The organism is Hungatella sp. SL.1.14, assembly GCF_024460495.1.
In the GTDB taxonomy this organism is placed as follows: Bacteria; Bacillota; Clostridia; order Lachnospirales; family Lachnospiraceae; genus Hungatella; species Hungatella hathewayi.
The window spans coordinates 1-57,671 of the sequence record NZ_JANFYJ010000025.1 but is presented as its reverse complement, the minus strand read 5'-3'; the positions used below and the strand labels follow the sequence as shown (position 1 = coordinate 57,671).

Here is a 57,671-nt window from a genome sequence, read left to right as displayed (position 1 = left end):
TGATGCTGTTGCCTAAGAAATAAATCTCCGGAGTTTTGCGTTTTCCCTTCGGCAATACATTATAGAAACTGTGGGATAAGAACTCAATGGCCGCTCTGGCACCTAAATAGGAGCCGCCGATACCTACTACCAGAAGTACGTCAGAATCATTCTGAATCTTCGCCGCCGCTTTTTTAATTCTCTCAAATTCTTCCTTATCATAGTCTACAGGAAGATCAATCCAACCTAAGAAATCATTCCCGGCGCCGGACCCCGCCATCAGCACATCTCTTGCACACATCACTGTGGCTTTCATATTATCCATCTCTTCTGCTGAGACAAAGCCTGCCGCTCTGGAATAATCAAATACAACTTCTTTTCCCATCTCTATCATTCTCCTTTTCCTTTTGTTTCAGGTTTTAGAATGCCTGTTCAGGAACAGTATACCATAAATCCCCTCCAATTGCGATATAATTTTCCTTTCCCTTCCAAATGTTCACGTGAGATATTCATGCAGAATTTCTCCGATCAGCTTCAATTCCTCGGGGTTCAAATCCTTCAGCCAGTCCTCCTGCTGTTTTACGGTTCTTCCCCGTTCGCGGCTGGCCGCTATCTGTTCCAGACTCTTCTTTAAATAGTCCACATCCCGTATGGATCCTTCCATTTCTGACGGCCCGATGCCGCTCCGTACCATTTCCGGCACCATATTCTGATTCCCGGCTCCCAGCTGCATCTCGTCAGCTGCCGGGCTCATACCGGACTCTGTACTTATCGTTTCCTGTATGATACCGCCCTGTCTTCCATCTCTCTGCCTTCCGTCGGACCGGCCGCTGTTCTGTCTGCGAGCCTGCGATTCCGCCTTCAGCTGGTTTTTCATGCGCTCCGTCCTGTTTCTCTGCTTTCCCCGCACACTTTCCTGTTTCTCCGGCTCTTCTGCCTGTCCTGCCGCAGTACCTGCTGCCACGGGATAGATCGACCGGATATTTTCACGGGTTTCCATATGAGGCCCCGATATTGCCTGTGTTTCATCTCGTTCCTGATCCAAACGGTAGATCAGCGTATTTTCCAGATAATTATCGAGTGCGGTAAACAGCTGCTGTTTCTTGTCCGCGATTCCTGCTCCGTGGTCCACAAGGATTGTAAAGAGCCCTGCCAGAATTCCCATGGAGCCGTACAGTACTATGTAATAAGGATCGGTACGATACCAGTATGCACCGAACGCCGCCGCCCCTCCTGCGAGGAAACAAAGAAGCGTCATCTGATTGGAAAAAGTGTTCCATCCGTTAAGCGTCATGCCCATAAATCTGAAATCATACATCTGCCTCTCTAAATAAGGCCTGATTTTCGGAATCCCCTGATTCATCTGATAGCTGCTTTCTGTCTTCTGCTTAAATGCACGAAGATTCTTATTCTTCGTCAGTGACATGTTGTCCGTTTCTTTAATTAATCTTTTGTAGAGGTTACGTGTCAGCCATCTGGTCACGACCCCAAGGCCGCATACGGCTGCAAGCACGTACAGCGCTTTGCCTGTCTGTAAAAATTCCAGCATAATAATAGCTCCCCTTTCTTCCCGGTTGTTCCGGTGATAGGATTATTATAACCACCGAAACTTCCTTTGGGAAGATGAGAGAGCCTAGAATCGTTCGTCAAATCCCGTCAGGATTCGATTCTTAACTTAACATGAATACCTTTCTGCAATGGCTAAAATCAGATTTACGGAATGGCGTACCGCCCTGGCCTCAAACTCGCTGTAGTCCATGGTTGCGCTGTTGTCAGCCTTGTCTGAGATGGCCCTGATGATTAAGAATGGAACGTGGTTTAAGTATGCCGCCTGAGCGATGGCCGCGCCTTCCATCTCCGTACAGTATCCACCGAAATTTTCCGCAATCCAGTCTTTTTTAACCTGATCGGAAATAAACTGATCCCCGGAAACAATCCTTCCGGTAAAAACTCCAATGTCAGGATTCACTTCCTTACAGCACTTTAAAGCCAGATTCCGAAGCGTTTCATCGGCCGGAAATGAGAACACTTCCATCTGCGGAATCTGTCCCGCCGGATACCCGAATCCGGACGCATCCATATCGTGATGCACCGTATCGGTAGAGAGCACCACATCGCCGATCTCGATCTCATTTTTTAAAGATCCGGCAATCCCCGTGTTGATAACCGCATCCACTCCATAGTGATCCACCAGAATCTGCGTACACACCGCCGCGTTCACCTTACCGATTCCGGAACGGACGACCACCGCCTCTTTTCCCTTCAGTGTTCCTTTATAAAACTCCATGCCGGCCATGGTCTTTACTTCCACACCCTGCATTGCTTCCTTTACTTCCGCCACTTCCACATCCATGGCTCCGATAATTCCTAACATACAGCGCCTCCTTTTCCTGTTCCCTTCCGGGATACTTTGCATATATTGATTATTATAACTGTTTTCGCCCTGTTTGCAAGAGGGTTTCCGTGTCGTCCGCTATTGACAATCTGTTCCCTTATTCTGTATAATTGTAAAAATGCAGAAACCGATAACAAGGCAGAAAACAAATAAAAGTATAGAAGAAATGTGGAGGAATGATACATGATTTATAAAACACACGGCGTATGTTCACAGGAAATTAATTTTGAAGTTCAGGACAACAAGCTTACCAATGTTCGCTTTGTTGGCGGATGTTCCGGTAATACCCAGGGTCTTGGCCGTCTGATTGAAGGAATGGACGTAGATGAGGCCATCAAACGTCTCGACGGAATCCACTGCGGTCCCAGACCTACCTCCTGCCCGGATCAGCTGGCGAAAGCTCTGAAGCAGTATAAGGAATCCCTCTCCTGACAGGAATCCGGCGGAACAGACCTCTGAGGTTTACATAAGCAGCTGAAATACAGAAAAGAGAATCAAACCAAAAAGTCTGTACGGTGATGATGCAGGCCGCGGCTCCGGTTATCCGTTTATAGGATAACAGCCGCGGCCTGTTTCTTTTCCGGTCTCATCCTGTTCTTCATAAATTTTTAAGAAATGGCACGTTATTGCACTGCAGCTTTTTCTGTGATACCATATATCTTCGAAAGAAAGGAGTTTTTATCTATGGCAATACCCAAAAAAAGTTCCATCCTGCCGGTGGTTCAGGACCGGATACGGAAAAATCTGAAATTCGCCACTCTGTCATTTCTGTTTATTATCGCTTACGTCAATGTGTTTCAGAAACTGTTTGGAGCAGAAAATTCCATCGTTGGAGTCATCTTTACGATCATGATGTCGGCCTCCATGGCCCGCGATCTAACTTCTACCCCCTTAAAGCATCTGTTTGCACAGGCCGCCGTGCTGGTGCTGATGGCAGTCTCCGCCTGCCTGGTCTCCACCTTAAATCCGTGGGCCGCTCTGCCAGTCAACTTTGCAGTGATTTATTTTATTCTGTATACATATACCTATGAATATTCCGGACATCTGTATTTTCCATATATTCTGTCCTACTTATTTCTGGTATTCATCTCCCCCTCCAGCCCGGAACAGCTTCCGAAGCGGATTATGGCCATGGTGACGGGAGCCGTCTGCATCATTCTGTACCAGCTTGTGATGGGGCGAAACCGGGCCGAAGAAACGGTTACCGATGTGCTTCTCACTCTGATCCGGGAGGCAAAGCAGTACATATCCTGTCTCTTATCCGGCAGCGCTGCACCGGAAGGTCTGGAGGATATCAGAAAGAATGTACGCCGCTTAAGCTGTATGGTATATGACCGAAGACGGCGGGAACTGTGCATCTCCGATGCCAGCTTTGCCTTAGTGGATTCCGGACGCGGTCTGGAACACCTTCTCATTCTGCTGTCCCAGACAGAGCATCCGGAGGACTGCCGGGATATGCTGGAAAAGACGCTCACTCAGCTGAGCCACTTTGAGTCATATGTCAATAAGAAGACCACAGCCCCTCATCTCATTGCGCGGACTGATTTTATTACAGATCCAGAAGACCTGCGCCAGGAGGAGTTTTACAACAGCCTGGAATATATCAGGAACCATCTTGTCCATATGGCAGATCCTGAAAAAAAATCCCACTATCGCCCTACCCTGCTTTCCCTTTCCATCCGGATTCAGGCTGCTTTAAAAGTAAGCAGAGTGCGTGTGATTTACGCCCTGCGCGTCGCGCTCCTGCTTTCACTCGCCACACTGCTGGTCCAGAGCCTGAAACTCCCCCACGGAAAGTGGCTTCTGTTCACCCTTGCTTCTGTCTCGCTTCCATACGCGGATGACGTTGGGCAGAAGGCCGGAAAACGTCTCTTTGCTACTGCAGCCGGAGGTATCTTCAGTGTGATTCTCTATTCTCTGGTTCCGTCTCCGACTGGCAGAACCGCCATTATGATGCTGTCGGGCTATCTGAGCTTTTATTTTACCGATTATAAGGGTACCTTTACCTGTTCCACGGTCGGCGCACTGGGCGGGGCTGTGTTTATGAGCGCATTCGGATGGGCGCCGGTCAGCCGTATGCTGCTTATCCGTCTGGCATATGTAATTGCCGGGATCGTAATTGCCTACGCCGCCAACTGTCTGCTCTTTCCTTATCACCGCAGTACCGCCGCCGGGACTCTGCTGAAAAAATACGATTTTGCATCAAAGCTGCTGTCAAAGCTCTGCAGCCAGGGTGTAACCGATACACAGTTTTATTACCACCTGGTCATTCAGTCCCAGCTTATTGAAGAAAAACTGTACCAGATTACCTCCGGTGAAGAGCAAAAGCTCCTGCATGACAAAATCTGCGAATGCCGTTCACTGGTAAGGGCGGCTCACCGGAACAATCCGCAGGCGGAAATGTAATATAAAAAGTATTTGACAAAGTCAACTATCAAGAATATAATTGACTAAGTCAAATACTTTTTTGTTTACAGAGAAAGGAGCGTCACTCCATGCCGGATTTTCTTGCTTACTATATTACAGCCCTGAGAAAAGATTTAAATGCCTATTCTGATGCACGGCTTAAACAGTACGGCCTTACAGACGGGCTGTTCTATTATATTATTTATATTGGTAAAAACCCCGGATGTTCACTCAGCGAGACAGCCCGTTTTCTAAAAGCAGACAACGGACACGTAACCCGTTGTATAGGAAAACTGGAGCAGCTGGGCTACGCAGTCCGCACCCGTGACACTGAGGATCACCGCCATTACCACTTAACGCTTACCGCGCAGGGGGAGACCATTTTCAAAGAACTCCATACCCTGCTTTATGACTGGGATCAGACCGTCTGTAAAAACTTAAGCGATATCCAGAGAGAACAGCTTTTGGAACTGCTTCGTCTTGTTACTGATAGCCGGGAAGACCGTAAGGAGGGAAGCGAACCATGTACGAGACCATAAACAGCCCCTTTACCATCGGGAGCGTGACATTAAAAAACAGAATTATTTTTGCCCCCACCTCCATGGGCTTAAAGGAAGAGGAGTATTTAGAAAAACTGGGCGCCATTGCCCGCGGCGGCACCGCCATGATTATCATCGGGGATGTGCCCGTTCTGAAGAGTCCGTTTCTGTCCCTGTACAGCAGAAAAGGATTTCTCCGTTACCGCAGGATCACGGAAACCATCCACCAAAACGGCGCCCTGGCCGCCGCCCAGCTGCATATGTCAGACTCGCAGTTTAGCCGCCTGATTAAATATCTGCCCGGCCTGATTACCGGAAAAATCAAGCCGGATGAGCTGAGAATTCTTTTAAACAATACGGTATCCGATTATATTACCGGCCTGACAGACAAAAGAATCTCTGAAATCATCCGGGGCTTTGGCAAGGCTGCGGTCTTAGCAAAAGAAGCCGGGTTCGATGTCATTCAAATCCATGGCGACCGGATGTGCGGAAGCTTTTCTTCCTCCATATACAACCGCCGGAAAGACCGGTACGGGGGAAGTCCAAAAAACAGAGCCCGCTTTGCCTGCGAGGCCGTCGCCGCAGTCCGCAGAGCCCTTCCGGATATAACCATTGATTTTAAGCTTGCGGTCCGCCAGGAAAATCCCCATTACGGGAATGCCGGAATTCTGATGGAAGAGCTTCCGGTCTTTGTTCCCCTTCTGGAGCAGGCAGGCGTAAACAGCTTTCATGTCACCCTGGCCAATCATTCTGACTTAAGTGACACCATCCCGCCGGCTTCACACCCGTATTTTCATGGGGAAGGCTGCTTCTTATCCTACTGTGATGAGGTCCGCCGCCTGACTGATCTGCCCGTATGCGGCGTAGGCCGCCTCTGTTCTCCGGATTTCGTGGAAGAACAGCTGAAATCAGGGAGAATTCAGCTGGCCGCCATGAGCCGCCAGCTGATTGCAGATCCGGAATGGGTGAAGAAAACCGCTTCCGGCTCCGTCTCCAAGCTATTCAAATGTACCGGCTGCAACCGGGAATGCCTGGGAGGCATGCAGGCCCATAAAGGCGTACACTGCATCCGGGATCACATACAAACAAAGAACAAATCACTCAGCCACGAAAGGAAGGTTGTATCATGAAGCATTCAAAGCTCTATGCCTGTCTCTCCTATTTAAGTATCCTGATTCTTATTCCGGCTCTTATTCCCGGAAAAGATTCATTTGTCCGATTTCATTTAAACCAGGGACTGGTTCTGCTGATCGCAAATATCGTGTTCGGCTGTATCTCTTTTATTCCGCACATGACCTTAATCGGCGATCTTTTAAACTGTGTCGTCCTGATTTTTGCCATTATGGGAATCGTATCTGTCATTCAGGGACAGAAGCGGGAACTTCCTGTTATTGGAAGAATCAGGCTGATACGATAACCGAAACCAGTAAAAAAAGGACCGGCCTTCATAGGAAAGCCGGTCTTTCAAGTTACAGATTCTCTGCAAAGGTTCTTACCTGGGCGAGTGCAGCGGACTGATAGATACTCCCCTTCTCCACCATACCAGGTGCCGTAAACGCGCCTTTATTCTCCCAGTTTAAGTAATCGCAGATGTCCTTTAACTGGGCCTGAGCCGCATTATACACCCCCGGCGATCCGGAATCCAGCAGCATGGCGGCTGAAGTGATGTGAAACCCTGTTTTGGCACACGCATACAGCCGGTCGATGAAGCATTTCATCTGTGCGGAAATATCAAACCAGTAGATGGGCGATGCCAGCACCAGCATATCTGCTTTATGTACATCCTGTAAAATCTCGTTCATAGCGTCATCCTGCACGCAGACGCCGCCGTGAGTAAAACAGTACTCGCAGGCCAGACAGGGGCCTACCTTCAGCCGGCTTAATTTTCGTACGGCCACCTCGTGGCCGCTCTCCTTCGCAGCTTGGGCAAACGCATCTGCCAGTATCTCCGTGTTACCGCCTTTTCTTGGGCTTCCTGTTACTACTAAAATGTTCATATTCCAGCCTCCTCTTCTGCTGACCCGACACGATGTTTATATGATTAGTATAGGTTGATTGGGGCTGATTTTCAAGTGTTTTTGATTGTCTTATTGATTCATTTCCCGACATGGGACTTGCCATAATCATTTTCCAGCTTAACAGAATGACCAGCTTAAATCCAGCCCTTTCTCAGCACTAATCTTTTCCATAAAATGTACTCCTTTTTCTTTACCTAAAAGAACAAATACTGTAGAGAGTATGTCTGCCCAGGCAGCCGATTCCCCTATTACTGTAGCGCTTTTAACATTGGATACGATTGGCTTCCCGCTGACCGGGTCCAGGACATGGCTATAGATTCTTCCCTCCTTTTCAAAATAATGCTCATACCAGGAGGACGTCGCAATACTCCGATCCATTACTTCCTTCACTTCATAAATTAGGCTGGGATTCAAAGGATCCCTGATACCTACCTTCCATGGTTCTCCTGTCTTTTTTCCTCCAATTACAGAAAGCTGTCCTCCAAAATCCAGCATAGCATGTTTCACCCCTTTCAGGCGCAGATAATCTGTCACCAAGTCGAGTGCCATTCCTTTTCCAGACGCACCCGGATCCAGTAAAATATCCGGTATATCAAATATGACTTTATGATTTTTATCAAGATGAACATTATGATAACCAATTGTATTTAATGCCACTGAAATTGTTTTGTCAGAAGGTATTTCCGGTGTATCAGTTATAAAATTCCAATTCTTCTTTAACCTTCCTACCGTAAAATCAAATATGCCTCCGGTCATTCTGGAAACTTCCAGATTAATCCTTATGAATGATTCCAGTAAATCAGATATTTTACAGGCACGTCCCGGTATATAGTTTTTGCACAATACGAAAAGTTCCGAATTGCAATCATACATATTAAGAGTATCCTGCACATTATAAGCCATTTTCCTGCACTGCATCAGTATTTCCCTGATATCTCTTATATTGTCTTCTATTTTTATTGTACAAAAAGACTCATATGCAATAAACTTAATTTCCTCCATGATCCCCCTCACTTTTTTTCCTTTTCTTTCTGTATTCGTTAGGCGGCATTCCGATATTTTCCCGGAAGATTTTAGAAAAATAGGCATAGTTGTCATAGCCAATTCTTAAAGAAATTACTCCTACCGGGTCTGAGGTATCAACCAGCAGCTCTTTTGCTTTATCTAAACGCTTTTTTAAAATATAACTTCCAATTGTCATACCAAATTCTTTCCGGAACTGTCTTGATATATAATCCGGGTTCATAAATACAATCCTGCCGTAATCCTCTCTGGAAATTTCTTCGCAGTAGTGCTGGTCTAAATAATCCCTTACCTTACAGGCTATTCCTTTCGGCTGTTCGATATAGCGTTTGTACTCTCTCGACTTTGTCAAAAGATATTCCACATATAATGCCATTTGTTTCACAGAAACAACTGACTCTTCATACTGTTTTTTATTATTCTGAAACAGAAGGTGGGCACTGATATTCCAACCGCTTAGGCAGGCATATACCATTTGTGTCATATCTACTCGAAAAAGTTCCAGCCAGGTTATATTAATGTGTTCGGAGCACTCTTCCTGATGCAGATAAAATTTGACTGCCGTCATCAACTGATCATACTCACCAGCTAAAATCATAGCCTTCCATTGCCCGAAATCAGGATTAAGATATATCACTTCTTTTTCTTCATATTCCCCTGCATCAAGAATAAACTGCTCCGAAAATGGGCAGTGTTTCAATTGTTTTTCTAATTCAGCAGCAATTATGCTTAATTCAGACGCTTTTGCCCATCTATTCCTTGCCACTATAACCGTATATCTGTGCTCCAATCTCTGTTTTAAAAGATCCTGCCATTCAGATATTGCCTCCATCTGCGTAAACTTTTTCTCCACCGTTCTGACAATCAGAGACCAGATTGGATAAGTATAGGGCATAGATGCCTCCAATTCGTATTCCACTGGTAATGAATGACTCAATCCGTTGATATATTCCTCTAATTCCCGGCTTTGAAAGCATTCTGTACTCATTCCTGGAAATAATATCATAATACAACAAAACCAGTCTTTTCTTAAATACTGAAATCCATGACTGTTCTCATCATTTAAAAACAAATCCCCTTTTTTTGTTCCTGTGAGTAACTGATGCCATATTTCACGCTTAACCTTTTCCTTATTCAGTTTCCAATACTGGCTGTTCACCACGTCGTTCAGGTTCTGCTGCATCTCTCTTACTTTATCGGTCGCTCTTATCACAGCATCTCTCAACTTTTCATAATCAACAGGCTTTAACAAATATTCCGTACTCTCCAGTTTGATTGCCTGCTGTGCATAATGGAAATCAGCAAAACATGTTAAAAAGATAGTTTCGATCCCATAGTGATTTTCTCTGACCCATTGCAGCAATTGAATCCCCGTTTCCCTGGGCATCTCAATATCACAAATCATAATATCTACAGATTCTTTCAAAATCAATTCCCTTGCTTTATCCGCAGTAAGTGCGGATAAAACAGTATCAATGCTCAAATTATTCCAATTCATATTTTGATTGATTCCCTGTATCACATGTAAATCATCATCCACTAATAAAATCTTCATAATACCTCCTCACATTTCCACACATAAGGAACATGGATATCTACGATTGCACCATTATTGGGACTGCAGTTATAAAATTTAATTTCCGCCTGCCCCTGATACAGATATTTCAAACGCTTAATTGTACTGTATGTTCCAATCCCTACTCTTTCATTATAGGAATGGCTGCGATTCAGCACTGTTAAAATTTCAGGTGCAAAACCGGGTCCATTGTCTGTAATGCATATATTTACATACTGCCTGTCATCGATTGTTTCTGAAAATACTGTCACATTAATCCGGCACACCGACGCAGAACCAATTGCATATTTAATACAGTTTTCCACAAATGTTTCAATAATCAAAGGCGGTATACACACATCCTCGATTTCGTCCTCAACTTCTACACAATATTCCACCTTTTCCTCAAATCTGAGTTTCTGAATACGTAAATAATCAGTCACATGCTTGATTTCATCCTTCAGACATACAAGGCTTTTATTTTCCTGTAAAAGATAACGAAAAAATTCTGCGGTAGCCTTTGACATTTCCATTGCTGTAGCGCCTTTTCCCAGATCAATCATGTTGTAGATAAAATTAAGACAGTTAATATAAAAATGAGGTTTTATCTGAAGTTTTAAATAGTCCATATAGATATACTGCTTCTCAATTTCCGCTTTATAGACTTCCGCCTCTAAAAGATTAATTTTCTTCAGCATTGCGCGAAATTCCTGACTTGCCTGTTCCAATTCATAGATTTCGCTCTTTGTCATAACATTAAAATCATCTTTTCCACTCCTCATGCGGTCAATGTTATCAGAAAATTTTCGAATCGGTACCAATACATAATGGTAAAGATACAACATGGAGGCAATCAAAAGCAACAACAGAATTGAGGTAACTGCCACCAAAACCGCCAGAACCGCAGATGTCGCAGTAAAAATATTATTATCATAAACCACAAACCGCAGACGAAACGGCAGGTTCTCAAATTCTCTGTCCAAAACATAGAAATCAGAAAAAAGACTGCGGCTCACCCGGTCCTGCCAGCCGGTTCCTCTTTGTGTCGTCCGGTTATCTCCCACCACTGCCAGATAATGATCTGGCCTGTCATATAAAATAATGGAACTTTTATGATCCCTTGTTAAATCCTTCATGCTTCCAATCAGCTGCTCCGCTTTAATCCAGCAGCCAATATAAATGTCATGCATTTTATAACTTTTAATAATATACTTTTTTTCATCCATTTCTGCAGTCTGCCACTGCTGCTGGCCTGTAGCCTCCAATTCTCCGGAAACCAGCTTATCCTTTAGGTCCTTACAATAGGAGCTCCATTCCACTTGTGAAAGGCCGCTCTTATTAACTCCGATATATAATTCTGAAAATGGAAAAAAGGCGAAGAAATTATATTCTCCACCGTACTCGTCTGAGTAAAACTGAAACGTTTCCTGTAACTTCGTAATATAATAATTCTTATATGCCTCATTCTCCGTCGACTGAATCACATCCACATAAGCCGGCACGCCGGTATCCATGCTGCTCCCCTCCAGGAGCAGCATGGCTAAACGTCGGTTTACATTAGCAACAACATTATCGACACTGCTTACATAGAAATTTATGACCGATTCTGTATATTGTTTTTCCTGGATCCGGCTTCTGTGGCTGCTTAAAAAGCTTAAAACAACACAAACAACAGAAAATGGAATTAATAAGGCCAGTCCAAAAATTCGTTTGAAAATATTTTTTCTCTTCACCCCTTAACCGCCCCCATGGTTATACCCTTTGTAAAAAATCTTGTTAAAAATGGAAATACCAATAATACCGGCACCATCGCTACAAACGCAATTGCCATTCGAACAGAAGCAGTTGGGAGCTTTGATAAAAGCTCTGAGCTGGCCCCTACCTGGCTGGAGTTCAGATATTGTATATCAGTTACAATCTTATTTAGAAAATTTTGAATTGAAAACAACTTTTCTCCTTCATATCCCACAAGATAATACAGACCATTGGTCCAGTCGTTCCAATAGGACAATCCAGAAAATACTGCCATAGTAGCCATAATTGGCTTACCAAGAGGAAGGACAATATTTAAAAATACTTTAAACTGGCTGGCCCCATCAATTTCCGCCGACTCATACAGCTCCATAGGTATATTACTACTGTAAAAGGTACGCATTAAAAGTACATTCATCGGATGCATAAGAAGATTTGGAACTATAAGCGCAAAAATTGTATTCTTAACATTAAAAACAGATGTATACATTAAGTAGGTAGGCACCAGTCCACCATTAAACAGCATCGTAAATACAACAAAAAATGTAACTGCACGCAGTCCAGGAATCCGTTTTAAGGATAGCCCAAAAGCCAGCATGGAAGATATCAGAATATTGGCCGCAGTTCCCAAACACGTAACTGTAATTGTTACACAATACGCACGAAATATTTTTCCTCCCTGCTTTATAATATACTCATACGCATATAGGCTGAATCTCCCAGGAAAAAATGAATATCCATTTTTTATTAATTCATTCTCATCTGTAATAGAAGAAATAAATACCAGTAAAAACGGAAGAAGCGCCATAAGGGTCACAAAAATCATGGTTATATTAGCAGCCACTTCGAATTTTATTTGATTTTTTGTTTTCATATTCAAACTCCTGCGATCTGCTTAAAACAGAGCACTCTCCTTATCGATTCTTCTCACCATAAAGTTGCAGCCCAAAAGAAGCAGCAATCCCACAAAAGACTGATAAAAACCGGCCGCAGAAGCCATACCGATATTTCCTAACTGCAAAAGACTTCTGTAGACATAGGTATCAATTGTATTTGTCACATCATATAATGCACCTGTATTCATTGGCACCTGGTAAAAAAGTCCAAAATCCGAATAAAACATCTTTCCTACAGACAGAAGCGTCATGGTTAAAATAGTTGTTTTTAAACAGGGAAGTGTAATAAAGCGGATCTGCTGAAGCTTTGTAGCCCCATCCAATTTGGCTGCCTCATAAAATCCCTCAGAGATTCCTGCTATTCCTGCAATATAAACCAGGCAATTGTAGCCTACCCCTTTCCATGCATTGATTACCGTTAAGATAAACGGCCAGTATTTTGGTTCCATATACCACGAGACAGGCTCTTTTTTCATCAGCTTCAGTATTGATTGATTCATCAGCCCTTTGTCCGGACTAAACACCGCATATACCATATAGCTGATAATCACTATAGACATTAAATGGGGAAGCAGAATCGCAGATTGATACACCTTTTTTCTCCTTTTCCCATTGGTATCGCTAATGAAAATAGCATAGGTCAGTGCAAGAATAGTATTAAGGGCCAGGAACACAAGATTATACAGGATCGTATTTCTTGTAATAATAAATGCATCCGGTGTCTTAAATAAATATTCAAAATTGGACAGTCCTGCCCATGGGCTGCGAAATATGCCTTGAGAAAAATTGTATTTTTTAAAAGCAAGAATCAGGCCAGCCATTGGTATGTAATTATTGATAAAAAGATATAAAAGCCCCGGAGCCATCATGACATAGATCGGCAGCCATTTTCGAATCTGGTGTCTTCTGCTTTTTTTTGAGGCCATTGCATTCCCCAACATGAATATCTCCCCTCTAACTTTGCTGTTTGGCAAGCCATTCATTCAACTGCCGTTGTTTTTCTTCGATTACCTTCTCAATCCCTGCCTGTTTTAATTCTTCATTATACTTTTTTATGTACTCTTCCGGATCAACCGATCCGGTTTCAATTGATGCCTTAAATTTATCTCTCACGTTATTAATAGCAGCCAGTTCAGTCTCAATAGCGCTTGTATCATAGGAAAACCCGAATGCCATAGATTTTTTTGCTTCCGGATTGTTATTAAATTCTATTGTCTGCTGATAGACATCCCAGTCCGCAACACCATTCCATGTACTTGATATAAATTGATTTGGCAGCGCCCAGGAATAACCTGCATGATAACCTGCATTATCATAATTTACACCTTCCGGAAAATCTGCTATATTCTTCTCTTTATCCACATACACCCAGTCGATTCCCTCTTCTCCCCAGTTAAGAAGCTGTTCTACTTCACTGCTTCGGAATAGAAAATCCAACATCTGCATGGCCTTATCCGGATCCTTAGAACTAGCTGCAATCCCATATGCATTATAGCTGTTAGCGCCTGATATAATCACCTGATCTCCCAAATAAGCATATACCATATCCTGTCCGCCAAATTTCTTGGGAGTATTGGGGAACCAGCCCATTAAAGCAGAAAAAGCAGTATTGGCTTGAAATGCAGACTCAAATCCAATGGTTGTTGTGGCCGCATCCGAATTAATTAAACCTTCCTGATACCACTTGTGAAGTAATTTACATGTTTCCATATAAACCGGACTCTCTGTAATGGCCATTACTTTGGTATTATCAATTCCATTGTTTTCCAGAACTGCCAATCCGTCAATCAACTGGTCAAACAAATTCATACGGTCGCTGACTGGGAGCTGATCCGGCGCTATGTAAAGCGGAGTGACTCCTGGTTCCTTTTCTTTAATCAATGTAAGAACTGATTCCAGATCTTCCAGTGTATGAATACTGCTGGCATCAATATTATACTTATCCACCAGATCTTTACGCATTCCGATTGCAGACCTGCTTCCAATATTTCCAAAATTTGTAACTCCATATACAAATCCACCAACATTGACTGCTTTTAAATTCGCCTCTCCCCACAGTTCTTTAATACTGTCAGCATGACGATCTAAAAGCTCGCTGATTTCCAATAACTGACCATTTTTTATAAATCCCGATGCAACCGAAGGCGTCTCCAGAAAAACCAGATCTAAAGACTCCCCGCTTGTCAGCATAAGCTGCCGCTGCTGCTGAATACTCCCAAATGGTACAATCGTAAGATTCAGCTTCATATTTAATTCCTTCATGGTTATCTCGTTAATTTTTTCTGAGATGCGGGGAAAATCTTCCTGCTGCATCCCAGCCATCAACATATTAACAGTATAAGCCTCTTCGCGCTTTCCTCCCGCATCCTGCTGTTCTATTTGTGCTGACTGCTGTGATTCCGTTGATTTTTCTGTACTGCCAGGATTTGCACATCCGGCTGCCGCCAGCGCTGCAAAAAAAACACCACACCATACGCTAATCCATTTTCTCATATCTCTCTTCCCTTCTTCCCATGCCCTGGGATTGTTTTTATATGAAAACTATACCTTTTATTAAATTCCATTTCTATTACAATCCCGACCCTTATTTATAATTTTTCGACTTAAGAAATCTTCTGGACACGCAGGTCAAAATAATATAAGAACAGGTCGTTTTAATTATATCAATTACTTATTTTCATTACTACAATTAAGGCACAGGTAAATTTTAGCAATTATAAGGAGGAGTCATATGATAGGAAAAAGAGAAAAAAATGTTTCAATTCTTGATCAGCTATCCTGGAGCGTCCAGCCGCCAAAAGGACTGATTAAAGGAGAGTATTACTATGAAGAGAATCGTTTTGAGGTTGGATTCAAAGGGGATATCGGACATTTAGGAGTTCTGGAGGTAGTCAAAGATAAGAATAACCTGGTAATGGTAGAGTTTAACGAAAAAGCTTCCCCGTCTTATTACTTGAGGAAGTATCAAAATGCGGATAAACGGTTGTCTGATTACAGCTTCTTTCAGGCATCAAAAGAACGGACAGCAAAGACAAAAGTGGTTCTCGTCAATGGTATGACACACTTAGAGCATCAGATGGTTGCAGAAAACAGGCTTACGGGTGATTTTGATCTTGTCTCCGGGGCCTCAAACAGTATCAAACGTTCCATGATTCCGTTAGCAGAAAAAATAGCTCAGCGGATCAATCAGCCTTCTGGTCAATTTTATTATGGTATTAGCAGAGAAGTAGAACCCGGTATTACTGGAAGACTGCAGCTTGTGCTGGAACAGGGCCGTATCATCAGCTGCCGATATGATGAAATTTTCGCTGACAATCCAGATGATATAAAAGATCCGGAATTAAAACCATTTTACCGTCAATCCAAGTACTATTCTTTTGATTATATTTCAACAACAGGTCCTGGTTTTAATTACCTTGTTGATCTGTTAACAGCTTCCATTCTGGAAAATCAGGACCTGACTGGACTGATCGGACTGCCCTTTACCGAAAAAGAAAACTTTGCTGCGGACTGGGCTCACTATCTGCCTCTGGCAGAAGCACTTGAAAAAGAACTAATTACGGATGGCATCTTTTATCCCAAAAAGGAGGTACAATAGACATGGGCTATAAAGAAGTACATAATTCTAAAATTATCAATAAAACAACTTACACTGCAAAAGATGGCCGGTCTTATTCCATGCTGGAATTAACCTACCCAAATTTCAGTTACACTCCCGGTCAATTTGTTATGATTCAGACTCCGGATGACGGTTTTAATTGGGCTTACCCATATTTGATCTATGGTTCTTCACCTGATTCCGTTACCGTATTGGCCAGGGAAAGAGCGTCTATTTTTAAACGCGAAGCTGGAAACAAAGAGGTTGTCTGGGGTGCAAATGGAACGGGACTTACAAATCCGCCTACATTAATTATTACCGAACCGGCGGCATTCTTCCTTGCTGCACCAATCTGTAAATCGTATCCCAATGCAACACTTATCCTTATAGGAGATAAAGCATCGGTACCAGAAGAGCTTTGTCCGGATCAAACCGTTTTTTTAACGGATTTAAAAGAAATATGCAGTAAAATTGAAGCCGCAGACCAGATATGCCTGATGCTTAATTTAGGTACATTAGAACCCTTAATGTCGCAGGTATCTGAAACCGCAAAAGAAAAGACGATGTTGTTTGTAAGTACTCAAATAGGCTGTGGTATCGGAGCCTGCCGTGCCTGTTATCTGCACAGCCCTGAGATGCAGGCTGGTTTTCCTGTATGCTGTAACGGTCCATTTCTGCCTTACAATCAGATTAATTTTGAAGTGGATCGAAATTGTTTTACTACATTTATTTAGAACTAAAATACAGGTAAAGGAGCCGGAATACTATGAATTTAGAAGTCAAACTACCTTCACCAAGTGGTGAAATTATACTTAAAAATCCTATTATGCCTTCTGCGGCTACCATGGGGAATGTAATCGAATACAACGATTATTTTGATTTAAACGCACTCGGAGCATTAATTCCCAATTCCATGTTTATTGACAGCGGATCGCCAACCCGCAATAAAAAGATGGCTCAGACAGAAAACGGTTTTATCAGCTGCTTTTCAAAAAATAATATCAGTATATTTAATTTTGCTGAAACAATTTTGCCCAGGCTCCCCTGGCAGACTACTCCTGTTATTATTGATATGAAAGCACGCGATATTGACCAAATGGAGCAATTAGCCGCAGTTATCAACAAACTGGATCAAATAGCGGGAGTAGAAATTAATTTAAACTGTCCTTATGGTGTTGCAGACGCGCCTTACTGGCACAACCTGGACACCTTAAAGGATCTAATCCGCAGAGTCCGAGCCGCTGCAAAAGACAAATTGGTAATTGCCAAGGCGCCCGGCGGCTTTATCCCAGCTGCCCAGATTGCACGGGCCTGCGAAGAAGCCGGAGCAGACGCAATCACAAGTTTTTGTAATTTTGGTGGTACAAAAATTGATATTTATTCCCGCAAACTTATTTGCGGCGTCAATGGAGAAGGCGGTTTTTCCGGGCCTGGAATTAAGCCTATGTGCCTGCAGCAATGCCGTCAGATGATAAACGCAGTAAACATTCCAATTATAGGAAATGGCGGAATAAGCAAGGCTGAAGACGTTTTGGAATATATCATGCTGGGAGCCACTGCAGTACAAATCGGTTCTGCCAATTTAAGCAGACCGGATTTTATCTACCAACTGACAAAGGACTTAGAAGTACTTATGGATAAACTGGAGATTCATTCACTTGATGAAATACGAGGCTGCGCAACTATGTAATGTCCCATTTTTACTTGATTCAGAAAAGCGGTCAAAGCCACTGATTTATTGGCTTTGACCGCTTTGGTCTGATTACATTATTTTTTTATTTAAAAAGCCGTCAATATCTCCACCAACGCCCCCTTAATCTCCCCATCAATCTCCATCGCCTGCAGCTCCGAAAGAAAGACCTTCAAACTCTTCCCTTCCCTGATCCTCCTAAACAACATCTCCTTTATCTCAAACTCGATCTCCGCCTGATTCAGAAAATCAAAAACAAGTTTCTCCACCGGGTTTTCAGAAAGCTTCATGCTCGTCTCAAACCTTACAACCAGCGTTTTTGCAGTACTAACCTGATCGATCTCCAGAGTCAGGGTTCTGCTGTCCGCGTCATAAGACTTTCTGCATGCGGTTTCCCCGCCATTCAGCGTCACACTGCATTCTGCATCCGTCACAGCAGCAAACTCCAGAATATAATTCCTTTTCTCCGGTATCAACTCCACTGCCCCCACCGCCGAAGCGATTGTAAAGGACTGTTTTTCCCCTTCCCAGTCGAACTTCATATCGGTAGTCACGCAAACATCCTGCTCATAATTACAGGTTTCATTGTCATCCTCATACAAGGTAAATGCGCCATCCGCACCTCCAAAGATCCGAATTCGCAGCGTCTCCGGGTTAGCCGTCACATCAGCAGCTCCAATATCGTCTGTCATGGGAATTACGCCGCCGGCCTTCACCAGTACCGGAATCGTTTCCAGCGGCCTGTAGAGTTCCATGACTCTCCCGCCTTCATACACCATGTGGTTAAAGAAATCAATGCAGGTCCCTTCCGGAATCCACACACGCACCTTCGCCTCATTGATCTGCCCGATTCTTGGCGCCGTAACAGGAGCCACAATCATCTCACTGCCGAAATAGTACTGGTTTGCCACCTCATAAGCCTCCACCGCTTCCGGATGCTTATAGTACATCGGCATGATTAACGGTTCCGCCATACAGCTTGCTCTGAAATTCATCGTATATAAATAAGGCATCAGCCGGTGGCGCAGCCGCAGGAAATCTCCCATGACAGCCTCTGTCTCCTTCTTAAACCGCCACGGTTCTTTTCCGTTAAACTCACTGCAGGAACTGTGGAGCCGCATAATCGGAGAAAACACGCCAAACTGCGTCCACCGCGCCTCCATTTCGTCATCCTTATAGCCCCTCATATGGCCTCCGATGTCGTGGCTCCACCAGCCATAACCGATATTAGAGGCATTCGCAGTAAAATACGGCTGAAATTCGAGAGAGTCCCATGTTGTGATCGTATCGCCGGAAAATCCCACCGGATACCGGTGGCTTCCCGGTCCCGCATACCGCGAAAACGTCATTGGCCTCTTTCCGTCTCTCCCGCTGTCCAGAAAATGGTAATGGTTCAGCAGCCATAAAGGATCCAGTCCGGGAATTCTGCTGTTCCCTCCCTGCTGCCAGTCAATCCACCAGAAATCCACTCCCATTTTTTCATAAGGATGATGAAGGTACTGAAAATACGCTTCGAGAAAATCAGGATCCGTAATATTAAAGCACACCGGATCTTCATGCTCCCAGTCTACTCCCAGATCTTTAGCCATATCCTCATACATCTCTTCATAAGCCTGAACCCCATCCGCCGGGTGGACATTTAACGTCGTCCTCATGCCACGCCTGTGGAGCGTCTGCAGAAAACGCTCCGGATCGGGAAAGAATTCCCTGTTCCATGTATAACCGGTCCATCCGCTGCCATATTTCGGGTCAACATCAACCAGATGCCAGTCCATGTCGATGACTGCCACGGTAAACGGAATCGCTTCCTGCTCAAACCGGTCCATTAACGCCAGATAAGATTCTTCGGTATACTTATAGTATCGGCTCCACCAGTTTCCGAGAGCAAACCTCGGAAGCATGGGAGTTCTTCCGGTGAGGTAATAAAAATCCTTTAAGCAGTCCAGGTAATCATGGCCGTAGCCAAAGAAATACAAATCCTCCCCTTCCCCCTTCCGAGCCTCTACCCAGCCGTCTTCCGTCAGTATCATGCTCCTGCTGTCATCAATAACGGAATACCCGAATCTCGAAAGTACGCCGCTTTCCAGTTCTGTCTTCCCGTCCACCTCATCCAGCGTTCTGGCCGTTCCCTTCAAATCATGGATATCTTCAGAATAATGCCAGATGCTGTGATAGGCACTCAAGTTTCCCAATACCTGAATACTTAAACCGTGCCGTGAAAATTCCTGTTCATTATAAATGATATGAACCCGTTTTGTTATGATCTCGATTCCGTCTTCCGTTTTTATCAGACGGTAACCCGCCGGTTTAAAATCCCGGTTCCACGCCATCTGCGTGGGGCGGTCCTCAAAGCAGCCGTCTTTTCTGTATTCCAGACGAATCAGCCCTTCCGTCAATACGCTGATGCGGTAACAGGCACCCGCTATTACATTTTCCCCGGTCGCTGCAGGGTTCGTCTTAACCTTGAAAATATCTCTCATCACCGTTTTCTCCTTCTGTCTTTACCCCTTTACTGCCGATGCGGCGATTCCTGCGATAAACTGTTTCTGGAAGAACAGATAGACCGCCAGAACCGGTATAATAGATATCGTGGTTGCGGCAAACAGCGCGCCGTAATCCGTCGAATACTGTCCGTTAAACATCTTTAATCCTACAGACAAAAGCTGTTTTTTGCTGTCGTCAATCACCAGGTACGGCCACAGGAAGTCCTCCCACGCCCATAAGAACTGAAAAATTGCAATGCTTGAGATTCCGTTCTTCGCCATCGGAATGACAATCTTATGAAAAATATAAAACTCATTGGCTCCGTCAATCCTGGCCGCTTCCAGGATTTCATCCGGTACGGATGCAATATGCTGCTTCATCATAAAGATTCCAAAGCCGGAAAATGACGCCGGCACAATTAACGCGGCATAAGAATTCATCCATCCAAACGCCTTGATCATGGAATATCTCGGTATAATTGTGACACACCACGGAATCATCATGGTAGCCAGCACAAGGCCAAACAGCGCGTCCCTGCCCTTAAACCTGTATTTACTGAGTACAAAACCGCACAGTGTACTGGTGTAAATCACGATCACCGTAATGGCCAGCGTGATAAAAATACTGTTTGCAAAAAACCGCATGAAGTTAAAATGCGAATTCATGGATATGTAATTGGAGACCGTGAACAGCTTCGGCAGAAACGTCTGATGCAGAGCCACAATCTCACTGTTCTTCTTAAAAGACGAAGCCAGCATCCATAAAAACGGATAGACGGTCACAACGCCCAGCACCAGAAGCACCATGTTTAAAACAATACTGCTAACCCTTTTTCTCATGATAGTTCCCCCTTATTCCGAATCCCCGGATACCCGGAACGACAGCCAGGTAAATACCGCGGTGATGACAAACAGTACAAAGGACATTGCTGAGGCATATCCGAAATTATATTTCACAAACGCCTCGTTATAGATGATATAGGAGGATAAGTAAGTAGCCGTTCCCGGTCCGCCCTCGGTTAAGATCAGCACCTGAACATACGCCTGAATATAGGAAATAATGGATGTAATCACAACAAATAATGTCATGGGCTTCAGCAGCGGAAGCGTTAAATATTTAAAAGTCTGCCAGGAGGACGCACCGTCCACCTTTGCCGCCTCCATGGCATCGCTGGGGAGAGAATAGAGTCCCGCCATAAACATGACAACCGCATATCCGAAATCTTTCCATATCGTCATAACCATAATTGCGATTAAAGCTGTCTTCGGATTCATCAGCCAGTTGATATCCAGCCCCAGAATCTGGTTGATAGAGCCAATCTGTGGATTGTACAGGAATTTCCATACAAAAGCCACCGCTACCATAGGCGTAACAACAGGCATGTAATAAACAGCGCGGAAAAAGCTCTTATGTTTGACCAGAGTCGAATAGATGGCCACTGCTATGGCGAGTCCTAAGCCCACCCGGAAAAAGATAACCACAACCGAAAAGATCAGGGTATTGAGCATGGCTTTTCCAAAGAGTGCGCTGGTAAATACATTCACATAATTTTCTATGCCGGTAAAGCGGTAAATACCGCTGAGCGGATTCCATTCATGGAAGCTTCCGGCAAAGGCAATTCCTATAGGCACCAGCAGAAATACCACGTAAAAAATGATCATGCCGGTTACCGTGAGATTGCGGAGCAGAATTTCACTCTTGCTCTGCAGGGGATTTGATTTTCGGAACATGGTTTTCCCTCCTTCATGCGGGGATGCAGCTTTTAAGCTTTCATTTGGCAGCATCCCCGCCGGCCGCTTCCTACTCTGCGAATTTATAAAGATCTTCTACGGATTCAAAACTGCTGTTTTTCATATCATTGTGGATCGTCTCCTCCGCCTCGGCCAGCGCGTCGTCGACGGACATTCCATTGAAGAAGATATTCTCTCCCGCCGTCTTCAGCGAAGTTTCCATGGTAGCAGGCATCGGACCCGGCCAGATGTAGCGGTCAATATGGTCTGCCAGTACGGCCATGGATGGATTTGCTAAAATATCTGCATCATCAGCCAGGGATTTCTTTGCCGGGAATGTGCTCATGGCAATATTGAATTTCTTCTGGATCTCATCATTGGCCAGGAAATACTTTACAATATCCTGTGCAACCGCCTGCTGGTCTGCCGGCGCGTTCTTGTTAATTCCGAAGGTTGATTCCCCGTTATAACGGTTATAAGCGTACGGATTCTCTGCAAATACCGGAATCTCAAAGACGCCGAAATTGATATCCGGGAAATTTGTCTTCAGTGTATTATTGAAGTGCCCCCACTGAATGGTCATGGCTGACTGGCCCTGTCCGAAGCTGTCCGCGCCCTCGGCTCCAAAGTCTTTCGAACCGACCCCGTCAACCTCATACAAATCTACCAGAAGCTGCATAACCTTCTTCATCGCGTCATTATTGACTGTAGCAGTCTTTTTATCCTCTTCAAACAGATTCTGACCCAGCTGATAGTTCAGTCCAAGAAGGTAGTTCTGGTGGAAGGTTCCGTTGAAGTTAAGCCCCGCCTGTACAAAGCTGTTTCCCTCCTTGACTGTCAGCTTTTTCGCCACTTCCCGCATCTCGTCCCAGGTCTTTGGAATATCCGCGTCCGTAAGTCCGGCCGCCTCCCACATGTCCTTATTATAATAGACGGAGCCGGTCATAATTCCATAGTCAATATAGTATACATCTCCGTCAATCACATGGGCGCTTACCCCGTTAAAATCAGCGTCTAAATCTTCCTGTGAAATCTCATAGGGAGCCATATAATGAATCAGGTTTTCGTGCTGGCTGTTATGTACATTAAAGATAGCCGGGCCATTGGTGCCGCCGAGAGACAGGGGGAGCTTTGTCCAGTAATCGTCCCATGGATTATTGACAAGCTTGATGGATACGTTGGGATGGATTGCCGTATAACCGTCAATCAGCTCCTGAAACAGGTTGTCACTGCCCCATTCCCAGAATTCTACGGAAATGTCTTTTCCTTCGTTGACCGGCTGAGCCGGATCATACTTTACAGTATCTCCAAACGGCTCTGTCGGCACAGAAACAGCCGCGCTCCCGGCATCTTTTCCATTTCCCGAATCTGCTCCGCTGCATCCCGTAAGGCCTGTCACCGCCACTGCCGCTGTCACTGCCAAAACAGCCGTTCTACAACTTCTCCAACACTTCTTCATTTCAAACTCCTCCTTATTCTTTTTCCATGACCGCTCTCTTTTTTTAAAGAAAACTGCTTACGTTTGGTTTCGCGCTATAGTTTAGCGCTAAATCTGATAAGAGAATACCACTGCGCAGAAGCAATGTCAACATTATTTTCTTATTTTGTCATGTTTAAATAGTTTAATCCACATTAAACTAGGCAATATTACCAACAGTTATAAAAATATGATTGCATTTCTTCTTTTGATCGCGTATAATATATTTATCGTTAAACTATTTGATCAAAGGGGTATTGAACATGACTTTAAAAGATATTGCAGAAAAAGCCGGCGTCAGCATGATGACTGTATCCAACGTCATTAATGGGAAACACAGTCGTGTATCCGCTGCAACCATAGAAAAAGTAAATACAATTATAAAAGAATACAATTACGTCCCGAATCTGTCCGCCAGAAGCCTGACTGTAAAATCATCTCACATTATCGGCGTCATCGTGCCTTTAGATTCCGAGGAATCCCCTGTCAGCTATTTTGACAATCCTTATGTCAGCTCCATGATCGGAGTGATTGAACGGGAACTGCGCAATAACGGATATTTCGTCATGATCCGTTCTGTTCAGACCCAGGAAGACTTATCCGTACTGATGCGCAACTGGAACGTTGACGGCGTTATCTTTCTCTATCCCCTGCTGGGTGAGTGTTTTGAGGACTCTGTCAATGCCATTATTGAAGAAACCCATTTACCCGTTGTACTCTTTGACGCCCGGATCACCAATCCTGAGGTTATAAACGTATACTCTGATGACAAAAAAGGCTGTTATCTCTCAACACGCTACCTTATCAGCCGCGGGCATAAAAAAATTGCCTTCGCTGCATACTGCGAAGACAATCCGCTGTTAACTGACCGTTTTAACGGTTACCGGGCCGCCATGGAGGAAAGTGGGCTGGGCTGTGATCCCGACTGCATCTTTTCCTATTCCCCGTCCTATGATGATGGTATTGCCGCCGGCAAAGCCATTGCCGGCAGCGGCCATAAGATTACTGCTGTTGTCACGACCGCTGATATCTGTGCGATCGGTGTTATGGAAGGCGCCAGACTCGCAGGCCTTCGGATCCCCACGGATCTGTCCGTCATCGGTTATGATAATCTGTCCGTATCCACCTATACGACGCCGAAGCTGACCACGATATCACAAAATGTTACAAAAAAAGCAGAAACAGCCATGAAGCTGCTTTTAGAAAAACTCAGCACCGGTCATGTGGAACAGCCGCATGTGCAGCTGGATGTGGAACTGATTGAGCGGCAGTCTACTGTCTCGCTGCTGTAATACTGCAGGTCAGCGGTCCATCAGCCTGCAGTATATCACACCTACGATTGTTGAGATCAGGGTAGCAACAAGGGCAGGCCCCACCACCGCATCCGGATTTAAGCTGCCGTACTGACTTCTGTATGCGATCATATTTACCGGAATAAGCTGCAGCGATGAGATATTAATAATCAGGAATGTACACATCTCATTGCTGGCGGTTCCCGGCGGCATAGCGCGTGGTCTTTTCTTCACCTGACGCTTTTTAGAGCTCTCCAGACTGTTTTTATCCAATCCCGTCTGTTCTTCCTCTCTCCGCTCCTCCTCCAGCTCCTGTAGGGATTCCATGGCCTTTAAGCCGGCTGGCGTAGCTGCCCATCCCAGGCCCAGGATATTGGCAATGATATTGGTTGCAATGTGGTCCATGGCAGGATGGTCTTTCGGAATTCTTGGAAACAGGAAGCGGAGCACTGGGCCCATCCGGTGAGACAGCCGTTCAATAAGCCCCGACTTCTGACCGATTTCCATAATTCCACTCCAAAATGACATAACCCCCAGCATGGTAATACAAAGCATTACCGCTTCTTTTGCAGAAGAGAGAGCGCCATCAGTAACCGCGCTTAAATTCCCATGAAATGCCGCCCACAAAACACCTGCCACCATCATAAACGCCCAAAGATAATTTAACATACCATTTTAACCGCCGTGATGATTTTAATAATATTTTATGATTGCGGAAATTTATTTATACCATCAGCTAATTTAGAATCCGGTATCTGGTATATGAAGCTGTTTTTTGTATAACTCTAAAATCACTCAAAAAAGGCCGTAGAAAGAAAGTATATTTCCTCTCTGCGGCCTTATATTCTCAATCTGAAAAACCAGTTCTTCTCTCTTACTCACCCAGCAGTGATTTCAATACCTCATCCACCGTCTCAATCCGCTCCGCCCGGAACGCATTGCTCCCGCAGAACACCAGTCCTTCATCCGTATGCCCCTCGGCGGAATTTACCAGCGCTTTGGTTATACAGTAAGGAATCGTCTTCTTGTCGCACTTTTCGAGACACTGGTAGCAGTGCTCCAGCTTAAACGGAGTCTGGCCGACACCGCTTAAAAAGGCGTTATGAATTGCCCGCCCCGGCATGCCCACAGGACTTTTTGTAATCACGATATCTTCTTTGGAGGACCGGATATAAGCCTGCTTGAATTCCTCGGGCGCGTCGCACTCTACAGTAGTTACAAAGCGGGTCGCTACCTGGACGCCGTCGGCTCCTAAATCAATCTGGTGCATCACATCCTCATGGCTGTAGATGCCCCCTGCCGTCACCACCGGAATCTTTGTCTGATACTTCTCCGCGTATTCCCCTACCAGACGGATAATCCCCCTGATTTCCTCATCATAGGCATCCTGGTGATAGGTGTGCTCCACATCCGGCGTATCCACTCCCAGCTCAGTTAAGGATTCTCGTGAAAATCCCAGGTGGCCTCCGGCTAACGGTCCCTCAATCACCACCAGATCCGGCACACGTCCAAACTTGCGATCCCACATCTTTAAAATAACCATGGCTGACTTGACAGATGATACAATCGGTGCGATTTTTGTCTTTACCGTCTCTCCAAGCCCGGCCGATTTCATTTCTGCCGCCGCTTCGGCTAAATATGCCGGAAGACTGACAGGAAGCCCCGCTCCCGAGATAATAATATCCGCACCGGCCTTTATCGCCTCTTTGACATACATGGCATAATTTTTCGTTGCCACCATGATGTTAAATCCAATCACACCTTCCGGGGCAATCTCCCTGGCCTTCTTAAATTCTTTACCAATCGCTCTTAAGTTTGCTTCCAGCGAATGATCCGCAAAATCCGGCTCCTTAAAACCGATCTGTGCGGTAGAAATGATTCCCATGCCGCCTGCTTTTGCCACTGCGCCTGCCAGGGATGAGAGGCTGATTCCAACTCCCATTCCGCCCTGAATAACCGGCTTCGGAACTACGAGTTCTCCTATTACCAATGGTTTTAAATTTCCCATTACATTCTCCTAAATCTGTCATACCGCCCGGAGGCGATTTCTTCTTTCTTCATGGCTGCGTATTTATCGAAAAACGCCTCCATGGCGGTCTCCATCTCCCCGGCTAAAGTTGTCAGGTTCTCTGCCGAAGCCGGCTCCTCTTCTGCAATAATTCTCTCGATCAGTCCCAGCTCCATTAAATCCCTGGCGGTAATCTTCATAACGCGCGCCGCGTCGCTGGCCTTCTTGCTGTCTTTATAAAGGATGGAGGCAAACCCTTCCGGAGACAGGATCGAATAAATAGAATTTTCCAGCATCCAGACTTCATTGGCCACCGCCATTGCGAGCGCACCGCCGCTTCCGCCCTCTCCGATTACGATGGAAAGTATTGGAACGGTGATATCGGCCATTTCAAACAGATTCCGGGCAATCGCCTCTCCCTGGCCCCGCTCTTCTGCCTCCAGTCCGCAGAACGCACCTGGCGTATCCACAAAACAGATGATGGGACGGCCAAAGGTCTCCGCCTGCTTCATCAGGCGCAGCGCTTTTCTGTATCCTTCGGGGGATGGCATTCCGAAATTGCGCCTGATATTGTCCTTTGTATTCTTTCCCTTTTCCTGTCCGATGACGGTCACGGGCATGCCGCGGAAGGAGGCGATGCCGCCCACGATGGCTCCGTCGTCGCCAAAGTAACGGTCTCCATGGAATTCCATAAAATCATCAAATACTGCATTGATATAATCACTGGCTGCCGGGCGTTCCGCGCTTCTGGAAAGCTGTACGGTATCCCATGGCGTCTTTTTATTCCTGCGGTTTTTCGCCTTTTTATCTTTTCCACTGAAGGCTTCTGGTTTTAAACAGTTATCCACAGGGGAAAATGATTTTTCACCGTTTTGTGCCCATGTATGTGGATGATGATGCTTTAAAATGGCGGCAATTGTGGATTTCATGTCCTCGCGCTTTACGATTTTATCCACAAAGCCGTGATCCTGTAAGAACTCGGAACGCTGGAAGCCCTCCGGCAGCTTCTGGCCAATGGTCTGCTCGATAACCCTGGGACCCGCAAAGCCGATTAACGCCCCCGGCTCCGCCAGAATGATATCGCCCAGCATCGCAAAGCTGGCCGTCACGCCGCCTGTCGTCGGATCAGTCAGAACACTGATAAACAGCTGTCCCGCGTTGTGATGGCGCTTTAATGCCGCAGAGGTCTTCGCCATCTGCATCAGGGACACGATTCCCTCCTGCATTCTGGCGCCGCCGGAACAGGCAAATATGATAACAGGGAGCTGTTCCTTTGTGGCACGCTCCACCGCCCTTGCAATCTTTTCACCGACCACGTGACCCATGCTGCTCATGATGAATCTGGCATCACAGACGCCTAAGACCGCAGGCTCGCCGCCTATGGTACATTTTCCGGTTACAATGGCTTCGTTTAATTTCGTCTTCTCCCTGGCGGCTTCGATTTTTTTTTCATATCCGGGGAAGTTCAGGGGATTGGCAAATTCCATTTCTTTATCCCATTCCTCGAAGCTGCCTGCATCCGCGGTCATCTCGATTCTGCGGTAAGCGTGGACACGGAAATAACCTTTACATTTCGGACAAATATAAAAATTGTTTTTGACATCCTCTGCGTAAATAGGCTGACCGCATTTGTTGCACTTTCTCCACAGACCGGCCGGGATGTTCGGTTCGTCTGCCTTGTCGGGCGTTTTATATTTGCTGTCGATAAGTGTGTAGGTTTTTTTAAACATGTCTCTTAACATGGTTTTTGCTCCTTTAAGAAAGAAAAATGAGGATTAGGGAGAGGCAGCTGTGAGGTGATTAGGATGATACATCCGCAGTGGACAGCCATGGAACGCCTTTGGCGTCCCATGGCTGTCGGGCATTCGCCCCATACCCAGATGAAACTCCGCATTCTCAGATACAAGCGAGCTTGCATCTGAGAATACGAAATTTCATCTGGGTGCACTGCTCATTGCTTACGCAAAGTATTTCGGTATGAAATCTGTGTCTATATCTCCAGCCTGATATGCTTCGTGACTCAGGATATCGAACTGAAAGTCTACATTTGTCTCAATTCCCTCTATAATCAATTCTCCCAGCGCGCTTCGCATCTTGGCAATCGCCTCTGTACGGTCTTTTCCATGAACGATCAGCTTCATCAGCATGGAATCGTAGTTTGCCGGGACTTTATAATCATTATAAATGTGGGTGTCTACACGGACTCCATTGCCTCCCGGTACGTGGACATTCGTAATCAGTCCGGGACACGGCATAAAGTTCTTTTCCGGATTTTCTGCATTAATTCTGCATTCGATGGCATGGCCTGTGAGTTTTATGTCATCCTGGGACACACTTAACGGCTCTCCTGCCGCCACACGAATCTGCTCTTTTATCAAGTCCAGTCCAGATACCAGCTCCGTTACCGGATGCTCCACCTGGATTCTTGTATTCATTTCCATGAAATAAAAGTTCTTATGCTTATCCAGCAGAAATTCTATGGTTCCGGCATTCTCATAACCTACAGCCTTTGCCGCACGGACCGCCGTATCTCCCATCCGCTTCCGCAGTTCTTCAGAAATGGCAGCGGACGGAGATTCCTCCAGCACCTTCTGGTGGCGTCTCTGAATGGAACAGTCACGTTCTCCCAAATGGACGACATTTCCATACTTATCTGCCATAATCTGAAACTCGATATGCCTTGGCTTCTCAATATACTTTTCAATATACATCGTATCGTCAGAAAATCCCTTAACAGACTCCATCTGGGCATTCTGGAAATTTGCATCGAAATCTTCCGGACCTCTGGAGATACGCATGCCCTTTCCTCCGCCGCCTGACGATGCCTTGATCATCACCGGATATCCGATTTTTTCCGCTACGAGACGGGCCTCCTCCACTTCGTGGACAGCCTCCTTGCCGCCTGGAACGACCGGAACTCCGGCTTCCATCATGGTCTTTCTCGCCTCGGATTTATTGCCCATCTTATTGATAATCTCAGCGGATGGACCGATAAATGTAATATTGCATTTTTCACACAGTTCCGCAAATCTGGCGTTCTCCGAGAGGAAACCAAATCCCGGATGGATGGCATCCGCCTTCATCGCCACCGTGGCAGTCAGAATCCGCTCCATATTTAAGTAACTCTGGGTGGATGGCGCCGGGCCGATGCAGATGGCCTCATCTGCCAGAAGCGTATGCAGACAATCACGGTCCGCTTCAGAATAGACCGCTACCGTCTTGATTCCCATTTCCCGGCATGCCCGGATAATACGCACCGCGATCTCGCCGCGGTTTGCGATCAATATTTTATCAAACATATGACGTCCACCTATCCAATCATAAATGTCAGTTCCGCGGAAGCGGCGATTTTACCGTCGACCGTTGCTACAGCCCTGCCAACGCCTACCGGCCCCTTGCGCTTGATGATTTCACATTCCAGACGCATGCGGTCGCCCGGAACTACTTTATACTTGAACTTCGCTTTGTCGATTCCGCCAAAAAATACCAGTTTTCCCTTATTTGCCTCTTCACTTAAGATAGCAACTGCTCCTACCTGTGCCAGCGCCTCAATTCTCAGTACACCCGGCATAACCGGCTCCTGCGGAAAATGCCCCTGGAAATACGGTTCATCAAACGTAACACATTTATATCCCACGGCACGGACACCCGGTTCCAGCTCTTCAATGCAGTCTACCAGCAAAAACGGATGCCTGTGAGGAATAATTTCCTCGATTTCCTTAATACCTAACATAACGCTCCCTCTTTTCAACTTTTCTTTCCTGTCAGTAACGGTCTTATATGCCCCTTTACCGGATTCTGAACAGCGGCTGGCCGTATTCCACCACATTTTCATTGGAGACGAGGATGGCTTCTACAACGCCGTCATACTCGCTCTCGATTTCGTTCATCAGCTTCATGGCCTCGATGATTCCAAGGGTCTGCCCCTTCTTTACCGTATCTCCAACCTTGACAAACGGCTCGGCATCCGGTGAAGAGGAATTATAAAAGGTTCCAACCAGCGGTGACGCCACGATTTTATCAGAATCAATGGCCTCCGTTGTTCTTCCTGCAGTCTGCGCACCTTCACTTCCGCCTGCTGCCGCCGATGCAAAAATCTCTGCTGCCGGAAGCGCTGCCATCTCCAAAGCCGCGCCTGCTGCCGGTACCATCTGCTGCACCGTGCTGTTTCCCGCTACGGTTATAATCTGTTCTTTTTCTTTCCTGATGGAAAGCTTTAAATTACCTTCCTCTATTTTAAAGCTGGTCAGGCCATTCTCTGAAACCGCCTGCATCAGTCTGATGATATCATTGATCTCCATATCCGGCCTCCTACTGCTCGAACTTCTTCACTAAAATACTGGCATTATGACCGCCAAATCCAAGAGAGTTGCTGATTGCCACATTTACTTCACAGGAAACGCCCTCGCCCTTCGTGTAGTCTAAGTCGCAGCCTTCTCCCTCCGTCTCAAGGCCAGCCGTTGCGTGAACAAAACCATCCTGAATCGATTTCACACAGGCAATGAATTCCACGCCGCCCGCAGCACCCAGCAGATGGCCGATCATGGACTTGGTTGAGTTGATCTTCACCTGTTTTGCATGGTCTCCAAGCGCCGATTTGATTGCCATGGTCTCAAATAAATCGTTGTGATGCGTGCTGGTTCCGTGTGCGTTGACATAATCCACATCCTCCGGTCTGATACCGCCGTCATTTATGGCATTCACCATCGCTCTGGCAGCTCCGCTTCCGTCCTCTGCAGGAGATGTGATATGGTAAGCGTCACAGGTTGATCCGTATCCGATCACCTCAGCATAAATGGCCGCATTTCTTGCAAGAGCGTGCTCTAAAGACTCCAGAACGACAACACCGGCACCCTCTCCCATAACAAAACCACTTCTGTCCTGATCGAAAGGAATGGAAGCGCGCAGCGGGTCTGTCACCGTAGTGAGAGCAGTCAGAGAGGTAAAACCAGCCACGCCGATCGGTGCAATACTGGCTTCCGTTCCTCCGGCAACCATGACGTCCGCCTCCCCATACTGAATGGAGCGGAATGCTTCACCGATGGAATGAGTTCCTGTGGCACAGGCCGTTACCACGTTAAAACATTTTCCCTTTAATCCGAACTGGATTGCCACATTTCCTGCTGCCATATTGCAGATCATCATCGGTACCAGGAGTGGATTCACACGGCCCGGCCCCTTTTCCAGAAGCTTTTTGTGCTCCCGTTCCATAGCCTGAAGACTTCCGATACCGGATCCCAGACAGACGCCTACGCGGTACGGGTCCTCCTGTTCCATATCAATGCCGGAATTCTCCAAAGCTTCCTTTGAGGCCGCTACTGCAAACTGGGAGAAACGCTCCATACGTTTTGCGGCCTTCGGGTCCATATAGTTCTTAGCATCAAAATCCTTTACTTCGGCCGCAAGCTTTGCCTTGTAATCCGTTGTATCAAACTGGGTAATCGGTCCGATTCCCACTTTTTTTTCTTTCAGTCCGTTCCAGAAACTCTCTACATCATTTCCGATCGGTGTAATTGCGCCCATACCGGTAACTACAACTCTTGTCTTCATATCGCTCTCTCCTTATTACATTATAACTCTCGCCCTACCGTGCATCTTCTTGTTTTCAAAATACATGAAAACAAGAAGCTCGGGCGTTCCGCCCTATGTCAGATTGTACGGAAATGTGCTTATACATGCGAGCTTGTAACACACATTTCCGTACAACCTGACGCACTGCCGAATAGTTACGTTACATCGCCATTCCGCCGTCCACGCAGATCACCTGTCCGGTAATGTAGCCAGCCGCACCGGATGCCAAAAATGCTACCGCACCGGCAATATCCTCAGTGGTTCCAAAATGTTTCATCGGGATCTGTTCTGTCGCTCCTGCCTTAACCGCATCGGACAGAACCTCCGTCATTTCCGTCTCAATAAATCCTGGAGCCACCGCATTCACCGTAATTCCCCTGCTGGCCACTTCCCTGGCAAAGGATTTTGTCAGTCCGATCACACCGGCCTTGGCCGCACAGTAATTGGCCTGCCCCGCATTGCCGAGCACACCGGAAACGGAAGAAATATTGATGATTCTGCCGCCTCTCTGCTTAATCATCTGCCATGCCACATGCTTCATGCAGTTAAACACGCCCTTCAAATTGGTATCGATCACTGCGTCAAAATCCTCTTCCGACATTTTCATCAGAAGGTTATCCTTTGTAATTCCGGCGTTATTTACCAGAATATCGATGGAGCCATACTTCTTAATGACGCCGTCCATCATGGCCGCAACGCTTTCGAAATCAGATACGCTGCACTGGATCGCTTCCGCTTTCCCCCCGCCTGCCGTAATCTCATTTACTACCTCTTCCGCACGTTTCGCGGAACCATTATAATTTACAATGACGGTCGCGCCTTCCGCAGCCAGACGAAGCGCGATCGCCCGCCCGATTCCTCTTCCGGCACCGGTCACAACAGCTGTTTTTCCTTCTAACATTCCGGCATCCTCCCAATATCTTCGAGTTTTTCTATATTAATGACTTTTACATCTCTTGTTATCTTTCTCATAAACCCGGCCAGTGTCTTTCCCGGCCCGATTTCTATAAATGTGTCCACTCCATTCTGCAGCATGGCTTCCACGCTCTGCTGCCATCTGACGGAGGAAGACACCTGCTTCTCTAAAAGCGGTCTCACATCCTCTGCCTTCGTCACGTACTGAGCCGTAACATTGGCGACATACGGAATAACCGGAGTATGGATCGTCACACCGGCCAGTACCTCACCCAGCTTTCTGCCGGCTTCCGCGAGCATGGCGGAATGAAATGGTCCGCTGACATTTAACATGACGGCACGCTTTGCTCCCGCCTCCAGCAGCTTTGCATTAGCCTCTTCCACTGCCTCTTTCCGTCCCGATATGACGATCTGGCCCGGACAGTTATAGTTGGCGATGGAAACATCGTCAATACCGCTTAATACCTCTTCTATTTTAGATGCATCCAGTGCCAGGATGGCGGCCATGGCTCCGATTCCCACCGGAACCGCCTCCTGCATGAGGATTCCTCTCTGTCTTACGGTACGGATCGCATCCGCGTCGCTCATCACGCCCGCGGCAGCAAGTGCAGGGTATTCTCCCAGGCTCAGTCCTGCAGCCACATCCGGCCTCACGCCTTTTGTCTCTTCCAGAACACGCATCATGGCGATGCTGGCAGTTACCATGGCGGCCTGTGTGTATTCCGTGATATCCAGCCTGTCGTTCTTCTCAAAGCACAGCTCCGGCACAGAAAATCCAAGCAGCTCTGACGCCATGTCAAAGATCGCTTTTCCAGTCTTTGTATTCTCGTAAAAATCCTGGCCCATTCCACAGTACTGTGCACCCTGTCCCGGGAAAATAAATGCAGTCTTGCTCATAATCCGTAACTCCTTTTTTCAATTGCTGGTCCGGCAGTTTCTGATCCGTACCATCATTTTTACTTACCTGACCGGCAGTTTCCATGTCCGTTCCGCCGTTTTTAATTAGCGGTTCAGCAGTTTCTCTGCCTGTTCCATCATCTCATCAATCATTTCCTTACAGGTCTGAGTCTTGCTGATCATACCTGCAATCTGGCCTGCCATGACGGTACCGTTTGTGATATCGCCCTCCTGTACGGCCTCCCTCAGCTTTCCGAGAGTTAAGTACTCCAGTTCCTCGAAGCTCTTGCCTTCCTGTTCCAGCTTTACGTATTCCCTGGTCATCTGATTTCTTAAACATCTGACCGGATGGCCGTGGGAACGTCCCGTAACCGCCGAATCGATGTCCTTTGCCTTGATAATGCGCTGCTTATAATTCTCATGTACAATGGACTCGTCAGAAACTACAAATCTCGTGCCGATCTGTACTGCCTCCGCGCCAAGCATAAATGCCGCCGCAATTCCGCGTCCGTCGCCGATTCCGCCTGCCGCGATAACCGGTATGGAAACGGCATCCGCGACCTGAGGCACCAGTGTCATGGTAGTCTGCTCGCCGATATGGCCGCCGGATTCACATCCTTCTGCTACAACCGCATCTGCGCCATACCGTTCCATTCTCTTAGCCAGTGCCACAGAAGCCACAACCGGAATAATTTTAACTCCGGCAGCCTTCCACATCTCAATATACTTCTCCGGGTTTCCGGCTCCGGTGGTTACCACACCGATTCCTTCTTCCACAACAACCTTTGCCACCTCATCGGCATGAGGGCTCAGCAGCATGACATTGACGCCAATCGGCTTGTCTGTCAGCGCTTTCGCCTTGCGGATCTCTTCTCTGACCACTTCGGCCGGAGCATTGGCTCCGCCGATCAGTCCCAGCCCGTCGGCTTCCGATACAGCAGCAGCCAGATGATGTTCCGCAACCCAGGCCATTCCACCCTGAATAATCGGGTGTTTAATTCCTAAAAGTTCCGTTATTCTGGTTTTCATCAGCCTTCCACGCCCTTTGCTTTTAAATAGTCCATAACCGCACCTACAGTTGTCAGCTTCTCTAAATCTTCAGAAGGGATCTCTACAGAGTACTCATCCTCCAATGCCATAACAAGTTCGAATAAGTCCAGGGAATCTGCTCCTAAATCCTCTTTAAAGGAAGATTCTGCTGTAACGGCCTCTGCGTCTACATTTAACTGCTCTGCGATAATCTCTTTCATCTTCTCTAACATGGTTTCATTCTCCTCTTCACTTTTCCATCTTTTATTTCATTCATCTTTTTAATATTTATCTAATTACTTTGATTTTCAAAGTATTAGTCTTTTTAATTACCACTCCAGAAGAGTGGTTCCCCAGGTTAACCCTGCACCAAAACCGGCTAAAAGCAATTTATCGCCCGGCTTCAATTTTCCTTCGCGGTTCAGCTCATCTAAAAGGATGGGCACCGACGCTCCGGAAGTATTACCATACCGCTCTAAATTCGCTGGAAACTTATCCATCGGTAATTTAAGTCTTTTCGCTATGGATTCGGAAATCCGGTAATTGGACTGATGCAGAATAAAATATTTAATTTCCTCTAATTCGGTTCCGCTTCCGGCAAGTGTCTTTTTGATCGCCTCCGGTACGGTCTTAACCGCAAATCTAAAAACTTCCTGGCCATCCATGGACATATAGCCTAATTCCGGTTTCTTTCCTGTCAGGAAATTTCCCGTAGTGCGTCCGCCGCATTTTAAAACATCGCCTTTCGTTCCGTCCGCACCCATAGTCAGCCCTATGACTCCGGTGTCCTCTGCCCTTACGACAGCTGCTCCCGCCCCGTCTCCGAAGAGAACGCAGGTGCTCCGGTCATTCCAGTCCACCAGTTTGCTGAGTGTATCCGCCCCGATCACAAGCCCCGTCCGGTAGATCCCCGCAGACAGAAAGCTATGTACCGTGTTTAATGCAAAAACAAATCCCGAACACGCAGCACTTATATCAAACGCCACCGCATTGACCGCGCCGACCGCGGCCTGTACCTCGCAGGCACCATTTGGAAAACAGCAGTCACCCGAGGAAGTCGCAAGTACGATAATGTCCAGCTCTTCGGGCTTTATCCCTGACTGCTCAATCGCCCTTCTCGCCGCCTCTGCTGCCAGATCGGTTGTTCCCGATTCCGCCGCTGCAATCCGTCTTTCCCGGATTCCGGTTCTCGGCCTGATCCATTCATCGCTGGTATCCACGATCTTTGCCAGATCGTCATTGGTTACCACCTGTTTCGGCACAGCCGAACCTGTTCCTATAATTCTAGTCGTCATAATTTCCCCCATTCGTGCTGTGATACACACATCCAGGTAAATGGGAAAACCCGTGGTTTTCACCTGTCTCTGATATTTTTCGTTTCAAATATTTTGATATTCAAACCAATTCTATACAATCCCAATTCGTTTGTCAAGAAAAATTTTTGAGTAGTGGCTGCAGGTTGCTACTATTTCCGGCCAGCCCGGCACCTCACCGCCCACTTTGGCTCTGGCGCTTTCCCCGGCCATTCCTGTTCCGGTTTCGGGCATAAGCAGAGGCTATTTTAGTTAAAAAAATCAATTTCTCTTGCTTTTCACTCTAAAATGAAGTATTATATATTGTAAATTGATGTATTCAGTTACACCCTGAAGTTATTTCGTTTTTATCTAATTTTTTTATCTAATTTTTTCAACAAAATAAGCGAGGATTCCCCCACCGCTACAGTTGGAGGGCTTAATCGCCAAAAACAAACTTAACGGCAGTGGTGGACATATATCCCCCACTGACATGAAGTCAAGACTATCCGGCACCGGATAAAAAGCAGCAAAGCTGCTGTGTCATTTTGAATGATATATGGGTTCAAAATGTAGATTGAAATAATTCCGGCACTTCGCCAATAGAATCCAAAACAAAGCAAAACTATTAAAAGTAAATAATAACAAAAGGAAGAGTAAAAAGAGCTCCAACACTTGTATTTTACGTAGATGCCCTCTATAATTATGGTATGGAATTCTTCTCTTCCTGCGTAAAATTGAAAGCGGGAGTACATGTGTATGGGGAAAAAGGATATTGCCCTGGCCAGATATTTTGAAGATGAGGACAGATATGCGGATCTGATTAACGGATACGTGTTTTCCGGGGAACAGGTGGTATCCGGCTCGGATATCTTAGAAAAAAATATCCTGGTGACCGGTGTTTTGGGGACAGTGAGAAAGTGGTTTGCAGTCCAGAAATACCGTGATGCGGTAAAGCGGGTAGTCATGGGGATGAACTTTGCGGTTATCGCTCTGGAGCATCAGGATCTGGTTCATTATGGGATGCCGGTCCGGGTCATACTCGAGGATGCCGCCGGATACGACGAACAGATGCGGAGAATCCAGAAAAAGAATCGAAAGGCCAGGGGCCTGTCGAGAGGGGAGTTTCTCGGCGGTTTTCGGAAAGAAGACCGGTTAAACGCAATTTTTACCATCGTTCTGTACTACGGTGCAGAACCGTGGGATGGCGCAGGGGATTTGTATTCGCTTATCAATTTTGAGGAGATACCAGAAGGTCTGAAGAATCTGTTTAACAACTACAGGCTGCATGTTCTGGAGGTCAGACGTTTTAAAGATACCGATCTCTTTCAGACCGATCTGCGGGAAGTATTTGGGTTTATAGGGTTTTCCGGGGATAAGGAAGCAGAGCGCAGTTATGTGTTTGGACACCGGGAAAGCTTTGAGCAGCTGAGTGAAGATGCATACGATGTAATCACCGTGATGTCCGGATCGAAGGAACTGGAAGCAGTAAAGGAAACATACAGAGAGAAAGGAGAAAAAATCAACATGTGCGAAGCGATACGGGGAATGATTGAGGATGGAAGGATAGAAGGAAAACTGGAAGGAAAATTAGAGGCGGAGCAGATTATGGCGAAAAATATGTATTTACGGGGTATGACAGAAGAAGATGTGGCCGGCTTGTGTGAGGAGGATATCGAACTGGTGAGGGGCTGGTTCCGTGATTGGAAAAAAGTGAAAAACTGAAATGCTGTTACGGAAAAAGAGAGACACCTGACTGCAGATAAGAAATCTCCCTTTTCTGTATCCTGCAATATGCCACATCGTTCAAGAAATTTCGCCGGACAAGTGGTAAAATAAAGCAACAAACAGAAAAGGAAGTAATACAAATGGATTTGCAGAATGAAAAATGTGTAATGGTCATCGATGAGACACTCCCTGCCGGCCTGATCGCCAACACGGCCGGAATTATGGGAATCACGCTTGGCAAAGAGATGCCGGATACCGTGGGACCTGACGTCACGGACAAGACCGGCTGCTCCCACCGGGGAATCATTCAGTTTCCGGTACCTGTTTTGAAGGCTGACGGTGCGAAGATACGGGAATTGAGGGAACAGCTTTACCGTCCGGAATACGCTGATCTGACCGTGGTAGATTTCTCCGATACGGCACAGAGCTGTAAGACTTATGATGAATTTATCGATAAGGCCGCTGCCACCGAGGAAAAATCATTTACCTATCTCGGAATTGCAATCTGCGGACCAAAAAAAACCGTGAATAAGCTGACAGGATATCTTCCTCTGCTTCGCTAGATACAACGGTATTACACCATCTGACCAATATATGAAAAGCCGGATCTTCTCGATCCGGCCCTTTATACGGAACCAGCAGTTCCATGATCCCCTTTTACTTCATCAGCTGCTGATAAACATCCCTTTTACTGATTCCCCGGTCCTTTGCCACCATGCGCATGGCTTCTTTTCGCTCTATTCCCTGTTTCTCATACAACTCCATATGTTCTTCCAGAGACATCTCCTCAAACGTTTTCATCCGCTCTTCCCTGATTTCACTGATGCTCTTTCCTTCGATTACAACAACGCACTCGCCTCTCGGCTCCTCAGTCTCATAGACCGCCAGTGCCTCTTCAAACGTAGTCTGAAATGCCGTTTCATACCGTTTCGTCAATTCCCGGCATATCGTAATTCTCCTGTTTCCCAGGGCCTCCCTCAGCTCCTCCAGCGTTCTGACCAGCCGGTGAGGCGCTTCATATAGAATAATGGTTCTCGTCTCCCGTTTCAGTTCCTCCAGAATCCACTGTTTTTCCTTCTTATCCGAAGGGAGGAATGCTTCAAAGCAGAAACGCCTTGTAGCCAGTCCCGATATCGTCAGAGCCGTGATACAGGCCGCTGGCCCGGGCAGAGATGTAAGCGGTACTCCCGCCTCATAGCACTGTCTCACCAGTTCTTCGCCTGGATCAGAGATCCCGGGCGTTCCCGCATCTGTAATCAATGCAATCGAAACCCCATTTTTCATCTGCTCCACCAGATACTTAGCCTTGTCCACTTTATTATATTCATGATAACTTGTCATAGGCGTCTTAATATGAAAGTGGTTTAACAGCTTAATGCTGTGCCGGGTGTCCTCCGCCGCAATCAAATCCACTTCCTTTAATGTATTCAAAACCCGTAAAGTAATATCATCTAAATTACCAATGGGCGTCGCACATAAATACAGCTTTCCTGTTTTCTGATTTTCCATCTGCTTAACCAACTTTTCCATTATAATAGCTTTACCAGCCCCACTAATCCAGCCCTTCAATACCCATAAATGTCATAAATCTCCTGCGTATATACCCCCGGCTCCTGATAAACCACAATCGGCGCCTCCACCTTAATCATGGATTTTCCTCCACGTACAGCCTCGATCAGAACCATATTGGCATCCTTCTCCACAAACGGATGAACCATCTTCATCCGCTTCGGCTCCAGCTTATACTTCGTAAGTGCGGTAATAATCTCAATCAACCGGTGCGGCCTGTGCACCATATAAAATCTCCCGCCCGGCCGCAGCAGTCTCGCGGCCTCCCTCGTCACATCATCCAGTGTGCAGAGCACTTCATGCCGGGAAATCGCCTTTGGCAGGTCCGGATTTTTCAGTCCATGGGCATCGTTCATATAGGGCGGATTCGATGTCACCACGTCAAAGGAAGCCGCACCAAACAACCGGCTGGCTTCCTTGATATCGCCTTTTACGATCGAGACCTTCTCTTCTAAGTGATTGAGCGCCACACTGCGCGCGGCCATGTCCGCCATCTCATCCTGAATCTCCAGCCCCGTATAATATTCGCCTTCATATTTCGCTTCCAGAAGAATCGGGATAATCCCTGTTCCGGTTCCCAGATCAATGGCCTTCTCCCCTTGCTTCACCCTCGCAAAGCCTGACAAAAGCACTGCATCCATACCAAAACAGAACCCGTTCTTCTTCTGAATGATCTGATAACCATTCCTCTGTAAATCATCAAGCCGTTCATCACTTTTTAGCTCAATTATCATCTAACTTGGATTTCCCTTCCTTTTTCTCCAGGGCCTCCAGAGCCTTCAGCTCCGCATCCGCTACAGAGCCTTTATCCTTGCGCCGCCTCGGTTTAAACTTCAGCTGATCCACACGGTATTCTCTGATTTCCTTCTCATCCTTTGTGATAACGATGACCTTCACCAGCTGGCGAAGTACGCTGACTGAATGAACTTCGCCCTTCAGACCGTCGTCTGTAGTCACGTAATCGCCTACATTGGGAAGCTTGCTGTTTAATTCCTCATACGTCTCTTCCTCATTCTTCAGACAACACATAAGCCTGCCGCAGACACCGGATATCTTCGTGGGATTCAACGATAAATTCTGTTCCTTTGCCATCTTAATCGAAACAGGTATAAACTCCGATAAGTAAGAGTGACAGCACAGCGGTCTTCCACAGATACCGATTCCTCCCACAATCTTCGTCTCGTCCCTGACGCCGACCTGACGGAGCTCAATTCTGGTCTTAAATACCGATGCCAGATCCTTTACCAGTTCACGGAAATCGATTCTTCCATCCGCAGTAAAATAAAACAGCACCTTGTTATTGTCAAAGGTATATTCCGCATCGATCAGCTTCATCTGAAGTCCGTGTTTTCTGATCTTTTCCTTACAGATACGGAACGCTTCCTTTTCCTTCTCGTGGTTCTTTAACTCCACTTCCTCGTCTTCCTTCGATGCCATCCGGATTACAGACTTAAGCGGCTGAACAACCTTGTCATCCGGCACCTCTCTGCTTCCCAGCACCACATAACCGTATTCAATCCCTCTTGCCGTCTCCACGATCACATGGTCACCCGTATGAATCTCTCTGCCGGCCGGATCGAAATAATAGATTTTACCCGCATTGCGGAATCTTACACCAATCACTTTTATCATCTATCAGTTCTCCTTCATTACCAGTAACATGAGCTCCATGGCCAGTTCCATGTTAACATTGGCATTCAGCCGTATTCCTGCCTTGTCAATAGACTGAAGAATCTTCTCAACTCCATCGTAGGCGCAGGCGGCGCTCATTTCCTTAATTGTATTATATTCTTCCTTAAACACCAGGAGATTAATATCCTGTGTCACCTTATACATCAACACATCCCGATACCACAGCTGCATAAAATCAAGGCATTCATAAATATCCAGATTCTCGTCCTTTAACTTCTTAATATAGTCCAAAAGCTCTGTAATATCCATATCTTTCAGATGCTTCAGCATATGAAGAAGCTCCGTATACATCAGCTGAAAATCCTCTGAGGATGCCAGATGAATGGCTTTCCCTAAGTTCCCCCTTGCAAACGCGGCGTAGATCTCCGCCTTCACCTCGGAAATACCCTGGGATTCCATCAGATACGTCTTCACAACACTGTCCTGAAGCGGCTTAAGCTTTAACTGCACACATCGGGATAATATGGTTGGAAGAAATGCCTCCTGATTCGTCGTCAGCAGCATGATAATCGCATAGGACGGCGGCTCCTCGATGGTCTTAAGCAGCGCGTTCTGCGCCTGCGCCGTCATCTTTTCCGCCTCATCCACAATGTAAATCTTATAGTAGCTGCTGTAAGGCCGTATCATAATCGTATCATTGATCTGTTCCCTGATATCGTCAACGCCGATGCTGTTCGGTTTCTCATGACTTACAAAAATCAAATCCGGGTGGCTGCCGCTCATTACCTGTTTGCATGCATGACACTGCATACACGGTTCTTTCTTCCCTTTCTCACAGAGAAGCGTCATGGCAAATGCGTTTGCCAGCGATTTACGCCCCATTCCCGCCTCACCTGTCAGAATATACGCATGAGATACGTGATTCGTCTCTATCGCCTTCTTAAAATGCTCTTTTATCATCTCATGACCGATAATATCATTAAATCCCGGCATGGGGCACCTCCGTCTCGCATCTGCTTAATCGCAATTATCTGCCGTCCATACAGCTTATGGACCGTAAATATCAGAAAATATACGATTTATTATAGCATATAAAATACATACTCACAAGAAATAAGTGCTGGGAATTCCCATAAGCGGGAAGCAGGAGTTGCTGTTTACTGCCAGCCCGGCGCCTCACAGCCCGCAGCCCTTTTACCACTCCTTCATGTCCCGGACAGGAGCTTCCTCTCTCCCGCCTTTAAGCAGTAGGAGTTGTCATCTTTATCAAAATAAACATCTGTACTGGTTGGATTATATGCAGTCAGCCCATCCACACTGAACAGCAGTCTGTCATAGGCTGTCACATAATCATATAATTCCAGATTCGTTGCATACCAGATCTCATCCCTGTTTCCGGTATACGCAGCAAACTCCTCAATTACATCCCAGTTCTCATCCGCCTCAAACTCGTAGCTGTGCCCCCATAGATAAAACAGCCAGGAACCGTATTTCGGCGTATCTTCCACGAACTTTTTCGCCAGTTCCTTAAGCCTCCCGTCCTTATGGTGACATGTGGCCGTCAGGCGGAGCCAGTCAGAGGGAAGCCTGAAATCCCCTGTTGAAACCGTCGTTCTGGCATAGGCAATCCCCGCCTGCATAAGCGTATTTACCACCATATCACTGGTAGTTCCGAAGGGATATGCCATACCCCTTACGATCGTTTGAAACTGCTTCTCCAAATTCTCCCTGTCTTTTATCACCTCCGCCGTGCAGAGATTTACCGGCAGCTGCTCCAGAAACGGATGCGTCAGCCCGTGAACAGCTACTTCCATACCGCTGCTTCCGTAGACCTCCGTCGCCATCTTCTCCGTCATTCTCCTGTGTACCGTTCCGGGTGGATATACCGTTCCCTCTTCTGCATAAAGCCCGCTGTTTAAATTAAAGGTCCCTTTTAAACCGTTCTTCATCATAAGTTCAATCAGGCGGATATCCTGCTCCACCCCGTCATCGTAGCTTAAAGTAAGCGCCTTCTTTTTTCCTCCCGGATACCTCATAAACATACTTCCCATACTTTTCCTCTCCATCCTCCCTTTCGTACTCTACGTTCCTGTAACCGCCCTTATATCCCGGCAAATCTCCTCTATGCACACATCCAGATCATCATTCCTGTATCTTCTTCTAATCCCGCATCTCGTCAGATTCTCTTCCTTAAAATCTTCTTCATCCGCCAGAAACCTTCGGCAAAGTTCTTTATACTTCGGCTCCTTCTGTCCCTTCTCCCGCTGCAGCGCCCGTTCCAGCCGCACACCGTCATCCACCTCGATATAGACGGGCACAAGCCCATTTTCACCGAAATATCCTCTCATCTTCTCATAAGATTCCAGCGTCCCGATCATCAGATAAGAATCCTTCTTATCCAGACAGATCTGCCCGTCATCCACCGTAAAATAACTCCACGGCCCATACACCGTCTGATACGTCCGTTCCTCAATCAGCCTTTTCTCCCTGCGAAAATCACCAAGCCGTTCAGCCGTCGTAAAATGGTATTCCACCCCCTCCGTCTCCCCGTCCCGGATCGGCCTCGTTGTATAAAGGACCACCGTCTTTAATTCCGGAATCCGTTCCCGCAGTTCTTTATATATTGTATCCTTACCGGATGCACTTTTTCCCATCACATAAAATATCTTTCCCATGCTCTATCCCTCAATTTTCCCTGTTTCATTCACCATATTTCCCCGATCTGCCACAGTCAGAACCGCTTCCACCTCCGGGTCCGCGGTCCCCTGAACAGGAAGCCCCTTCCGCTTATACTTCCGGATCTCATCCACCAGCTCCGGTTTTAATACTTCCCCCGGCGCCACAATCGGTATTCCCGGCGGATAGATATAGATAAACTCTTTAGAAACCAGCCCCTCACAATCATCGAGCGGAACAGGCTGTCCCGGAGCGTCCATCGCCTGGGCAATCGTCATGGCAATCTCCGGCCATCCACAAACACGTTCCTTTTCCATCCCGTTATCCACAATTCCACTGCTTCTTTCCCCGGCATTATCCCCGTTTTTCCCCACACAGCTTCCGGCAGAATTCTCACAGCCCTCCGCAGACCGCTTCCGATCAAGATCAATCTCCATAAACGCCCTGCACAATCGTTCCAGCCCTTCATCCGTGTCAGCCACCGTTGTAATCGCCGTCACATAATCCGGCCCGCACATCTCCATCTCCAGCCGGTACTCTCTCCGAAGCCGTTCTTGAAGCTCCGGACCGGTCAGACCGCTTTTCCCTACAGAAACCACAATTTTAGACCGGTCCACATCAAAAACATGGCACCGGCCTTTCACACCGTCAACAAGGGTCAGACACTCCATCTCCATAAGCTGCTGCCGAATACGCTCCAGTCTGCCGCCAAAAGCCATCATCTCATGTCTCCCCGCTTCATCCATCCACCGGATACAATTTTCAATGGAAGCCATCAGCACATACGACGGACTGCTGCTCTGAAACATGTGGACATACCGGTCAATCCTGTCTAAATCCGCAAAGCCCGCTTTTACATGCATAACTGCAGTCTGAGTCAGGGATGGCAGCGTCTTGTGTAAACTCTGTATCACCACATCCGCACCAAGCCCCAGCGCCGAAACAGGAAATCCCGCTTCCTTCCCAAAAGGAAAATGCGCCCCGTGGGCCTCGTCCACAATCAAAGGAATTCCTCTCTCATGGACAATACCTGCAATTGCTTCAATATCCGAGACAATTCCATCATACGTTGGCGACACCACCAGCACGGCCTCCGTCTCCGGATGGTTTATCAACATCCGTCTGACATCCTCCGGCGCTAATCCACCCTGGATACCAAATCCCGTAATCGTCTGTGGATAAATATATTCCGCCTTTAAGTGACTGAAAAAAACGCCATGATACGCCGATTTATGGCAGTTCCGGCTCATGAGGATGGTCCCTCCATGGGAAACAGAACCGCATATTGCACTCAAAATTCCGCAGCTGCTTCCATTCACCAGATAATACGTCCTGTCAGCCCCATAGACATTCCCTGCCCATTCCATGGATTCCTTCAAAATCCCCTCCGGATGATGAAGATTGTCAAACCCGTCGATCTCCGTTATATCCACTGAAAACGGATTGGGAAAATTCTCTGTAAATCCGCCATCCGTCCGCCTCTTATGTCCCGGCATATGAAACGGATAGACGTCAGACTTTCCATATTCGATTAATCGGCTCAACAGATCCTTTTCCATCTTCATCCTCCAGATAATTTTCTTCCAGATTAGCAGATTGAAGATAAAATGTCAAATTCCCATTCCCTCATTTCTAAAAGACTGTTCCGCCTTTTCAAAGGAAAGATTCCATGTTCTGAAATCTGAGGAACGCACCTGGTAGTTTCTTGAGACCGCCCAGTCATAATACTCCACTAAAAACTCCTTTTTCCCACCGGAATAAAACCGCTCCAAAACGGCATCATCCTCCAGCGCTTTAAACACTACCGGTACCGCATCTGCCGAAAGTACCTGTGTCATATACTGAAAATCGCTGTCACTCCATTCCTTCACATGATTCACATTATACTCTGCAATGACCCGCTCCGGCCTCATAAATGAAAACCCCACAAAAAATACGGATATCAGCACGAGACACCAGCTAAACAGCGGAAATCTGTTCTTATAGATTAAAATTACCACTCCGGCCATCAGACACGCCAGTAAAAGCAGAAACCACAGCACGAGAACCCGCAGATACGTCAGGTGATACTCCCGGACATACAGAATCATCCGGTACGCCGCAGATGCGATCATCACATAGGTGCATCCGCAGATCACAGTCAACACACCATTCAGCAAACGGCTCTTCCTAAAAAATTTAAGATTCATAAGCACCATGACCAGATTCATAACCGCCACGAACAACAGCTGAAAAAATCCCTGTCTCGCATAGGAAGAGTATGTCACGCCCTCCGGCAGACTTCCTTTCCCAAGAAAAAGGTAAATAACCTGTATTCCGCAAAAAAACAGATACAGCAGTGCAATCGCGCTCATACAGGTGACAGCAGTAACCGGCTCATGAGTTCTCACCATCTTTTCTTCACCGGATATCTGATCCATGCACGCTCCACAGATCAGACAGTAAACGCCAAAAGTCCCAAATGCCGTCATGACTATCATAATAAGAATGGTCCATACATTCAGAATCTTTTCCAGCCAATGAACAACAATAGCACCAAACACCGCATCCGCCTGCCCCAGCAGCATTCCGGCTGCCAACAGAATCGGCAGAGCCGCTGCCAGCCCCAGAGCCACCTTAGAAACTGTCTTATACTTCTTTAAATTTGCCTTCCTGAAAAATTCTTTTCCCTGAAAAAACGGATAGACTGCGGCTGCAATCACACAGCAGAGGTAGACTGCCATTGAAGACAAATACTTTCCGATACTCCACTCCCTGTCATCATAAAACTGGTGCATTACAAAGATAACCGCCAGCAGAAATTCTGCGGTCTTAATCATCATAATAAGCAGGGAATCAGCAGTCCTGCAGGCCGCAATTCCCAGCAAAACCGCTGCAGATGCCAAAAACCATGAGCCCCGCTTCCATTCGATGGAGAGCCGTTTCAGCATCCAGAACAGCACACCGTAAACACCCACAATCATAACAGGATACGTAATCCCATTGGGATTCTGATACATACAAAAGGTATACAGTATTCCAAATCCAAGGGCCGCTCCCATAAACAATAAAAACTGCTGTGTCATTACCTCCTGTTTTCCCTTCTTCCATGCCGGAACCGGCTCCATGGAACTCATCGGCTCCACCGAATTCATCGAATTCATCTCACTCATATTTCAAACCTCCTTCTTATCATCCAATACTGCTCTTTCCTGTAACATACCATAGTCTATATCAATTTTCAATATTTATTTATTGATATTCAATAATTTAATATTGTATTATAATAAAATGTAAGATTTTCTTTCGTTTTTCCTTTCTTTACTTTTTTTGACCCTCGTCTTATAATAGATAACGAGATCAACCCTCACAGGGATAAAAAGGAGAAAAGTTATCATGAGAACGATAGAATTTAAGATGGAACGCCCGGGACTTGTCAAGGCAGGCGATGAAGTATCCATAATCGAAAGAGAAGGAACCAGCAGTTACAGCTATATCATCGACCCGGCGGTCGCCATGTCCGGCTGCTATACCGGCCGCGACCGCATCAAGTCCGACCATGGAATCGTAAAAGAAGTAAAGCATAATGACAGAGGTTACTATGTGATTGTAGAATTTGACGAATAGTCAAAAGGATCCGGGACGCGAAGTCTCCAGATCCTTTTTTACTGTAATTATTATTTAAACTGATTTTTCTCCGTGTTCCACGGCCGTATCCTTCTCATCCCATTTTTCCCTCATGAGCCAGTAAACGCCATAAGCCGGTATTTGCACCCCTTTCGCTTCCATCCTCCGCCCCGAGATCAGATCCTTATACATCCCATCCTCCTCGTTGATCCATGCGACTTTATCGAATTCACTGAAATTAAACAGGGCAATCAGCTTTTCCTCCCCAGACCTCCTCACAAGCCCCAGAACAGCGTCATCCCACGTATCAATGGTCCACACTTCAGCATCCGTACAGAACACAGGAAACTGTGCCCGGATTGACTCCAGTTTCTTAATCCCTTCAAAAATCGTTTCCTGAAGGCTGCCCTTTACGCTGCGTTTCTTCTCAAGATCCCAACGGAAACTGCCCCGGTGCAGATATCTGGAATCATCCCATTTTTTCGGATTCTCATGGTAAGTATAATCATTCTCCTGACCGATCTCATCGCCGCTGTAGATCACCGGAATCCCCGACTGCGACAGCATGTATGCATGAAGCATCAGATCCAGCCTTACCGCCTTTTTAAGGGCTTCCTCATCCCTCTCGTACGCTGCTTTTTCTATCCCGCATAATGACGCCGTCGTTCCGCATAACCTTGCATCCCCTGACTCAGGATCCGAATTGTATAATTCTCCCCGTCCAAAAGATCCCGGATACTGCCCCGTCAGGAAATCATTCAAATACTTTTTATGGCTGACCTCATCAATCCCAAACTGTTTGAGCCACGGATAATCAAGCCCCCATCCGATATCATCATGACAGCGCAGATAATTTAAGAAAACGTAATCCTTCGGCAGACTGCTCACCACATTCATCTGCTGGCGAAGCAGCCTGATATCCTTTGTAGCCACGCTGTTCCATGTGGCCGCCATGGTTGTCACATTATAAAGCATATGGCACTCCGGCTTCTCCACGCTGCCGAAATACGGAACCACCTTATCCGGTTCCATCACCACCTCTCCAAGTAAAAGAACCCCGGGACACACAATCTCACAGATAATTCTCATAATCCGCACAATGCTGTGCACCTGCGGCAGATTCCTGCAGTTTGTGCCAAGCTGCTTCCAGATGTAGGGAACTGCATCAATGCGGATCACGTCAATCCCCCGGTTCACCAGATTCAGCATATTGCCGACCATCTCGTTTAAGACAACTGGATTCCAGTAATTCAAATCCCACTGATAGGGATAAAATGTAGTCATTACGTATTTCCCTGCATCTGCTACCCAGGTAAAATTCCCCGGAGCCGTAGTCGGAAATACCTCCGGAACCGTCCTCTCAAACTGCGCCGGGAGATCGTAATTATCGTAAAAGAAGTACCGGCTCTGGTATTCCGGATCCCCCATCCTCGCCTTTCTTGCCCATTCGTGATCCTCCGATGTGTGATTCATCACAAAGTCGAGGCAGATGCTCACATCCCGCTTATGACACTCCGCAGCCAGACACTCTAAATCCTCCATCGTTCCCAGATCGGGCCTCACCTTCCGAAAATCAGAAACAGCGTATCCGCCGTCGCTCCTTCCCTCCGGTGTATCCAGAAGCGGCATCAGGTGCAGATAATTGACCCCACACTCCTCAATATAATTCAGATGCTTTAAAACCCCCTTCAAGTCCCCTGCAAAGGCATCTGTATACATCATCATACCGACCATCCGGTTTCCTTTATACCACTGCGGGTTCTTCGCCCGTTCCCGGTCCATCCTCTTAAGAGCCGCCTTCCTCTCTGTATAAAACCGGTACATCTGTCCGCACAGCAGTTCCAGCGCCTCATCCTGATTCTTATATAACTCGCAGTACAGCCATTTCAATTCATCATAATATTGATTAAACCGTGCCTCATATTCCTTACAATAATCCATTTCACCCTATCTCCCTGATTGTATATAACTTTATCTTATTTGCCGTCAATATCTCATTTCCAACTCCATATACCACATTTGAAATAACGTACTCACCATCATTTACAAAAACCTCAATCAGATTCGCATCCACCAGAATCTCCACATGACCGCCATTTTTAATCTCCGGCGTCTCAAACTGCATTCTGCCATCCCTGTCATTTCCCGCAGTCAGGCTTCGGTCCGTACAGATCCTGTTTCCCTTTCGGTAAATCAGGTATCCGCCGATCTCAATCCGATCGCCCTCCTCTAAGTCCGCTGCAATCAGATACCCTGCTTCGGCAGCCTCATCCGGCCGGTCAATTTTCCTGGTATAAGCCCCTCTCACTGCCGGATGCATCCGAAAATAAATATGGCCGTCTTCCACTTCTGCCACTCTGGGGCTGCACATCATACCAATCCATTCCCCATCCGCTGCTTCCGGCATACGGACCCATGCAGCCATCACTCTCCGTCCATCCTCATCCACCGTACTCTGTGCCGCATAGAGATTCAGGCCATAATCCAGAAACTGATATTGTTCCGGCATCCTCATGGTACAGCTTTCTTCCTCAAAATCCACCACCATGCAGATATTCTGATTCTCTTCCCGGTACCCGTCCTTCAAAAATCCCATAGGTGAAAATGACAGAACCTTTCCGCCCTTTGTCTCATAATAGTCAGGACATTCCCACATCCATCCCAAACCGCTTTTCGACACCGCATTCACATATGACCAGTTTTCCAGATCGGCACTGCGGTAAAAAAGCAGCCTGCCATTTGAGTCGCTTCCATGGGTTCCCAACACCATATACCAGGCATCTGATCCCCGCCATACCTTGGGATCCCTCGTGTGGGCAGCGTCTCCCCTTTCCCTGTCCTCCAAAGGTGCGATGATCTCTCTTTTATCCCTTATATTGTCAAAATGAACGCCATCCTCTGACGTAATCATCATCTGTGCCGAGACAAACTTCTCATTCAGGCAGAGATTCGTATCCTCCGGATCCTCTTCCAGATAACGGACGCCGGTATAGTACAAATACAGCATTCCCTCATGCTCCACCGCGCTTCCGGAAAAGCATCCGTCCCGGTCCCCGTGTTTGCTCGGAAACAATGCGATTCCCTTATGCTCCCAGTGCACCAGATCCTCGCTCACCGCGTGCCCCCAGTGCATTCTTCCCCATCTGGTATCAAAAGGAAAACACTGGTAAAACATATGGTACTTTCCCCTGTAATAAATAAATCCATTGGGATCATTCATCCAGCATCCCGGCGCTTTTATATGTATTGTATTTTCAGTCATCGTATGCAGCCTCTCCTTCTGTCATTACTGCGCCGGACTGTGTTCCGACACAGGCCCCGTCTCTCCCGGCTTATTTTACCGCTCCGGCCACCACACCGCTGATAATCTGCTTCTGAAGGGCGATATACAGGATTAACACCGGTATCACACACAACAGCAGCCCAGCCATGATCGTCCCGTAATCTGCCGAATACGTGCCGTAAAAGCTGTATGTGGAAAGAGGCAGAGTCAGCAGCTTCTTATCCGACAGCACCAGCGACGGCAACAGGAAATCATTCCAGAACGCCAGTGAATTTAAGATTACCATTGTGGAAATAATCGGTTTCAGCAGTGGAAAAACAATTCGGAAAAATGTCTGAGCATGGGTACAGCCATCAATATTAGCGGCCTCCTCCAGTGCAACCGGAACATTTCCCTTAATAAATCCATGGAACATAAACACAGACATTGCCATGGAAAAACCCGTATGCATAAACACCAGCGTGCTTCTGTGGTTCAGCACATTCAGCTTGCCGCCATAGATACTCACCAGAGGAATCATAATCGCCTGGAACGGAATAATCATAGAAGCCACCATCAAAACAAAGGCAGTCCTGGAAACCGCATTGTTATTCCGCACAATATAATAGGCCAGCATAGCCGCCAGAAGTGTAACGAGTGCCGTTGCAAATACCGTTACAATCAAGGAATTCTTAAACGCGTTTAAAAAATCCATCTGAACAAAAGCCTTCACGAAGTTATCAAACGACAGCCCTTTAATCGTATACAGCCAGGAAAATGGGCTCTTGATAATATCCCGTTTCTGTTTCAGGGAATTGATCACCACCATGTAGAATGGGAACATGTAAAGAATAAATATAACAATCAATCCTGCTGTAGCCACAAGATCTGTTTTTTTTCTCTTTTTACCGCTTCCTGCCTTCTCTCCTGCCATTATGCTTCCACCTCCTTCTTCTTGGTTAAATAAACCTGAATTCCGCTGATACAGGCCACAATCACGAACAGAATCAGCGCCTCCGCCTGGCCCACGCCAAATCTCCTCGATGTAAATGCCTTTTCATATACATGCATGGCCGCCATCTCCGTCGTCCCATAGGGCGCTCCCGCCGTCAAAGAAAGGTTTACATCATATACCATAAAAGCTCTGGACAGCGTCAGAAACAGGCATATCGTAATGGAGGACATCATAAGGGGCAGGATAATACTCTTCATCTTCGTCCAGCCAGAAGCGCCGTCAATCGTAGCAGCTTCCATCACATCATCACTCAGCCCCATAAATCCGGCCACATAGATCAGAATCATATACCCGGACAGCTGCCACACCGTAACAATCACCAGTGCGATAAATGCCTTCGTCGGTTCTGACAGCCACGACGCCTCAAACAGCCCCCAGCCCGTAGCATCACCGATTCCCACAAAGACTCTTGAAAATACGAACTGCCAGATATACCCCAGAACGATGCCTCCGATCAGATTCGGTGTAAAAAATCCAGCCCGGAAAAAGTTCTGTCCCTTAATCCCTCTGGTCAGCAGATAGGCGATCATAAACGCCAGCACATTTACAAACACCACCACTACGATCACATACTTAAAGGTCAGGAGCAGAGATGACCAGAACTGTCCGTCCTTCATAACCCCGGCAAAATTTTTCAGACCGATAAAATTTTTCACATCCGAAACGCCGTTCCAGTCCGTCATTGTCAAATAGACACCGTAGATAAACGGAACAATCACGACTGCAAAAAAACAGAATAATCCGGGCAATGCAAAAATACAGAAATCTTTCCCTTTACTCTTTGATTTCATCCTGGACACCTCTCTCCTATCTCTGTTCTTCCCAATAGTTCTCGATCGACTGAATCAATTCTTCCCGGCTGCTTCTGCCCGCCAGGTACTTCTGCATGGATGCTCCCAGAACCGCCCAGTGGTCATTTGGAACGATCGCAGATGCGTTAAATGCTCTCTCTTCATGGACCCGGTTGTAGATATCCCGGCTCAGCGGATCCGCAGGCTCGTAAGGATTATTCTGAAATGGCGGGATCAGATTACACGTCTTTACAATCATCTGCTGACCGATCTCACTAAATACAATCCAGTTTAAAAACTCCCTGGCCGCCGCCCTCTCCTGATCTGAGACAATCCGTCCATCTATCATAATCTGTTTAGACGGAGACGCCTGGATCTGCTGATTGGCAAAATCCCCTGGATCATGATTCAAAAAGTATGGAAGGAAGCCATACTCATCTGAATTCTCCGCACCGGCCTCCGAAAGATTGGGCCATGCCCAGTTGCCATTAAACCAGAAAGCAGTCTTTCCATCCACCAGATCAATAGCCATCTCATCATAATCGGCCCCCAGCGGATCTTTTTTTGCCACGTTATACTCCCTTAAGACATCAAACATATTTAAAAACTGATTCATGCGGTCATAAGAATTTAAATCCAGTGTCCCTTCCTTAATCTTCTCGATAACCTCCTGCGCTCCCTCAGAAGTTCCATTATACGTCTCGTAGATGTACTGAAGCTGGTGCGCTCCCAGAGACCAGTCTTCCTTTGCCACAGATACAGGACGTTTCATGCCCGCCTCCGTCAGCTGATCCAGAAGTGCCGTAAACTCATCCAGGGTCGTAACAGATAAAGGATCGAATTCCCTGCCCAGTGTTTCTTCAATCACCGAACGATTATAAATAAGTCCCCGTCCCTCAATACAGAGCGGGAAGCTATATATCTTTCCATTCACCTCTGTCAGATAACCCTCCGCTTCCGCGGTCCAGGGCTCTCCCGTCAGATCAACCGCTTTTTCCTCCGCCAGAGCAATGACATCAGTGGTATCCAGAATAGCCATGGTAGGCGGCGTTCCTGAATTGTACATACTGACCACCCTGGTATAAGGAGAGTCCCCATCCGTAACCGGCATGACCTCCACATGTACTCCCGATTTCTTCTCATACTCTTCCGCCATCTTCGTCAAAGCCACCTGAATCTCCGCCTTGGAATTCAAAAGCGTAATCTTCGTACCGGAAAGAGAAGCATCATACTCAAACGTATCCACCGACGTATCAATCGGCTCTTCCTGTACCACCTCGTTCGGATCATCCGGATCGCTGGCAAACCCAAATCTGCATCCTGTCAGCATCAGGACCGCTGCCGCCATCAGAACCGTAACTTTAATGGCCTTCGTACCAATACTTTTCATCATCCTCATTCCTCCTTTATCATTGTTCTCCTATACCATCCGATATCACTCTCTATATAACCGGTTAAGTAACCGGTTACTTTATGTTTTAATCATAACATCTCTTTCGTCATTATGTCAATAATTAAATGACTTTTCGTGAATTTGCCTATTTACAGCCTTATAATTTGTATGATCTTAACAAAACCGGTTACTTAACCGATTACTCTTGAACCATTATTCTATTTTTGCTATACTAAAAGCGGAACATACACCTTACAAATTGAAAAGAGGCATCAGGATGGCACAGAAAAAGAATATAACCTTCGACGATATTGCACAATACACTCATTTTTCCAAAACAACGATATCCAGATACTTTAATAATCCAGACTCTCTCACGCTGGAGAACCAGCAGATTATATCCGACGCTCTGGTAAAGCTTAACTATAAAGAAAACAAGGTCGCCCGCATCCTTGCCAACGGCAAGACAGAATTTGTCGGTATTCTGATACCTAATCTTTACCTGCATTACTACTCCGAAATGCTGAATCAGATTCTTTCTACATACGAGACGTACGGATATAAATTTCTGGTATTCATCGGCCATGAGAATGCTGAAACGGAACGTCAATATATCCAGGAACTTCTGGCCTATAAGATAGAGGGACTCATCGTCCTGAGCCACACACTGTCCTCCCGGGAGCTGGCAGATCTTCAGATTCCCATTGTCACCATTGAACGGGAAGATCAGTACGTCTCCAGTATCAATACCGATAATTATATGGGGGCCATCCAGGCCACCAGTCTTCTGGCCAGACATCACTGCGACATACTGATCCATATCAATACGCCCACTGCAGAGAATATTCCAGCCTATGGAAGAATTCAGGGATTTATGGATTTCTGCAGAGAAAACAATATGAACCATAAAATTTTCTGCCACAGAACAGAGAATACCTATGATTCCTCTCTTCAGTATTTAAAAGACATATTAGAAGAGCTGGAGACAAGCTATACCGGAATGCGAAAAGGAATCTTTGTATCCAACGATACCCATGCCAATATCCTGTTAAATTTAATCGTCCGCAAATACGGCAGGCTGCCCGATGACTATTATATCATTGGTTTTGATGACTCCCCGGTTGCCCGGGAAGCGGTTATCCCGATCAGTACAATAGGACAGCAGATTGACCTTATTGCCAACGAAGCAGTAAGTCTCCTTGTCAGCCAGATGAATGAGCGTAAAAAGCGAAAACCGGCTCCCCTGAAGGAACCGGTCCATAAAACAATCACTCCCATTTTAATCCGACGCGAAACCACAGAAAAAGAAGATGAGCCAAAAAACCGATAATCCGGTTCTCTGGCTCATCTTTTATGACAATACCTCCACTCTGTTCCTTCCATTTTTCTTAGCCTGGTACAATGCCTTATCCGATAAACGAATCAGATCGTCCATCTGCACCTTCCCTTCACCATGCCATGTATACACACCAATGCTGATCGTAACCGCTCCTTCTTCTTCATCATTGATTTTAAAGCGGCATTCTGCAATTCTCTTTCTTATTTTCTCCGCCATCTCTACTGCCTCATCCTGATCCCACTGAAACAGACAGATAAAAAATTCCTCTCCACCATACCGGATCGCTGCCACATTTTGATCCTGACAGCATTCCCGAATCATCTCGGCAATCTTTTTCAGACATATATCACCTGAAATATGGCCATACCGATCGTTAAACTGCTTGAAATAATCGATATCCAGCATCATGCAGGAAATTGTACCGGTTTTCTCCTCCAGAATCTTAATTTTTTCACCGATAAACCATTCCATGTATCTTCGGTTATTCATCTCTGTCAATTCATCAACCATAGCCTGACGGCTTAAAATTTCATTTACCCTGGTAATCTCCTCATACTGCTTTCGAATCGTCATTTCCTGTTTCGTAACGATCACCTTATTTCTGTAAAGCGTATAAGAAATTGCCGTAGAAATGCCCGCTATGGAAAAGCTGTTTATAATATTACTGAACATGTTATTCTCAATAGTCTGAATTCCCGGAAGACATAAGTTCAGAAAAACAAACGCCGACATAAAAATAACTACTGCCTTCACCGGCTCCAAAAAACCGAGTGCCGCCACAGACAGCATCGTATATGTAAATACACTTAAATCATTGCCCCCCAGCTGATCATTCAGGGTAACACAGCATCCCCAAAAACAGATAAATGCTGCATAAACTATTTCCGCATTAAGATAACGATGGTAATTTTTATTTTCCCTCTTCCAAAATCTCTGGTTCAGAATCATGGCAATTCCCGTAACCAAAAGCAAAACCAAATAGAGAAAGCAGTAAACAGTCCTCCTCTGCGTCTTAAACGGTCCTCCCGGCTTGACTGCCATCAGTATCAGCATCAAAAATTGAAACGCCATTACGAAAACACTGATAATCTTCCATGCACGGTTCACGCTCTCGGCCAGTTTCTTTTTAATTTCAGCCTGGTACTTGTCTTCCATTGACAGTCCTCCTTTTCACACTCTCATAAGACGTTATAAATATATCGTAAAATGCAACAAACCGATAATAAAAAGCCTTGAAACAATTTATGTTTCAAGGCTTCATTTTACTGAGACACCGGGGACTCGAACCCCGGACAACTTGATTAAAAGTCAAGTGCTCTACCACCTGAGCTAGTATCCCATAATGCCCAAAGTCGGAATCGAACCAACGACACGAGGATTTTCAGTCCTCTGCTCTACCAACTGAGCTATCTGGGCATGTCCATCTGTAAGTACACTTAAAGTTCTCACAAAAAATTGCGGGGGCAGGATTTGAACCTGCGACCTTCGGGTTATGAGCCCGACGAGCTTCCAGACTGCTCCACCCCGCGTTATTAAATTATATTCGACATACTCCCTTATTAGAAGTATATCTAGTGGATGGTGGTGGATTCGAACCACCGAAGCAATTTGCAGCAGATTTACAGTCTGTCCCCTTTGGCCACTCGGGAAACCATCCATATTATTTACTATTTAGTTTTATTTGATTCATGCAAGCCGATGATCGGACTCGAACCGATAACCTGCTGATTACAAATCAGCTGCTCTGCCAATTGAGCCACATCGGCGAATTACTCATTCGGACTTTACATAATGAATGGGACCTACAGGGCTCGAACCTGTGACCCTCTGCTTGTAAGGCAGATGCTCTCCCAGCTGAGCTAAGATCCCACATACGAAATATTCTGTTTAAACGACCCGGATGGGATTCGAACCCACGACCTCCGCCGTGACAGGGCGGCGCTCTAACCAGCTGAGCCACCAGGCCAAACCTTTATTGAAGGCTTTACATATACCCTCAAAACCACACATTGTACATATCTTTCATCCGTTCTTATTTCCTCTTTTTCCTAAACCAACTTGGTTAAGCCCTCGACCTATTAGTGACAGTCAGCTCCATACGTTACCGCACTTCC

The 57,671-nt window shown here is 46.3% G+C and carries 53 protein-coding genes and 7 tRNA genes (1 of these 60 running past the window's edge); 13 read left to right on the top strand and 47 right to left on the bottom strand.

What is annotated here, in order from left to right:
- The 3 genes from NE473_RS23190 to NE473_RS23180 all read right to left on the bottom strand — a co-directional run.
- Nucleotides 1-364, bottom strand: partial view of a glucose-6-phosphate isomerase gene (locus tag NE473_RS23190; protein ID WP_022030028.1) — the beginning only. 986 nt of this gene lie to the left of the window's left edge; 364 of the gene's 1,350 nt are visible here — the first part of the coding sequence; its start codon is at nucleotides 362-364; its stop codon lies off the left edge, out of view.
- A 111-nt stretch (nucleotides 365-475) separates the two neighbouring features.
- Nucleotides 476-1,528: a hypothetical protein gene (locus tag NE473_RS23185; protein WP_155560941.1), complete on the bottom strand. Its 1,053-nt coding sequence runs from the start codon at nucleotides 1,526-1,528 to the stop codon at nucleotides 476-478.
- A gap of 126 nt (nucleotides 1,529-1,654) precedes the next feature.
- The gene (locus NE473_RS23180; RefSeq protein WP_155560940.1) at nucleotides 1,655-2,353 is read right to left on the bottom strand and encodes a 5'-methylthioadenosine/adenosylhomocysteine nucleosidase; all 699 of its coding nucleotides are present in this window, start codon (nucleotides 2,351-2,353) and stop codon (nucleotides 1,655-1,657) included.
- A 204-nt stretch (nucleotides 2,354-2,557) separates the two neighbouring features.
- On the opposite strand from NE473_RS23180, the gene NE473_RS23175 reads away from it, so the two are divergent.
- The 5 genes from NE473_RS23175 to NE473_RS23155 all read left to right on the top strand — a co-directional run bounded on the left by NE473_RS23175 (nucleotide 2,558) and on the right by NE473_RS23155 (nucleotide 6,736).
- Entirely contained in the window at nucleotides 2,558-2,806 is a 249-nt protein-coding gene (locus tag NE473_RS23175; protein ID WP_006771796.1) for a TIGR03905 family TSCPD domain-containing protein, read from the top strand.
- A 252-nt stretch (nucleotides 2,807-3,058) separates the two neighbouring features.
- Nucleotides 3,059-4,780: an FUSC family protein gene (locus NE473_RS23170; protein WP_155560939.1), complete on the top strand. Its 1,722-nt coding sequence runs from the start codon at nucleotides 3,059-3,061 to the stop codon at nucleotides 4,778-4,780.
- A gap of 89 nt (nucleotides 4,781-4,869) precedes the next feature.
- Complete coding sequence (gene bilQ / locus NE473_RS23165) at nucleotides 4,870-5,319, top strand: bilirubin utilization transcriptional regulator BilQ (RefSeq protein WP_155560938.1); 450 nt, start codon at nucleotides 4,870-4,872, stop codon at nucleotides 5,317-5,319.
- The gene (bilR, locus tag NE473_RS23160) at nucleotides 5,304-6,449 is read left to right on the top strand and encodes a bilirubin reductase (RefSeq protein ID WP_055650850.1); all 1,146 of its coding nucleotides are present in this window, start codon (nucleotides 5,304-5,306) and stop codon (nucleotides 6,447-6,449) included. Before bilQ ends, bilR begins: the two co-directional genes overlap by 16 nt.
- Entirely contained in the window at nucleotides 6,446-6,736 is a 291-nt protein-coding gene (locus NE473_RS23155) for a magnetosome magnetite crystal formation protein family (RefSeq protein ID WP_055650849.1), read from the top strand. Before bilR ends, NE473_RS23155 begins: the two co-directional genes overlap by 4 nt.
- Nucleotides 6,737-6,788: 52 nt before the next feature.
- Here the strand turns inward: NE473_RS23155 and NE473_RS23150 are convergent, their stop codons facing one another.
- From NE473_RS23150 to NE473_RS23120, 7 genes are all read right to left on the bottom strand, one after another.
- The gene (locus NE473_RS23150; RefSeq protein WP_006771790.1) at nucleotides 6,789-7,316 is read right to left on the bottom strand and encodes a flavodoxin family protein; all 528 of its coding nucleotides are present in this window, start codon (nucleotides 7,314-7,316) and stop codon (nucleotides 6,789-6,791) included.
- A 138-nt stretch (nucleotides 7,317-7,454) separates the two neighbouring features.
- Nucleotides 7,455-8,339, bottom strand: coding sequence for an FAD:protein FMN transferase (locus NE473_RS23145; RefSeq protein ID WP_196411679.1), 885 nt, complete (start codon nucleotides 8,337-8,339; stop codon nucleotides 7,455-7,457).
- Nucleotides 8,326-9,915 carry a response regulator transcription factor gene (locus tag NE473_RS23140; protein WP_155560936.1) on the bottom strand — a complete coding sequence of 530 codons (1,590 nt, stop codon included), beginning with the start codon at nucleotides 9,913-9,915 and terminating at the stop codon, nucleotides 8,326-8,328. Before NE473_RS23140 ends, NE473_RS23145 begins: the two co-directional genes overlap by 14 nt.
- On the bottom strand, nucleotides 9,912-11,648 hold the full coding sequence (locus tag NE473_RS32880; RefSeq protein ID WP_155560935.1) for a sensor histidine kinase: 1,737 nt from the start codon (nucleotides 11,646-11,648) through the stop codon (nucleotides 9,912-9,914). The genes NE473_RS23140 and NE473_RS32880 overlap by 4 nt, the downstream gene beginning before the upstream one ends.
- Nucleotides 11,645-12,541 (bottom strand): carbohydrate ABC transporter permease, encoded by an 897-nt coding sequence (locus tag NE473_RS23130; RefSeq protein WP_155560934.1) that lies wholly within the window; start codon nucleotides 12,539-12,541, stop codon nucleotides 11,645-11,647. Before NE473_RS23130 ends, NE473_RS32880 begins: the two co-directional genes overlap by 4 nt.
- 21 nt (nucleotides 12,542-12,562) lie before the next feature.
- Entirely contained in the window at nucleotides 12,563-13,504 is a 942-nt protein-coding gene (locus tag NE473_RS23125) for an ABC transporter permease (protein WP_243145812.1), read from the bottom strand.
- 13 nt (nucleotides 13,505-13,517) lie between these two features.
- Nucleotides 13,518-15,056, bottom strand: a complete 1,539-nt coding sequence (locus tag NE473_RS23120) for an ABC transporter substrate-binding protein (RefSeq protein ID WP_155560933.1) — start codon at nucleotides 15,054-15,056, stop codon at nucleotides 13,518-13,520.
- A 238-nt stretch (nucleotides 15,057-15,294) separates the two neighbouring features.
- Between NE473_RS23120 and NE473_RS23115 the strand changes: the two genes are divergently transcribed.
- Genes NE473_RS23115 through NE473_RS23105 form a run of 3 tightly spaced genes read left to right on the top strand, consistent with a single transcriptional unit; the run spans nucleotide 15,295 to nucleotide 17,851 of the window.
- A complete protein-coding gene (locus tag NE473_RS23115; RefSeq protein ID WP_155560932.1) occupies nucleotides 15,295-16,161 on the top strand; it encodes an FMN-binding protein in 867 nt (288 codons plus the stop codon).
- Between the two features lie 2 nt (nucleotides 16,162-16,163).
- The gene (locus NE473_RS23110) at nucleotides 16,164-16,895 is read left to right on the top strand and encodes an iron-sulfur cluster-binding protein (RefSeq protein ID WP_155560931.1); all 732 of its coding nucleotides are present in this window, start codon (nucleotides 16,164-16,166) and stop codon (nucleotides 16,893-16,895) included.
- 32 nt (nucleotides 16,896-16,927) lie between these two features.
- On the top strand, nucleotides 16,928-17,851 hold the full coding sequence (locus tag NE473_RS23105; RefSeq protein WP_155560930.1) for a tRNA-dihydrouridine synthase: 924 nt from the start codon (nucleotides 16,928-16,930) through the stop codon (nucleotides 17,849-17,851).
- Between the two features lie 89 nt (nucleotides 17,852-17,940).
- Here the strand turns inward: NE473_RS23105 and NE473_RS23100 are convergent, their stop codons facing one another.
- The 4 genes from NE473_RS23100 to NE473_RS23085 form a co-directional block, all read right to left on the bottom strand.
- Nucleotides 17,941-20,331, bottom strand: a complete 2,391-nt coding sequence (locus tag NE473_RS23100; protein WP_155560929.1) for a glycoside hydrolase family 31 protein — start codon at nucleotides 20,329-20,331, stop codon at nucleotides 17,941-17,943.
- Between the two features lie 21 nt (nucleotides 20,332-20,352).
- Entirely contained in the window at nucleotides 20,353-21,174 is an 822-nt protein-coding gene (locus NE473_RS23095; RefSeq protein ID WP_006772565.1) for a carbohydrate ABC transporter permease, read from the bottom strand.
- Nucleotides 21,175-21,186: 12 nt separating this feature from the next.
- On the bottom strand, nucleotides 21,187-22,065 hold the full coding sequence (locus tag NE473_RS23090; protein ID WP_022030041.1) for a carbohydrate ABC transporter permease: 879 nt from the start codon (nucleotides 22,063-22,065) through the stop codon (nucleotides 21,187-21,189).
- 70 nt (nucleotides 22,066-22,135) lie between these two features.
- Nucleotides 22,136-23,524: an extracellular solute-binding protein gene (locus tag NE473_RS23085; RefSeq protein WP_155560928.1), complete on the bottom strand. Its 1,389-nt coding sequence runs from the start codon at nucleotides 23,522-23,524 to the stop codon at nucleotides 22,136-22,138.
- 281 nt (nucleotides 23,525-23,805) lie between these two features.
- Between NE473_RS23085 and NE473_RS23080 the strand changes: the two genes are divergently transcribed.
- Nucleotides 23,806-24,834: a LacI family DNA-binding transcriptional regulator gene (locus NE473_RS23080; protein WP_022030043.1), complete on the top strand. Its 1,029-nt coding sequence runs from the start codon at nucleotides 23,806-23,808 to the stop codon at nucleotides 24,832-24,834.
- Nucleotides 24,835-24,843: 9 nt separating this feature from the next.
- On the opposite strand, the gene NE473_RS23075 is transcribed toward NE473_RS23080, so the two are convergent.
- The 12 genes from NE473_RS23075 to NE473_RS23020 all read right to left on the bottom strand — a co-directional run bounded on the left by NE473_RS23075 (nucleotide 24,844) and on the right by NE473_RS23020 (nucleotide 36,549).
- A complete protein-coding gene (locus tag NE473_RS23075; protein ID WP_155560927.1) occupies nucleotides 24,844-25,503 on the bottom strand; it encodes a nucleoside recognition domain-containing protein in 660 nt (219 codons plus the stop codon).
- A gap of 205 nt (nucleotides 25,504-25,708) precedes the next feature.
- Entirely contained in the window at nucleotides 25,709-26,842 is a 1,134-nt protein-coding gene (locus tag NE473_RS23070; protein ID WP_155560926.1) for an NAD(P)H-dependent flavin oxidoreductase, read from the bottom strand.
- Nucleotides 26,842-28,584 carry an acetyl-CoA carboxylase carboxyltransferase subunit alpha gene (locus tag NE473_RS23065; RefSeq protein ID WP_256265394.1) on the bottom strand — a complete coding sequence of 581 codons (1,743 nt, stop codon included), beginning with the start codon at nucleotides 28,582-28,584 and terminating at the stop codon, nucleotides 26,842-26,844. Before NE473_RS23065 ends, NE473_RS23070 begins: the two co-directional genes overlap by 1 nt.
- Nucleotides 28,585-28,800: 216 nt before the next feature.
- Nucleotides 28,801-30,141 (bottom strand): acetyl-CoA carboxylase biotin carboxylase subunit, encoded by a 1,341-nt coding sequence (locus NE473_RS23060; protein WP_006772557.1) that lies wholly within the window; start codon nucleotides 30,139-30,141, stop codon nucleotides 28,801-28,803.
- Nucleotides 30,142-30,152: 11 nt separating this feature from the next.
- Nucleotides 30,153-30,575, bottom strand: coding sequence for a 3-hydroxyacyl-ACP dehydratase FabZ (gene fabZ, locus NE473_RS23055; protein ID WP_006772556.1), 423 nt, complete (start codon nucleotides 30,573-30,575; stop codon nucleotides 30,153-30,155).
- 55 nt (nucleotides 30,576-30,630) lie between these two features.
- Entirely contained in the window at nucleotides 30,631-31,143 is a 513-nt protein-coding gene (accB, locus tag NE473_RS23050; RefSeq protein ID WP_155560924.1) for an acetyl-CoA carboxylase biotin carboxyl carrier protein, read from the bottom strand.
- A gap of 10 nt (nucleotides 31,144-31,153) precedes the next feature.
- Complete coding sequence (gene fabF / locus NE473_RS23045) at nucleotides 31,154-32,392, bottom strand: beta-ketoacyl-ACP synthase II (protein ID WP_006772554.1); 1,239 nt, start codon at nucleotides 32,390-32,392, stop codon at nucleotides 31,154-31,156.
- 181 nt (nucleotides 32,393-32,573) lie between these two features.
- Nucleotides 32,574-33,314 (bottom strand): 3-oxoacyl-[acyl-carrier-protein] reductase, encoded by a 741-nt coding sequence (gene fabG, locus NE473_RS23040; RefSeq protein WP_155560923.1) that lies wholly within the window; start codon nucleotides 33,312-33,314, stop codon nucleotides 32,574-32,576.
- A complete protein-coding gene (gene fabD, locus NE473_RS23035; protein ID WP_155560922.1) occupies nucleotides 33,308-34,225 on the bottom strand; it encodes an ACP S-malonyltransferase in 918 nt (305 codons plus the stop codon). Before fabD ends, fabG begins: the two co-directional genes overlap by 7 nt.
- Nucleotides 34,226-34,330: 105 nt before the next feature.
- Nucleotides 34,331-35,254, bottom strand: coding sequence for an enoyl-[acyl-carrier-protein] reductase FabK (gene fabK, locus NE473_RS23030; RefSeq protein ID WP_155560921.1), 924 nt, complete (start codon nucleotides 35,252-35,254; stop codon nucleotides 34,331-34,333).
- On the bottom strand, nucleotides 35,254-35,487 hold the full coding sequence (acpP, locus tag NE473_RS23025; protein WP_006772550.1) for an acyl carrier protein: 234 nt from the start codon (nucleotides 35,485-35,487) through the stop codon (nucleotides 35,254-35,256). Before acpP ends, fabK begins: the two co-directional genes overlap by 1 nt.
- Nucleotides 35,488-35,583: 96 nt before the next feature.
- The gene (locus NE473_RS23020) at nucleotides 35,584-36,549 is read right to left on the bottom strand and encodes a beta-ketoacyl-ACP synthase III (RefSeq protein ID WP_155560920.1); all 966 of its coding nucleotides are present in this window, start codon (nucleotides 36,547-36,549) and stop codon (nucleotides 35,584-35,586) included.
- A 756-nt stretch (nucleotides 36,550-37,305) separates the two neighbouring features.
- On the opposite strand from NE473_RS23020, the gene NE473_RS23015 reads away from it, so the two are divergent.
- Both NE473_RS23015 and NE473_RS23010 read left to right on the top strand, forming a co-directional pair.
- Complete coding sequence (locus tag NE473_RS23015; RefSeq protein ID WP_155560919.1) at nucleotides 37,306-38,271, top strand: transposase; 966 nt, start codon at nucleotides 37,306-37,308, stop codon at nucleotides 38,269-38,271.
- Nucleotides 38,272-38,414: 143 nt separating this feature from the next.
- A complete protein-coding gene (locus NE473_RS23010) occupies nucleotides 38,415-38,837 on the top strand; it encodes a DUF2000 domain-containing protein (RefSeq protein WP_006772547.1) in 423 nt (140 codons plus the stop codon).
- Nucleotides 38,838-38,931: 94 nt separating this feature from the next.
- Here NE473_RS23010 and rsmI read toward each other — a convergent pair whose 3' ends face one another.
- The 8 genes from rsmI to NE473_RS22970 form a co-directional block, all read right to left on the bottom strand.
- Entirely contained in the window at nucleotides 38,932-39,783 is an 852-nt protein-coding gene (rsmI, locus tag NE473_RS23005) for a 16S rRNA (cytidine(1402)-2'-O)-methyltransferase (protein ID WP_039891248.1), read from the bottom strand.
- A 56-nt stretch (nucleotides 39,784-39,839) separates the two neighbouring features.
- On the bottom strand, nucleotides 39,840-40,577 hold the full coding sequence (locus NE473_RS23000) for a tRNA1(Val) (adenine(37)-N6)-methyltransferase (protein ID WP_155560918.1): 738 nt from the start codon (nucleotides 40,575-40,577) through the stop codon (nucleotides 39,840-39,842).
- A complete protein-coding gene (locus NE473_RS22995) occupies nucleotides 40,567-41,475 on the bottom strand; it encodes a PSP1 domain-containing protein (RefSeq protein ID WP_006772544.1) in 909 nt (302 codons plus the stop codon). Before NE473_RS22995 ends, NE473_RS23000 begins: the two co-directional genes overlap by 11 nt.
- A 3-nt stretch (nucleotides 41,476-41,478) precedes the next feature.
- Nucleotides 41,479-42,468 (bottom strand): DNA polymerase III subunit delta', encoded by a 990-nt coding sequence (gene holB, locus NE473_RS22990; RefSeq protein ID WP_006772543.1) that lies wholly within the window; start codon nucleotides 42,466-42,468, stop codon nucleotides 41,479-41,481.
- 212 nt (nucleotides 42,469-42,680) lie between these two features.
- Nucleotides 42,681-43,526, bottom strand: a complete 846-nt coding sequence (locus tag NE473_RS22985) for a polysaccharide deacetylase family protein (RefSeq protein ID WP_196411678.1) — start codon at nucleotides 43,524-43,526, stop codon at nucleotides 42,681-42,683.
- A 30-nt stretch (nucleotides 43,527-43,556) separates the two neighbouring features.
- The gene (locus NE473_RS22980; RefSeq protein ID WP_022031314.1) at nucleotides 43,557-44,150 is read right to left on the bottom strand and encodes a guanylate kinase; all 594 of its coding nucleotides are present in this window, start codon (nucleotides 44,148-44,150) and stop codon (nucleotides 43,557-43,559) included.
- A 3-nt stretch (nucleotides 44,151-44,153) separates the two neighbouring features.
- Nucleotides 44,154-45,716, bottom strand: coding sequence for an aminotransferase class I/II-fold pyridoxal phosphate-dependent enzyme (locus NE473_RS22975; protein WP_155560916.1), 1,563 nt, complete (start codon nucleotides 45,714-45,716; stop codon nucleotides 44,154-44,156).
- Nucleotides 45,717-45,761: 45 nt separating this feature from the next.
- Nucleotides 45,762-47,303, bottom strand: a complete 1,542-nt coding sequence (locus NE473_RS22970) for a DUF4153 domain-containing protein (RefSeq protein WP_155560915.1) — start codon at nucleotides 47,301-47,303, stop codon at nucleotides 45,762-45,764.
- Nucleotides 47,304-47,526: 223 nt separating this feature from the next.
- Here NE473_RS22970 and NE473_RS22965 point away from each other — a divergent pair, with 223 nt between their 5' ends.
- Complete coding sequence (locus NE473_RS22965) at nucleotides 47,527-47,757, top strand: hypothetical protein (RefSeq protein WP_002605435.1); 231 nt, start codon at nucleotides 47,527-47,529, stop codon at nucleotides 47,755-47,757.
- Between the two features lie 54 nt (nucleotides 47,758-47,811).
- Here the strand turns inward: NE473_RS22965 and NE473_RS22960 are convergent, their stop codons facing one another.
- From NE473_RS22960 to NE473_RS22940, 5 genes are all read right to left on the bottom strand, one after another.
- Entirely contained in the window at nucleotides 47,812-49,698 is a 1,887-nt protein-coding gene (locus tag NE473_RS22960) for an alpha-amylase family protein (protein WP_155560914.1), read from the bottom strand.
- Nucleotide 49,699: 1 nt separating this feature from the next.
- Complete coding sequence (locus NE473_RS22955) at nucleotides 49,700-51,019, bottom strand: glycoside hydrolase family 32 protein (protein ID WP_155560913.1); 1,320 nt, start codon at nucleotides 51,017-51,019, stop codon at nucleotides 49,700-49,702.
- 70 nt (nucleotides 51,020-51,089) lie between these two features.
- The gene (locus NE473_RS22950) at nucleotides 51,090-51,953 is read right to left on the bottom strand and encodes a carbohydrate ABC transporter permease (RefSeq protein WP_055650831.1); all 864 of its coding nucleotides are present in this window, start codon (nucleotides 51,951-51,953) and stop codon (nucleotides 51,090-51,092) included.
- The gene (locus NE473_RS22945) at nucleotides 51,953-52,825 is read right to left on the bottom strand and encodes a carbohydrate ABC transporter permease (RefSeq protein ID WP_155560912.1); all 873 of its coding nucleotides are present in this window, start codon (nucleotides 52,823-52,825) and stop codon (nucleotides 51,953-51,955) included. Before NE473_RS22945 ends, NE473_RS22950 begins: the two co-directional genes overlap by 1 nt.
- Nucleotides 52,826-52,841: 16 nt before the next feature.
- A complete protein-coding gene (locus tag NE473_RS22940; protein ID WP_432764164.1) occupies nucleotides 52,842-54,215 on the bottom strand; it encodes an ABC transporter substrate-binding protein in 1,374 nt (457 codons plus the stop codon).
- A 280-nt stretch (nucleotides 54,216-54,495) separates the two neighbouring features.
- Between NE473_RS22940 and NE473_RS22935 the strand changes: the two genes are divergently transcribed.
- The gene (locus tag NE473_RS22935; protein WP_022031306.1) at nucleotides 54,496-55,548 is read left to right on the top strand and encodes a LacI family DNA-binding transcriptional regulator; all 1,053 of its coding nucleotides are present in this window, start codon (nucleotides 54,496-54,498) and stop codon (nucleotides 55,546-55,548) included.
- A gap of 21 nt (nucleotides 55,549-55,569) precedes the next feature.
- On the opposite strand, the gene NE473_RS22930 is transcribed toward NE473_RS22935, so the two are convergent.
- The 8 genes from NE473_RS22930 to NE473_RS22895 all read right to left on the bottom strand — a co-directional run bounded on the left by NE473_RS22930 (nucleotide 55,570) and on the right by NE473_RS22895 (nucleotide 57,523).
- Nucleotides 55,570-56,712: a GGDEF domain-containing protein gene (locus NE473_RS22930; protein WP_022031305.1), complete on the bottom strand. Its 1,143-nt coding sequence runs from the start codon at nucleotides 56,710-56,712 to the stop codon at nucleotides 55,570-55,572.
- A 111-nt stretch (nucleotides 56,713-56,823) separates the two neighbouring features.
- Nucleotides 56,824-56,896, bottom strand: a tRNA-Lys gene (locus NE473_RS22925).
- A gap of 4 nt (nucleotides 56,897-56,900) precedes the next feature.
- A tRNA-Phe gene (locus NE473_RS22920) sits at nucleotides 56,901-56,973 on the bottom strand.
- 39 nt (nucleotides 56,974-57,012) lie between these two features.
- Nucleotides 57,013-57,086: transfer RNA gene (locus tag NE473_RS22915), tRNA-Met, on the bottom strand.
- 46 nt (nucleotides 57,087-57,132) lie between these two features.
- Nucleotides 57,133-57,214: transfer RNA gene (locus NE473_RS22910), tRNA-Tyr, on the bottom strand.
- A gap of 36 nt (nucleotides 57,215-57,250) precedes the next feature.
- A tRNA-Thr gene (locus NE473_RS22905) sits at nucleotides 57,251-57,323 on the bottom strand.
- Nucleotides 57,324-57,353: 30 nt separating this feature from the next.
- A tRNA-Val gene (locus NE473_RS22900) sits at nucleotides 57,354-57,426 on the bottom strand.
- A gap of 23 nt (nucleotides 57,427-57,449) precedes the next feature.
- A tRNA-Asp gene (locus NE473_RS22895) sits at nucleotides 57,450-57,523 on the bottom strand.
- Nucleotides 57,524-57,671 lie beyond the last annotated feature (148 nt).

Excerpts from the sequence above, each read along its gene's own strand:
- fabK (WP_155560921.1), bottom strand. The coding sequence starts at position 35,254 with ATGAAAACCAGAATAACGGAACTTTTAGGAATTAAACACCCGATTATT.
- NE473_RS22935 (WP_022031306.1), top strand. The coding sequence starts at position 54,496 with ATGGCACAGAAAAAGAATATAACCTTCGACGATATTGCACAATACACT.
- holB (WP_006772543.1), bottom strand. The coding sequence starts at position 42,468 with ATGCCGGGATTTAATGATATTATCGGTCATGAGATGATAAAAGAGCAT.
- NE473_RS23180 (WP_155560940.1), bottom strand. The coding sequence starts at position 2,353 with ATGTTAGGAATTATCGGAGCCATGGATGTGGAAGTGGCGGAAGTAAAG.
- NE473_RS22930 (WP_022031305.1), bottom strand. The coding sequence starts at position 56,712 with ATGGAAGACAAGTACCAGGCTGAAATTAAAAAGAAACTGGCCGAGAGC.
- NE473_RS23080 (WP_022030043.1), top strand. The coding sequence starts at position 23,806 with ATGACTTTAAAAGATATTGCAGAAAAAGCCGGCGTCAGCATGATGACT.
- fabZ (WP_006772556.1), bottom strand. The coding sequence starts at position 30,575 with ATGTTAGGTATTAAGGAAATCGAGGAAATTATTCCTCACAGGCATCCG.
- NE473_RS22985 (WP_196411678.1), bottom strand. The coding sequence starts at position 43,526 with ATGGGAAGTATGTTTATGAGGTATCCGGGAGGAAAAAAGAAGGCGCTT.
- NE473_RS23075 (WP_155560927.1), bottom strand. The coding sequence starts at position 25,503 with ATGTTAAATTATCTTTGGGCGTTTATGATGGTGGCAGGTGTTTTGTGG.
- NE473_RS23000 (WP_155560918.1), bottom strand. The coding sequence starts at position 40,577 with ATGATAATTGAGCTAAAAAGTGATGAACGGCTTGATGATTTACAGAGG.
- NE473_RS23060 (WP_006772557.1), bottom strand. The coding sequence starts at position 30,141 with ATGTTTGATAAAATATTGATCGCAAACCGCGGCGAGATCGCGGTGCGT.
- NE473_RS23115 (WP_155560932.1), top strand. The coding sequence starts at position 15,295 with ATGATAGGAAAAAGAGAAAAAAATGTTTCAATTCTTGATCAGCTATCC.
- NE473_RS23020 (WP_155560920.1), bottom strand. The coding sequence starts at position 36,549 with ATGACGACTAGAATTATAGGAACAGGTTCGGCTGTGCCGAAACAGGTG.
- NE473_RS23120 (WP_155560933.1), bottom strand. The coding sequence starts at position 15,056 with ATGAGAAAATGGATTAGCGTATGGTGTGGTGTTTTTTTTGCAGCGCTG.
- NE473_RS23100 (WP_155560929.1), bottom strand. The coding sequence starts at position 20,331 with ATGAGAGATATTTTCAAGGTTAAGACGAACCCTGCAGCGACCGGGGAA.
- NE473_RS22975 (WP_155560916.1), bottom strand. The coding sequence starts at position 45,716 with ATGAAGATGGAAAAGGATCTGTTGAGCCGATTAATCGAATATGGAAAG.
- NE473_RS23110 (WP_155560931.1), top strand. The coding sequence starts at position 16,164 with ATGGGCTATAAAGAAGTACATAATTCTAAAATTATCAATAAAACAACT.
- NE473_RS23170 (WP_155560939.1), top strand. The coding sequence starts at position 3,059 with ATGGCAATACCCAAAAAAAGTTCCATCCTGCCGGTGGTTCAGGACCGG.
- acpP (WP_006772550.1), bottom strand. The coding sequence starts at position 35,487 with ATGTTAGAGAAGATGAAAGAGATTATCGCAGAGCAGTTAAATGTAGAC.
- NE473_RS23095 (WP_006772565.1), bottom strand. The coding sequence starts at position 21,174 with ATGAGAAAAAGGGTTAGCAGTATTGTTTTAAACATGGTGCTTCTGGTG.
- bilQ (WP_155560938.1), top strand. The coding sequence starts at position 4,870 with ATGCCGGATTTTCTTGCTTACTATATTACAGCCCTGAGAAAAGATTTA.
- NE473_RS22995 (WP_006772544.1), bottom strand. The coding sequence starts at position 41,475 with ATGATAAAAGTGATTGGTGTAAGATTCCGCAATGCGGGTAAAATCTAT.
- NE473_RS22940 (WP_432764164.1), bottom strand. The coding sequence starts at position 54,215 with ATGAAAAGTATTGGTACGAAGGCCATTAAAGTTACGGTTCTGATGGCG.
- fabG (WP_155560923.1), bottom strand. The coding sequence starts at position 33,314 with ATGTTAGAAGGAAAAACAGCTGTTGTGACCGGTGCCGGAAGAGGAATC.
- NE473_RS23070 (WP_155560926.1), bottom strand. The coding sequence starts at position 26,842 with ATGGGAAATTTAAAACCATTGGTAATAGGAGAACTCGTAGTTCCGAAG.
- NE473_RS23015 (WP_155560919.1), top strand. The coding sequence starts at position 37,306 with ATGGGGAAAAAGGATATTGCCCTGGCCAGATATTTTGAAGATGAGGAC.
- NE473_RS22960 (WP_155560914.1), bottom strand. The coding sequence starts at position 49,698 with ATGGATTATTGTAAGGAATATGAGGCACGGTTTAATCAATATTATGAT.
- NE473_RS23145 (WP_196411679.1), bottom strand. The coding sequence starts at position 8,339 with ATGGAGGAAATTAAGTTTATTGCATATGAGTCTTTTTGTACAATAAAA.
- NE473_RS23155 (WP_055650849.1), top strand. The coding sequence starts at position 6,446 with ATGAAGCATTCAAAGCTCTATGCCTGTCTCTCCTATTTAAGTATCCTG.
- NE473_RS23175 (WP_006771796.1), top strand. The coding sequence starts at position 2,558 with ATGATTTATAAAACACACGGCGTATGTTCACAGGAAATTAATTTTGAA.
- NE473_RS23065 (WP_256265394.1), bottom strand. The coding sequence starts at position 28,584 with ATGTTAAGAGACATGTTTAAAAAAACCTACACACTTATCGACAGCAAA.
- rsmI (WP_039891248.1), bottom strand. The coding sequence starts at position 39,783 with ATGGAAAATCAGAAAACAGGAAAGCTGTATTTATGTGCGACGCCCATT.
- fabF (WP_006772554.1), bottom strand. The coding sequence starts at position 32,392 with ATGAAGACAAGAGTTGTAGTTACCGGTATGGGCGCAATTACACCGATC.
- NE473_RS22965 (WP_002605435.1), top strand. The coding sequence starts at position 47,527 with ATGAGAACGATAGAATTTAAGATGGAACGCCCGGGACTTGTCAAGGCA.
- NE473_RS23010 (WP_006772547.1), top strand. The coding sequence starts at position 38,415 with ATGGATTTGCAGAATGAAAAATGTGTAATGGTCATCGATGAGACACTC.
- NE473_RS23090 (WP_022030041.1), bottom strand. The coding sequence starts at position 22,065 with ATGTTCCGAAAATCAAATCCCCTGCAGAGCAAGAGTGAAATTCTGCTC.
- fabD (WP_155560922.1), bottom strand. The coding sequence starts at position 34,225 with ATGAGCAAGACTGCATTTATTTTCCCGGGACAGGGTGCACAGTACTGT.
- NE473_RS22950 (WP_055650831.1), bottom strand. The coding sequence starts at position 51,953 with ATGGCAGGAGAGAAGGCAGGAAGCGGTAAAAAGAGAAAAAAAACAGAT.
- NE473_RS23140 (WP_155560936.1), bottom strand. The coding sequence starts at position 9,915 with ATGAAGATTTTATTAGTGGATGATGATTTACATGTGATACAGGGAATC.
- NE473_RS23085 (WP_155560928.1), bottom strand. The coding sequence starts at position 23,524 with ATGAAGAAGTGTTGGAGAAGTTGTAGAACGGCTGTTTTGGCAGTGACA.
- bilR (WP_055650850.1), top strand. The coding sequence starts at position 5,304 with ATGTACGAGACCATAAACAGCCCCTTTACCATCGGGAGCGTGACATTA.
- NE473_RS23130 (WP_155560934.1), bottom strand. The coding sequence starts at position 12,541 with ATGAAAACAAAAAATCAAATAAAATTCGAAGTGGCTGCTAATATAACC.
- accB (WP_155560924.1), bottom strand. The coding sequence starts at position 31,143 with ATGGAGATCAATGATATCATCAGACTGATGCAGGCGGTTTCAGAGAAT.
- NE473_RS23105 (WP_155560930.1), top strand. The coding sequence starts at position 16,928 with ATGAATTTAGAAGTCAAACTACCTTCACCAAGTGGTGAAATTATACTT.
- NE473_RS22955 (WP_155560913.1), bottom strand. The coding sequence starts at position 51,019 with ATGACTGAAAATACAATACATATAAAAGCGCCGGGATGCTGGATGAAT.
- NE473_RS23185 (WP_155560941.1), bottom strand. The coding sequence starts at position 1,528 with ATGCTGGAATTTTTACAGACAGGCAAAGCGCTGTACGTGCTTGCAGCC.
- NE473_RS22945 (WP_155560912.1), bottom strand. The coding sequence starts at position 52,825 with ATGAAATCAAAGAGTAAAGGGAAAGATTTCTGTATTTTTGCATTGCCC.
- NE473_RS22970 (WP_155560915.1), bottom strand. The coding sequence starts at position 47,303 with ATGAGTGAGATGAATTCGATGAATTCGGTGGAGCCGATGAGTTCCATG.
- NE473_RS22980 (WP_022031314.1), bottom strand. The coding sequence starts at position 44,150 with ATGGGAAAGATATTTTATGTGATGGGAAAAAGTGCATCCGGTAAGGAT.
- NE473_RS23125 (WP_243145812.1), bottom strand. The coding sequence starts at position 13,504 with ATGTTGGGGAATGCAATGGCCTCAAAAAAAAGCAGAAGACACCAGATT.
- NE473_RS23150 (WP_006771790.1), bottom strand. The coding sequence starts at position 7,316 with ATGAACATTTTAGTAGTAACAGGAAGCCCAAGAAAAGGCGGTAACACG.